Genomic DNA, 41,790 nt, shown 5'->3' with positions numbered 1-41,790 from the left:
AGGCGGGGGCGTCTCGGTCGAGGCGGAGCTGACGCCGGTGAGCGCTCCAGTGCCGATCGACAGGGCCCCGAGGACTGCGAGGGCGGCGGAAGCCGTCCGGCGGGGCAGGCGGCGGCGGACCGGGCGCCCGCGTGGTTCCGGCATGGTGCGCCTCCTCGCCCGGCAGTCAAGAGAATGGCTTCCGAGCGAAGTTACCGGTGAGTTTCGCCGGTTCGCAAGGGTGGCCGGGATACGGTGGTTTTCCGTTGCCCGCCAGGGCTTTTCTTGGATTCAGGAGACAGTTCGGGGGCGGGCTTTCATCGGATTCTGACAAAGAATCGCCGCATTCGCCGCGGAGGCCGCGAGGCTGGAATCATCCCTGCCAGACGTTCGGAGGAAGGAGCTGCGATGGCGGCCGGATACCGGCGATGGGGCAAGGGCGCGGCAGCGGTCGCCGCGGTCGTCGTGGTGGGAGCAGGCGCGGCGTCAAGCGGTTCGGCGGTTGCGTTGAACGCGCAACCGGCGAAGTCGGCGAACACCGTGAGCGCGGCGCAGCCGGGGGCAGCGGGCAGCGCGGCCGGTGCGGCGAACGTGCCCCAGCTGACGGCGGCCGGGGGCGTCTACCAATGGGGGACCCGGGGCATGCAGGGACTGCCGGCGGCCACCACCTCGGGCCTCTCCGCGGTTTCGGCCGGTGGATTGTTCGCGCTGGCGCTCAAGAACGGCGCTGTGCTCGCCTGGGGCGACAACAACTTCGGCGAAAGCGAGGTGCCGGCGGACCTGTCGTCCGGCACCGCCCAGATCGCCGCTGGCTGGCTGCACGGTCTTGGCCTCAAGAACGGCAAGGTGTACGCGTGGGGCAACGACTGGTACGGCCAGACAGAGCTTCCGGCGTCGGTGTCCAGCGGGGTCACCGCGATTTCCTCCAGCACGGTGCACAGCCTCGCGTTGTTGCGGAACGGCCAGGTGGTGAGCTGGGGCAGCCGGGAGGACGTGCCGGACTTCGCGGAGTCCGGCGTCGACGCGATCTCGGCGGGCGGGGACCACAATCTCGTGCTGAAGAACGGTTCCGTGCTTGCCTGGGGCAGCAACGCTTTCGGCCAGACGACGGTTCCCGCCGCGGCGCGGTCCGGGGTGACGGCCATTTCGGCCGGGTATGAGCACAGTCTCGCGTTGAAGGACGGCGGAGTCATCGCCTGGGGCCACGACAACTACGGCCAGACCGACGTGCCCGCGACGGCCAAGACCGGGGTTGTCGCCATCGACGCCGGGTGGAACCACAACCTGGCGATCAAGGCGGACGGATCGCTGGTCGCCTGGGGCAACAACTCCTACAGCCAGGCGACGGTGCCGAAGCCGCCGGTGTGCGGGCCGGTCACCGGCGCGTCGGCGGGCTACGAGTTCGGCCTGGTGATCACGGACCGGTCGGTGCCCTGTGGCCATTGAAGCGACGTCCGGGTCCTGAGCGAGGCTGGCTGCCCGGACTCTGGCCCGGCTCCGGTTTCTGGTGCGCTGGAGGAAGAGCGGCTGCCGAGGTTTCGCTTCGAGCCGGTTCCCGGGCGTTGAAGAGGCGGATCTGGTGTGTTGGAAAGGGTTGTTGGGTTCGGGCCGGTTCCCGCTTGTCGTATTGGCATCCGGTCGCTTGCCGTTTGAAACGGGCCGGTTCTCCGTCGTCGGCAAGGAGCGAGCCGCATCGCAGGCGCAGAACCCTTCGCCGGGACAGGACTTTGTCTGTTGCCGCAGCGAATGCAACACCTCGTCGCTAGGCGTTGGTTCCGTGCCGCTGGACCTGCTCCTGCCGCGGGGAAAGACGGCCGCGCGTTCCCGTTCTCGTGACGTGAAGTTCGGCGCCGTGCCCTGACGGTCGGGAGTTTCGCCGCCGTATCAGCAGCCGCCGGTCCCGGAAACGACAACGGAGGGGCGGCATTCAGCCGCCCCTCCGTCAGCCAGGGTCAGGAAATCGTGCCCGAAGGGCTGAAGCTGGTGCCCGACGGAGCGGTGCACGTCATGGTCCACGGGGTCCAGCTGTCGTCCGACGGCTTGTGGAACTCGAGTTGCGCGGAGAGCCCGGTGTCGAGGCCGTACGTCACCGTGCCGGGGCTGCTCGGGGCGGTGTAGGTCGGGATCGACGACGTCGACGTCTGCGCGATGTTCACCGTGATCGGGCCGCCTGCCGGATAAATCTGCTCCGGGATCTGCAGGCCGGAGGCGTCCGACGGGGAGAGCGAGCCGTTGTCGACGGTGATCGGGACGTCCGCGGTGCCGCGGATTCCGTCGTAACCCGCGGCGGTGAGCAACGCGTGGACCAGCGCGGTGATGGTCGCGGTGCCGGAAACGTTGGCCGGCGTCGTGGTGCCGCCTGCCGGGATCGTGTCCGGGCCGTCGAACTGCGCGGTGACCGCGACGGTCTGCGGCGGGATGGCCGGGAACGTGCAGCTGTAGTTCGCGGGGCCGGCCTTGTAGGTCGCGGTAGCGGCCGAGGCCGTGCCCGCGGTCAGGACCGCGATCGCGCCTACGGCGAAGCCGGTCACCACGCCGGTGGACAGTTTGCTGAGCCGGGGCATACCATTCTCCTTAGATCGAATTGCGGTTTCGCGGCGATCCTGCGCAGTGGGGACGGAGGTTTCCGCGGATTCCGTTCCGGGACATTCGCCGGGAACGGGGATCGGCTCGGTAGGGAATCCCGGCCGCGAGCCCAAGGTTACCCGTGAGTTCAGTCGACAACAACCCTGCTCCGCGCCTGGTCCGCAGGTCGGCAACTGGACCGATTCTTTTGTCAACGGCCGCGTAAACCGTATCGGCGTTTCGTGCGAAGGTGACAATTAAGCGAAGATCGGGTATGCGAAAACGGAGTGCCGGAACAGTTTCCGGCACTCCGTTTTCCCGTGGTTGATCAATTCTTGGACGTCAAGGTCAGCGAGATCGTGTTGTCCGGACCGGACACGAGTGCGCCGAGTGCGAGATCGGCGATGAAGCAGTTCTTGAAGTCCGGGATGGTGTAATTCCCGGTGAGTGTGATCGGCTTGGTGATGTCGACGTTCGCCGCGGCCAGGGTCAGGTCGATCGGCTTGACGGTCGTGCAGCTGCCGGGCACGGTCGGCACCGGGAAGACCGGCACGATCGGGCCCGCCCAGATGTCGCTGATCTCCATGTTCGCGGTCTCGTGGGTGGTGAGGGTGCCGTTCGCGAGGCTGCCAGTGGCGGGCGCGGTCGGGGTGACGGTGACCTTCGCCTTGATCTTGAATCCGCCGGCGAGCAGCGAAATGTGCGCGGTGGACGGCGGCAATTGCAGATTGGCGTTGAGGCCGACGGCTCCGGTTTGGTCGTCGACCAGGAGATTTCCGGCAAGAGTTCCGGGGCCGAGGTCGAGAGTGCTTCCGGTCTTCTTCACGACTGTGCTGCCCGTTACCGAGTAAGAGATCGGAATGGGTATTTCGGTCGCCGACGCGGGAACGGCGGAGGCGAGGCTGACCGCGGTCGCGGCGGCCGCTGCGACCGCGCCGATACGGGCGATCCGGGAAATGGGCATGACGGTACTCCTTCGGCGGTGAGGAAACAGAATTTCATCGGGGCGCGAGATCGGTGATGTACCAGTTTCCGTCAATTCGCTGAGCGGTGACGGCCAGTTGTGCGGCGGCTGTCTCCGGAGCGGCGGAATTCCCCCTCGTGGCGGACTGGTCGAGGAAAGCGAGCAACTGTGCGTGGTCATTCGCGAGTTGCTGTACGGACGTGGCGGAAACTCGCGAGGTGAGGGTCAGTCGTTGGCTCGGGGCCATAGTGCGGACCTGGGCGAAGAGCTTCTCGTAGGAATCGCGGGCGTGGCCGCGGAGCAAGGTGGCTGCGGCGTTCTTGGCGACGTCGGTTTTGTCGTAGGTGTAGGAGAAGATCTTGTTGAGAGTGAGGCTGATGGCGGAGGTGACTTCGGCGGTGGCCGGTTGATCGGTCAGCGCGTGGTTCGAGGCGGCGGCGGACGCGCTGGTGGAGCGGGCTTCGACGGTGCACCAGATGCCGGCGGCGGTGAGGAGGACGGTCAAGGCCAGGAGGAGCGCGGGGAGACGGCGGGTGTTGAGGGGAGTGGCGGGTTCGGGATCTGCGGGTGGCGAGGGGAGAGTCGGCTCGGCGTCGAGCGGGTCGGGAGCGGAGGACTGGACGGCTTTGGGTTCGGCGAGGGGAGGTTGGACGGGCTCAGCGGCGATGGGTGGTTGATCCGGACTTGCGGGCTGCTCAGGAGTTGAGTTGCTGGGCGATGGGGTCGCGGTCGCGGGCGGGTGAGCGGCTGCGTTGGCTGGCTGGGCGGCTTCGTCGTCTGCGATGGTGGTGGGGTGAGGAGAGGCTGGCTGGGTGGCCTTGTCGTCTGCGGCAGTGGGAGGAGGGGCTGGCTGGGTAGCTTCGACAGAAGCGTCGGGTGGCTCTTCAGCCGCGGTGGTGTCCGCTGGGGAATCGACGGGCCTGGTGCGTGATTTCGACCAGCGCTGGGTGAGTTTCATGATCCGGCCACCCCCAATTGCTCCAGCGAGCTGAGTTTCCAGCCGGAGGCCGTGCGGGCCAGTGTCGCCGACAAGCGGGTGCGGCGGACTGGCTGCGCGGTGCCGTCCTTGGCGACGGTGATTTCCACCGAGGCGAGGAGTTTCGCGGTACCGGCTTCGGCGTCCAGGTCGGAGAGTCCGGCGTCGAGGACGTGGCCGGCGGTGGCGGTGCCGTCGGACGGGACGTTGTTCGGCAGGGTCGTTTGGAGTGCGCCGGTCGTCGCGGATTGCCAGTGGGCTAGGTCTTGGTCCCGGTGTTGGGGGTCGAAGGTGGTGACGGTGGCGACCAGGGTGCGGCCGGCGGCGACGGCCTCGTCTCTCGCCGCGCCTGCGGTCGAGGTGGGCGCGGTCGCGGCGGCGTGCCACGACCAGGCTGACCAGGCGGCGAAAGCGGCTGCCGCGGCCAGGGCGATTCCGGCGGCCCACGTCAGGGTGCGGCGGGAGGCTTTGGCAGCGGTTGGCGCGCCGTCCGGGGATGCGGTGGAGGCAGTGGTGTCGTCGGTGAGTGGCGTAGCGGGGGCGGAGGAAGCAGCAGACACCGCGTCAGGCAATGCGTCGCCATCGGAAGAAGTCACCTCCGGTGAGACCTTCAGTTTCCCCGGCGTAGCCACAGCATCTCCTCCAGATCAGTCGACGTCGGAAGCCCTCCAGCGACCCCGGGAAGACCTCCGGGCTGGGCAGGCGCCGGGACCCCGGCGTGCGGGGCGTTCTGCGAGCCGCGCACCGACGACGGGTCCCCGGCGGGCAGGGTGCAGGCCGCGGAAGTGTTGAACGGGAGCACCGGCAGTTCGGCGCTGCTGCGGACTTTCGTGCTCTCGTAGCCCTTCCGGCACGGCGGCGGGTCGAAGAACGTCAACGCCAGCGACAGCTTCCCGCCGTCCGGAGTGATGGCCGACGACGTCGCGGCCACCGTTTTCGGGAGGGTCACCAGCAGTTGCTCCAAGCCGTCGGTTCGAGCGCTGAAGACGTCCGCTGTCGTGAGCAGGTTCGCCATCAGGATCGGCAGGCCTGGGCTGGTGTCCCGCAGCAAGCCGGTCACCTGGGAAGCAGCCGGTGGCGCGGTGGCGATCAGCTGGCGCAGGTCGCCGTCCGAGGACGCCAGCTGTGCGGCGAACAGGTGGGCGTTGCGGCTGAAATCTCGCCACGCCGTCGAGGACGCGGCTTGCGTTTTCAGGACCGTCGAGCCGTCGTCGATGAGTTTTGCCGTCTCCGGCAGGTGCGCGGAGGCGGAGTTGGTGAACGACCTCGCGGTGTCCATCAGCAGTTGCAGGTCCGGGCCGCTGCCCTGCAGAGCGTTGTCCAGTTCGTTCACCACCGTGCGCAGGTCCTCGGTCGGCACGGAAGCGGTCAGCGAGTCCACATCGGACAGGAACGTCTGCACGGGCAGCGGCAGGCTGGTGGCGCTGCGGGGGATTACGCTGCCGTCTTCAAGGTAGGGACCCTGGTCGCCGGGCGGTTGCAGGTCGACATATTGCTCGCCGACGGCGGAGCGGTTCGCGACAACGGCGCGGGAGTTTGAAGGGATCTTCGGAGCGGACGTGTCCAGCAGCAGGTCCGCTTCCATGCCGTGGTCAGTCAGGCGCAGCTGGCCGATCCGGCCGACGGCCACGCCACGGTAGGTGACCTCGCCGTTGGTGAAGATGCCGCCGCCCTCGGACAGTTCCAGGCGGACGGTGTAACTACCGGTACCGAACAGGCGCGCGATTCCGGCGTATTTCGCGCCCACAAAGGAAGTTGCGGCCAACGCGACTATCACGAAGGCGATGACCTGCATCCGGATCCGTCTGGTGAGCATCAGCGGCCCCCGGACGAGAGCGGCAGCGTCGGGAGACCGGGCGGGACGCCTTGGCCGGGCGGAGGCAGCGGAACACCGGAGCCGGGAACCATCGAGGCGTAGACGTTCACGTAGTCGCCCTTGATCGCGTCCAGTACGGGGTCGGTGAAGGGGAACGAGGGAAGGATTTCCAACGCTTTCGGCAGGTTCTGCCCGGCATCGGCCAAGCGGCGCAGGATGGGGGCGAGTGCGCGCAGATCGGCGGCCAGGTTGTCGCGGCTCTTGTTCGTGACGACGGTGGCCACTGTGGACAGTTGATCCAGCGACTGCAGCATCGTCACCAGTTGCGGCCGCTGGTCGGTGAGGGTCTTCAACCCGGGCGTCAGGTCGGTGAGGGCGTCGGCGATCTGCGAGTTCCGGTTGGCCAGCGTCGCGGAGAGGTGGTTGAGGCCGTCCAGCGCGGCGGTGATGTCGCGGCGATGGGCGTCCAGGTTCGTCATCAGCTGGTTGACTCCGGAGAGAAAGCTGCGGATCTCCTCCTCGTTGCCGTCCATGGCCTTCGTCAGTTCGCGGTTGATCGTCTGCAACTGCCCGATTCCGCCGCCGTTGAGCAGCAGCGACAACGCACCGAAGATCTCCTCGAACTCCGGGTTGCGGTTGGTTCGCGACACCGGGATGACGGCTTTGTCGCCCAACTGGCCGGAGGGCGCCTCGACCGGCGCGGCCAGTTCGACGAATTTCTCGCCCAGGAGCGACGATTGCCGCAGGCGGGCGATCGCGTTCGCGGGGAGGTGGACGTCGCCGTTGACGGCCAGGACGGTTTCGGCGGTCCAGCCGTCCGCTCCCAGCCGGATCGATTGGACCCGGCCGACGGGGACGTCGTCCACCTTCACCGCGGCCTGCGGGACCAGATCGAGCACGTCGGCGAACTGGACGGTGACCTCGTAGGGATGCGCGCCGAGGTCCGCACCGCCGGGCAGCGGGAGGTCGTAGACGCCGTGGAAACCGCCTGGTGCGGAGCATCCGGCGAGCGTGCTCACCGCCAGCACCAGGACAAGCCGTCGCGCCTTCATCGGCCGCCTCCCGTCACGGCCACGTCCGTTGCCGGCAGCGGCAGGTATTCCAGCAGGTCAGAGCGGCCCTGGAGACGTCCGGTGGCCGGATCGACCGCGTTCAGCACGTTCTGCGCGGCCAGCGGGGCGACGTCCAGCGCTTCGGCCAGCGAAGCGCGTTGGTCGACCAGGATCTGCGTTGTCTTGGCCAGTTTGTCCACATTGGACTTGATCGCGGCTCGGTTGTCCCGGATGAAGCCCTGGACGGAGGCGAGTGCGCTGGCGAGCGAGCGCAGCGCGTCGGACAGCTCGGTGCGGTTCGCCGCGAGGGTGCCGGACACCTTGGCCAGCTGCTGGTTCACATCCGCGACCTGGCGGTCGTTCGTCGCGAGCATGGTGGTGAACTTCTGCAGCTCGTCGACCGTGCCGAACAGATCCGAGGAGTTGCCCGCCAGCGTGCGGGCGAGGCGGGCGAAATCGCGCACGGACGTGTTGAACGCCTTGCCGTTGCCGTCCAGGTTCGCCGCGCCGGTGCGCAGAAGTTCCGACAGCGCGCCGTTGGAGTTCGCGCCGTTCGGGCCGAGTGCTTTGCTCAGCGTGTCCAGGCTCGAGTACAGCTGGTCCAGCTCCACCGGCGTGCCCGTGCGGTCGGTGCCGATCACCGCGCCGTCGGCCAAGCGCGGGCCGCCCCGGGCGAGTTTGCCCAGCTGGACGTAGCGGTCGGCGACCACACTCGGCGCGATGACCAGCGCGGTCGTGTTGGCGGCGACCGGGATGTGCGGATCTACCGATAAGTCGACACGAACCTGGCCGCCCTGGGGAAGGACCGCGGTGACCTCGCCGACCTTCACCCCGAGCACCCGGACGTCGGATCCACTGTAGACACCGACGGCCCGCGAAAAGTACGCCGTGACGCGGTATCGGCCGGAGCCGGAGAACACCCACCACATCACGCCGCACACCACCAAGGCCATGACCAGCAGGAAGACGACGAAACGGTAAGTGCGCGCGGTCATTTCGCGCCTCCCTTCGGCGGGGTGCACGGATCGCGGTTCTCCGGAATGAGCCCGCACAGATAGCTGTCGATCCAGCGGCCGTTGCCCGCGGTGTTGTTCAGCACGCGGAAGTACGGCCCGGCGAGCTTGAGGCTTTGCGTGAGGTTCGCGTCCTGCCGTTGCAGCAGATCGGTCACCTGGTCGAGCTGCTTCAACGCCGGAGCGAGCTGCGCGGTGTTGTCCGAAACCAAGCCGGACAGTTGCGCAGCGAGCTGCTGGGTGCCGACGAGCAACTGGTGGATCGCTTCGCGGCGGTGGTCCAGTTCGGTGAGCAGCAGGTCGCCGTCCTTGACGAGCTTTTCGAAGTCGTCGTTCGAGTCGGCGATGGTGGTGGTCAGTTTGCGCGCGTTGGCCAGCAGTTCGGCGATCTCGTTGTCGCGCGACGAGACCGTTTTCGACAGCGCGCTGAGCCCGTCGAGCGCGGTGCGGACGTGCTGCGGCGAGTTGCGGAAGGTGTCGCTGATCGTGGAGAAGCTGGTCGCGAGCTGTTTCGTGTCGATCGCGCCCGCGGTGTCGGCGAGTCCGTTGAATGCGTCGGTGACGTCGTACGGGGTCACCGTGCGGTCGCGCGGGATCGGCTGGTCCGGGTCCTGCTCCGCGGCGCCGGACGGGTCGAGGGCGAGGAACTTCCGGCCCAGCAACGTCTTGATCTTGATCTGCGCCGACGTCCGGTTCCCGATCCAGGCGTTCTTCACCCGGAAGCTGACCAGCACGTGGTCGTCGTCCAGGTCCACTTGGGACACTTCGCCGACCTTGATCCCGGCGATCCGCACCTCGTCGTCCGTTTGCAGCCCGGCGGCCTCGCTGAATTCGGCCTGGTAGGTGGTGCCGCCGAGAAAAGGCAGGTTGTTGTAGTTCAGCGTGCCGGTGAGCACCGCGGCCAGCGCGACGCTGCCGACGATCCCCAGCACGAGCGGATTGCGCTCCCGGAACGACTTCACGCGCCACACCTCGCCGCGGTCGCCGGCACGCCTCGCGGCGGCGTCGTTTCCAAGGTGGCGCTGCACAGGTAGAAGTTCATCCACGAGCCGTACGACCCGAGCGTGCCGATGCCGTTCAACTTCCGCGGCAGCGTGGACAGGGCCTTGTCCACGTCGGCTTCCCCCTTGTCCAGGTTCCGGGTCAGCGCGTCGAGACCGGAGATGCTGTCCTTGAGCCCGGGCCGGATTTCGGTGAGCAACCCGCTGGTGGACTGGGTCAGGTCGGCCAAGCCGGACACCGCGTCGCCGATCGCGGTGCGGTCCTCGGCGAGCCCGGACACGAGCTGCCGCAGGGTCGACACCAGCGTCGCGAGCGAATCTCCCTTGCCGTTCACCGTTTTCAGCACTGAGTTCAGGTTGCCGATCACCTCGCCGATCACGTGGTCCCGGCCGGCGAGCGTGCTGGTGAGCGAACCGGTATGCTGCAGCAGTTCGGTCACCGTGCCGCCTTCTCCTTGCAGCACTTGGACAATCTCGCCGGACAGGTCGTTGACGTCCTTGGGCGAGAGTGCCTGGAAGAGCGGTTTGAAGCCGTTGAACAGGTCGGTCAGGTCGAGCGCGGGAGTCGTGCGGTCGAGGGGGATTTCGCCGTCTGGAGGCAACACCCCGGCGGCGGCGCGAGGACGTTCCAGCGAGAGATAGCGCTGGCCGACCATGTTGCGGTACTTGATCACCGCCGTCACGTTGGCGGGCACCGTGCGGCCGTTCTCCAGCGAGAAACTGACGTGCGCGCGGTTGTGGCCGACCACGCCGAGGTCTTCGATCTGCCCGACCTTCACCCCGGAAATCCGCACGTCATCGCCGACATTCAATGCGGTGGCGTCGAGGAAAGTGGCTCCGTACCGCTGGCTCCCGCCGACCGAGCCACCGGTGATCGACAACGCGAGAATGACCGTCGCGAGGACGGTGACCAGGATGAAGATCAGGCTTTTGACCAGGGGAGCGGCAAGGTTTCTCACTTCGCCGTCACCTCCGTTCCGCGGTAGAGCGGGCCGACGAGCACGCTGCTCCACGTCGGCACCTCGGCGGTCGACATGCCCAGCGACGGCGCGACCAACGGAGCCAGGAACTGTTGCTCCTGCGGGGAATTCGCGATGCCGAGATCGCCGGTCGACGGCTCCGTCGCCGGAGTTCCGGCGGTCGGCACCACCCCGCTCGGGTAGCAGCGCGGGCCGGTCTTCTCGGTGTAGGCGGGAGCGTCCTTGCCGGGCACGTATTTCCCGCGCGACTGCGACACGGTGACCTCGACGTGCAGCCCAGGTTCGTTCGTTCCAGCGCCGAGGACCTTGTCCATCGACGGTTTTAAGTCGGTGAGGGCCTGTAGAGTGCAAGGGAAGCTGGGGGAGTACTTAGCGCCGATTTCGAGCGGGCGGCGGCTGTCCGCGGACAACGCGATGATGTTGTTTCGGTTCTGCCGCAAGAACGTCGTGAGGTCCTGCGACGACGTCGTGACCTGCTGATACAGCGAGCCGAGGTCCGTGCGCTTCGCGTTGATCGTGCCGAGGGTGACCGACGAATCGGTGAGCGCGTCGAGCAGATCGGGCGCGATGTCGCCGTACATCTGGGTGACGGTGGCGAGGTCGCGCACGTTTCGGTCCAGCTGCGGCAGGTTCGGGTTGAACCGCCGCAGGTAGTCCGACGCGGTCGCCAACGTCTGGCCCAGTTGTGCGCCCCGGCCTTGCAGTGCAGTGGAAACCGCGGTCAGCGTGGTCGCCAGTTTCTGCGGCTGTACGGCCTTCAACACCGGCAGCAGGTTGTCGAAGACCCGCTCCAGTTCGATCGCGTTCGCCGACCGGTCCTGCGAGATCACGTCTCCGGACTGCAGCGGCCGCTTCCGGTCAGTGTCCGGAATGGACAGTTGGACGTACCGTTCGCCGAAGAGGGTCTTGGGCACGAGCAACGCGGAGACGTTGACCGGCAGCCACTTCACCTGGTCCGGATCCAGCGCCAGCGAGATTTCCGCACCGCCGCGGATCGCGCGCACGCCCCGGATCTCGCCGACCACGACCCCGCGCGCCTTCACCTGCCCGCCCGTGCGCAGCTGGTTGCCGACGCGGTCGGCCTGCAGCGTCACCGGGACCGTCGTGGTGAAGTCCTTGTTGTAGATCTTCACCGTGATCAGCACAAACGCCGACAGCGCCGCCAGGAACAGCACCCCGGCGGTGCGGACTCGGGTCTTGTGCCAACGCCGGTTCATCCGGCCACCTGCACGGTCGTCGTGGCACCCCAGATGGCGAGGCTGAGGAAGAAGTCCAGGACGCTGATCGCGACGATCGCCGTCCGTACCGCCCGCCCCACCGCCACGCCGACACCGGCCGGGCCGCCGCTCGCGCGGAAGCCGTAGTAGCAATGCGCGAGCACCACGACAACGCTGAAGACCAGCACTTTCCCGAACGACCACAGCACGTCGCCAGGCGGCAGGAACAGCAGGAAGTAATGGTCGTACGTGCCCGCCGATTGCCCGAAGCCCCACACCGTGACCTGCCGCGACGCGAGGTATGACGACAGCAGCCCCACGGCGTACAGCGGAATCACCGCGATGAACCCGGCGATCACCCGCGTGGTCACCAGATACGGCACGCTCGGGATGCCCATCACCTCGAGCGCGTCGATCTCCTCCGAGATCCGCATCGCGCCCAGTTGCGCGGTGAACCCGCAGCCGACCGTCGCCGACAATGCCAGCGCAGCCACCAGCGGCGCGATCTCGCGAGTGTTGAAGTACGCCGAAATGAACCCGGCGAACGCCGACGTACCCACCTGGTTCAGCGCCGAATACCCTTGCAGCCCAACGACAGTCCCGGTCGCTACGGTCATCCCGACCATCACGCCGATCGTTCCGCCGATCACCGCCAGCGCGCCGCTGCCGAAGCTCACCTCGGCCAGCAGCCGGACGATCTCGCGCAGGTACCGGCGCACCGCACGCGGCACCCAGCCGAGCGCACGCAGGAAGAACAGGATCTGGTCGCCGAGAGTGTCGAGGAAGCCCAGCCTGCGGTCGATGGCCTCAAGCACGCGTGTCGGAGTCGGGGTGGCCATCAGCTTCCCTTCGGCGGCACGAGCTGGAGGTACACCGTGGTGAGGATCAGGTTCAGCACGAACAGCAGCAGGAACGTGATGACGACGGACTGGTTCACCGCGTCGCCGACGCCCTTCGGCCCGCCGCGCGGGTTCAGCCCTCGGTAGGACGCGACGACCGCGGCGACGAAGCCGAACAGCAGCGCTTTGATCTCGCTGATCCACAGGTCCGGCAACTGCGCGAGAGCGGAGAAACTCGCCAGGTACGCGCCCGGGGTGCCGCCCTGCATGATCACGTTGAAGAAGTAGCCGCCGAGGACGCCGACCACGCTGACCATGCCGTTGAGGAACACCGCCACGCCCATCGCGGCCAGCACCCGCGGCACGATCAGCCGCTGGATCGGCGAAACCCCCAGCACCTCCATCGCGTCGATTTCCTCGCGGATGGTGCGCGAACCGAGGTCGGCGCACATCGCGCTGCCGCCCGCGCCCGCGATCAGCAGCGCGGTCACGATCGGGCTGGCCTGCTGGATGATCGCCAGCACGCTCGCCGCGCCGGTGAACGACTGCGCGCCGATCTGCGTGGTCAGCGACCCGATGTGCAGCGCGATCACCGCGCCGAACGGGATCGACACCAGCGCGGTCGGCAGGATCGACACGCTCGCGATGAACCAGAACTGCTGCACGAGTTCACGGAACTGGAAGGGACGGCGGAACGTCAGCCGGACGACGTCGAGCCCCAGTGCGTAAAGCCGGCCGGTCTGGTGCAGTGCCGCGGCGCCGGGAAACGCCATCGCCCGACCTCCCAGCAATTTCCGGGCACGGCGGAATGCCCGCCGAACGCCCGTTCCGGTGCTGGTCCGAATGGCGGATCAGGCCGGAAGAAAAGCGTCGGCGGGGTTACCGTGCGGTTTCGTTACTGGTCAGTACGCTAACGAGGGCCCTGCCCGCAGACAAGAACTTGCCCCGTCCCGCGGGGTCACGGCGTCGTAACCGCCGAATTCTTGTGCGATTGTGACAACTGCCGGGAATGCGGTTGTCAGTGCCGGAAAATAAATACCGGTGCGGCGGTTTCCGGATATTTCAGCGGGCGAGCCAGCGGTGCAGCGAAGCGGTGAGTGCCTCGGGTGCGTCGAGCTGGACGAGGTGTCCGGCCGAACGGACCAATTCCAGTCCGGCGCCCGGGATCATCCCGGCGAGCCGGTGCGCGCGGTCGACCGGGATCCAGGTGTCCTCGGTGCCCCACACGACGAGCGTGGGCACGCTGACGTCGCGGTAGCGCGGCTCGATTTCGTCGGTGTACCGCTGATCGGCCTGCGCGATCTGCCGGTAGAACGCGGCTTGCCCCTCCGAACCGAGCCACGGCCTGACGAGCATGTCGTGCGCTTCGGCGGACAACGGACGGTGTGCGGCACCGGCGATGTACTCCCGTACCAGCGCCTCGTGCAAATTCGGCGGCAGCTGCGCGAACACGGCAGCATTCTCCGCGACCAGACGGAAGAATTCCGAGCCCCACGGCGCCAGCGCGACGACGTCCACCAGCGCCAGCGACCGATAAGCCGCACCGTGCAACAGAAACGCGCGCAGACTGACCGCGCCGCCGTAGTCGTGCGCCACGACGTCCGGCTCTTCGAGCCCCCAATGGTCCAGCAGCGCGGCGAACGTCTCGCCCTGCGCGGCCAGCGAAACGTCCTGGCCCTCGGCCATCGTGGAGCTGCCGTAGCCCGGCATGTCCCACAGATAGACGGTGAAGTCCGGCGCGAACGTCGAAGCGATCGGCTCCCACAGCTTCGACGACCACGGCGTCCCGTGACAGAACACGAGCGGCGGCCCCGAACCCTGCCGGGACCACCGAACCTGCTGCCCGTGCTTGCCCTGCCAGTCGAAGACCTCCATCAGCGCTTCAAGTCCGCGAGGATCTCGTAAGAACGCACCCGGTCCTCGTGGCCGTGCACCATCGTGGTGATCATCAGCTCGTTGGCGTCGGTGTCGGCCAGCAGCTGGTCCAGTCCCTTCCGGACACTCTCCGGCCCGCCGACGATGCTCGACCCGAACCGCTCGGCGAGGAACGCCCGGTCCATTTCGGTGTACGGGTACTCGGCGGCGTCCTCCGGCGTCGGCAGCGCGATCGGGCGGCCGCGGCGCAGGCTCAGGAAGGTCAGCCCGCTCGGCCCGGCCAGATACTCCGCGCGCTCGTCGGTCTCGGCGGCGATCACCTGCACGCCGAGCATCACGTACGGCTCGGAAAGCACCTCGGACGGACGGAAGTTCTCGCGGTACAGGCGCACCGCCGGAATCGTGTTCTCAGCCGCGAAATGGTGCGCGAAGGAGAACGGCAGCCCCAGCCGTCCGGCCAGCTGCGCGCTGAAACCGGAGGAGCCCAGCAGCCACACGGGCGGCTTGTTGCCCTCGGCGGTGATCGCGTTGACGCCGCGCGCCGCGTCCGGCTCGAAGTAGCTGATCAGCTCCATCAGGTGCTCGGGGAAGTTCTCCGCGGACAGCCCGCCCGGCCCGCGCAGCGCGAGCGCGGTGCGCTGGTCGGTGCCCGGCGCGCGGCCGATGCCCAGGTCGATCCGGCCCGGGTGGAACGCCTCCAGCGTGCCGAACTGCTCGGCCACCACGAGCGGCGCGTGGTTCGGCAGCATGATCCCGCCGGAGCCGACGCGGATGGATTCGGTGGCGTCCGCGACGTGCCCGATCAGCACCGCCGTGGCCGAGCTGGCGATGCCCGGCATGTTGTGGTGCTCGGCGAGCCAGTACCGGTGATAGCCCAGCCGCTCGGCGTTGCGGGCGAGATCGAGCGTGTTGCGCAGCGCCTCGCCGACCCCCTTCCCTTCGGAAACAGGGGAGAGGTCGAGCACGGACAGCGGCACGTCAGGCAGGGAGGTCACATAAGGGCGTAACGCGCGGGGCGGCAGTTCCCTTCCCGTCGCGTCTCGTGAGTGGCAATCACGGTTCTAACCGGGATTGCCACTCACGAGACCGGCAGCCAGTCCGGGTTGGACGCCAGCACGATCAGCTGCTGCGTCGCCCGGGTGAGCGCCACGTACAGCACGCGCCGCCCGGTCGAGGACTCGGTGACCAGGTCCATCGGCTCGACCAGCACGACCGCGTCGTATTCGAGGCCCTTCGAATCGAGGCTGCCGACGACCTTCAGCCGCTCGTCGGTCTGCCCGGCGAGCCAGCCTTCGACCTCTTCGACGCGGTCCATGGCAGTGATCACACCGACCGTGCCCTCGACCGCGCCGAGCAGTTCCTTCGCCGCGGTCTGCGTCGCGGTCACCAGCGCAGCCTGGTCGACCGGCCGGACTTCCGGCTCGATTCCGGTGGTGCGCACGGCCTTGGGCAGCTCGTCGGCCTGCGCGTGACCGGCCACGACCTTAGCCGCCAAGTCGAAGATCTCCGCCGAGTTCCGGTAGTTCGTGCGGAGCGTGAAGCGCCGTCGCGTGGTCTTCACGCCGAACGCCTGGTCGCGCGCCTGCGCTGCCTCGTCCGGATCCGGCCACGAACTCTGCACCGGGTCGCCCACGACAGTCCAGCTCGCGTACTTGCCGCGACGGCCGACCATGCGCCACTGCATCGGCGAAAGGTCCTGCGATTCGTCGACGACCACGTGCGAGTACTCGTCGTAATGCTCCGGACGGTGCGGCGCGCCGCCGGAACTGCCGCGCTCCGGGGCCACCTCGATCATGGTCTGCCGACGACGCCGCTTCGGCTCCGGCCCGACCAGCACGCGCAACTCGTCCAGCAACGCGATGTCGGCCACCGACCAGCCGTGCGAACGGTCCGCGAAATCGGCCGCCAGCAAGCTGATCTCGTTCCGGTTCAGAATGCCCTTCGACGCCGCGGCCAGCCGCTTCTCGGCACCGAGCCACTTGAGCACCTGCGCCGGGTACAGCGTCGGCCACCACACCACGAGGAAATGGTGGAAGTCGATGCGCTCGCCGAGATCGTTGATCAGCTCCGCGCGGTCGATCTCCTTGCCGTCCGCCTTCGCGTACTCCTCGGCCTTGTCCGCGAGCGCGCCCAGCAGCAGCTCTGCCACGCGTACGCGCGACCGGTTCGGCGGCGCGCCTTGCGTGTGCGCCTTACGCCGTACCTTCTCCAGCTCGCGCGCGGTCAGCTTCAGAACTTCGCCGCGGTAGACGATCTTCAGCTCCGTCGGCGCTTCGGGCGGGGTGTCGCGCAACGCGCGCAGAAGCACCTTTCGCATCCGCAGCGAACCCTTGATCGCGGCCAGCGCGGCTGTGTCCTGTCGCGTCGCTTCGAGACCGTCGAGCACTTCGCCGAGCGCGCGCAGCTCTACGTTCGTTTCGCCCATCGACGGCAGCACGCGCGAGATATACGTGGTGAAGACGCCCGACGGACCGATCACCAGCACGCCCGCGCCGCCGAGCTGACGGCGGTGCCGGTACAGCAGATACGCCGCGCGGTGCAGCGCGACAGCCGTCTTGCCGGTGCCCGGACCGCCGGTGATCTCGGTGACCCCGCGCCACGGCGCGCGGATGACGTCGTCCTGTTCCTTCTGGATCGTGGCGACGATGTCGCGCATCTTCTCGCCGCGCGAGCGGCCGAGCGCGGCCATCAGCGCGCCCTCGCCGACGATCTGCATCTCCTCGGGCACAGCGTCGGCGATCAGCACGTCGTCGTCCACGTCCAGCACCGTCTGCCCGGAGCAGCGGATGACGCGGCGGCGCACGACGTCCATCGGCTCTTCGGCGGTGGCCTGGTAGAACGCGGCGGCGGCGGGCGCACGCCAGTCGGTGACCAGGTTGTCGAACTCGTTGTCGCGGATGCCGAGGCGGCCCACGTAGATGTGCTCGCGGTCGAGGTGGTCGAGCCTGCCGAAGACCAGGCCCTCGTACTCGGCGTCGAGCGTCTGCAGGGTCTGGTTCGCGTGGTAGACCATCATGTCGCGTTCGAACAGCATCGAAGCCTGCTCGAAGATCGCTTCGCGCTGGGCGCCTTGGCCTAGCTCGTAGCCCTTGGTCCGCATCGCCTCGGCCTGGGTACGCAGCTCGGCGAGCCGCGTGTAGACCCGGTCGACGTGTGCCTGCTCGACGGCGATCTCAGCCCGTCTCACCCGGGGTTCCGACACGCAACGCTCCCTTGAACACCATGACTTCGCCTCTGGAGGGCGAAGAACGACTCTACGCGCCCGCGCGCGAGGGTTCGGCAAGTCCTGCCCAACGCCACATCGCGGCCTTGGGCGAAGATGGCCGGGTGACGAGGATCGTGGCGGGGAAGGCGGGCGGGCGGCGGCTGAAGGTGCCGCCCAAAGGCACCCGCCCGACGTCCGAGCGGGTGCGGGAAGCACTGTTCAACGCCCTCGAAGTGGCCGGTGAGCTGGACGGGGCCCGCGTGCTCGACCTCTACGCCGGCTCGGGCGCGCTCGGTCTCGAAGCGCTTTCGCGCGGCGCTGCGGACGCGTGGTTCGTCGAAGCCGACCGTCGGGCGGCAGACGTGCTTCGCGGCAATGTCGCCGATTTACAGCTAGGCGGCACGGTGCGCGCCGGGCAGGTCGAGACGGTCGTCGCAGCTCCTGCGTCGGTGCAGTTCGACGTTGTGCTCGCAGACCCGCCGTACGCCGTTGACGCTGCTTCGCTGGGCACTGTGCTCGCTTCGCTGCACAGCGGTGGCTGGCTCGCGAACGGCGCGTTGACGGTGATCGAACGGGCCGCGCGCGACGGTGCTCCGGACTGGCCGTCGACGTTTAAGCCGCTTCGCGACAAGCGCTATGGCGATACGGCGCTGTACTGGGCGGAGTACGACAGCTCATCTGAGGTGTGACGCAGGCGTCACGAAAGCGCGCGCGACCGCGTGGCTTGATAGCGTCCGCGCCATGCGGCGTGCGGTCTGTCCCGGTTCTTACGATCCGGCCACCAACGGACATCTCGACATCATCGAGCGGGCATCGAAGCTCTTCGACGAGGTCGTCGTCGCGGTGGGGGTGAACAAGAGCAAAAAGGGTCTCTTCAGCGTCGAGGAACGCATGGAGATCCTGCGCGAGATCACCGCGAAGCTGCCGAACGTGCGCGTCGATTCGTGGCAGGGCCTGCTCGTGGACTACTGCCGCGAGAACGACATCGCCGCGGTCGCGAAGGGCCTTCGCTCGGTCAGCGACTTCGACTACGAGCTGCAGATGGCCCAGATGAACCGCGAGCTGACCGGCCTCGAAACGCTGCTGATGGCCAACAACCCGGCGTACGGCTTCGTGTCCAGCTCGCTGGTCAAGGAGATCGCCGCGCTCGGCGGCGACATCGAGAACCTGGTGCCGCCGGTGGTGTACGAACGCCTCGTCGCGGTCTACGCCAAACGGGACTGACCTCGTCCGTCCCAATGCCTGGGATTCAAGGCTAGGCGTGCTGGCGGGAGCCCGGGCTTGCGGTCCGTGAGGGGAACCCTGAGGGACTCTGAGTCCCTCAGGGTTCCCCTCACGGACGTCGAGTCCGCCTCGCCGGGCGTGAGTGGCGGGCCGGAGCGGACCGCCAGCCCAGCGGCCGATTTAGCCTGAACGGATTACTGCCTTCGTCGGGACTTCGGCCGCGGCCTGAAGCTGTTCACCTCGCGTCATTCTGCGGACTACCCGACCGGGTTACCGTCCGAAAATGACCAACAACCGCAGCCGCATAGTCGGTGTCCTTTTCGCACTGCTGGTCGGTTTCCTGGGGTTCGGCACGGCCGCGGAGGCCGTCCCGCTGTCCCCGGCGGCTCCGGCGTCCGTGCAGCCGAAGCAGAACTCCTGTGGGGATCTGTCCGGTTTCACGCACGTCAAGCTGTCGGCGCTGCCCGCGCAGGCGACTGACACCTACAAGCTCATCCAGACCAACGGGCCGTTCCCGTACCCGAAGAACGACGGCGTCGTGTTCACCAACCGCGAGGGGATCCTGCCCTCCTGCGCGTCGAGCTACTACCACGAGTACACCGTGCCCACGCCCGGTTCGAGCAACCGCGGCACCCGCCGGATCGTGACCGGCCAGGGCGGCGAGTACTTCTACACCGGCGACCACTACGCGACGTTCCAGGTCATCGACATCGACGGCGGCAGCACCCCTGCGAAGTGCGGCGACCTGTCGAAGCTGAGCCCGGTCGGCTACTCGACGCTGTCGGACGAGGCCAAGAAGGTCGTCGACGGCGTGCGTGCGGGCACCCTCAGCGACGGCATCACCTACGAGAACCGCGAGGGCGTCCTGCCCGCGTGCGACGCCGGCTACTACACGCTGTACGACGTCGGCTCGGAGGACCGGGTGATCTCCGGCGACGGCGGCGAACTCGTCTACACGCCGGACCACTACGCCACCTTCCAGAAGATCGATCTCAACAGCTGATCGCGGCGCGGCGGGGCGGCCCCACCGGCGGGTGGGGCCGCCCCTTTCGTTCCGTGCCAGGACACGCCCGGTCGGGTGCTCGTTCACCGGTTCAGGCTGCGAAGCGGGCAGACTGGAAGCCAGTGATCGGGGAAACTGCTTGAGGGAGTGGCCGTGTACCGGGTTTTCGAGGCACTCGACGAGCTCGTCACGATCGTCGAAGAGGCCCGTGGGGTTCCCATGACGTCCAGCTGCGTGGTGCCCCGCGGCGACGTCCTCGAGCTGCTCGACGACGTCCGCGACGCGCTTCCCGGAGAAGTGGACGACGCGCAGGACGTCCTCGACAAACGCGACGACCTGCTGCTGGCCGCGCGCAAGGAGGCGGGGGAGACCGTCGCCGGCGCGAACGAGGAAGCCGAGCGGACGGTGTCGGACGCCACGTCCGAGGCCGAGCGCATCCTCGCCGACGCGCGCGCCCGCGCGGAGCAGATGCTGGGCGACGCGCACAACGAGGCCGAGCGCATGGTCGCGGGCGGACAGGCCGAGTACCAGAACCTCACCGAACGGTCCCGCGCCGAGTCCGAGCGGATGATCCAGGCCGGCCGCGACGCCTACGACCGCGCGATCGAGGACGCCCGCGCCGAACAGACCCGGCTCGTCTCGCAGACCGAGGTCGTGCAGGCCGCGCACGCCGAATCCGCGCGCATAGTCGACGAGGCGCACGCCGAGGCCGACCGCCAGCGCGCCGACTGCGACGCGTACGTGGACGGCAAGCTGGCCGAGTTCTCCGAGCTGCTGGCCACCACGCTGCGCACCGTCGACTCGGGCCGCAACCACCTGCGCTCGCCGTCGACCGGCCACGGCGGGGGCCGCTCGACGCTGTACGACTACCAGGTCTGACCTCGTGAGTGGCGATCCCGGTTAGAACCGCGATTGCCACTCACGAGACTGGCGGCGGGACTTTGCGGAACCGGCTGAACGCACGCCCAGCGGCGGGAGTCCCGTGCGTGTTGATGCCGGTGAGAACCGGCGCCAGCACTCACAAGGCCCGGCCGCCTCCAGCAGTGCCGCAGGGGCCTGCGTACGCTGGTAGGCGATGTCCGAAAACCCTGCCCAGAACCCCCGCCCCGCGCAGCTCGACGTCCGCAGCCCGTGGGTGGTCGACACCCGTGAGCTAGGCCGCCGCGCGGGACTCAGCCGGGAGCTGCGCCGCAGCGCGCCCGTGCCGACCGCGCTCGGCGTCCCCGGCGTGCTCGAAATCCGCGAAGGCGAGCCCGTCGAGCTCGACCTGATGCTCGAATCCGTCGTCGAGGGCGTTCTCGTCACCGGCACCGCCGAGGCGGTCGCCGCCGGCGAGTGCTCGCGCTGCCTCGACCCGGTCACCGAGAACATCGAGGTGGATCTCACCGAGCTGTTCGCCTACCCGGGCTCGGCCACCGAGGAGACCACCGACGAGGACGAGATCCCCCGTCTGGTCGACGACCGGATCGACCTCGAGCCGACCGTCCGCGACGCCGTGGTGCTGGCGCTTCCGCTCGCCCCGCTGTGCCGCGAGGACTGCCCGGGACTGTGCATCGAATGCGGCGTCAAGTGGGCCGATCTCGAGCCCGGACACGGGCATGAGAAGATAGATCCTCGGTGGGCCGCGCTGGTCGAGCGATTCGACGAGAACGCGGGCGAAAAGCCTGCGCACGGCTCCGGAGAGCAAGCCTGACGAGCGTCCAGCTCGATCCGGGAGAAGTAAGTTCGCTCGCATCCGCGAGCAGACCGTTTGAAGGAGATCTACTCGTGGCCGTCCCGAAGCGGAAGATGTCGCGATCCAACACGCGCTCCCGCCGCAGCCAGTGGAAGGCGGCTCCGGTTCAGCTGGTGCCCTGCTCCAACCGCGCCTGCCGCCAGCCCAAAATCCAGCACGTCGCTTGCCCGGCCTGCGGCCAGCACAACGGCCGCCAGGTCGTCGAGCCCGCCTGAGCGGGCAGCCGACCATGGGGGGTAAGCCCGTCGGAGGACCCGCGGCCGAACCCGCATCGTTGATCGAGGCGCTCGGGGTCGTTCTCGACCCCGAGCTGCTCCGTCTTTCGCTCACGCACCGCTCGTACGCGTACGAGCACGGCGGCCTGCCGCCGAACGAGCGACTGGAGTTCCTCGGAGACGCGGTGCTCGGCCTCGTCGTCACCGACCATCTCTACACCACCCACCCCGACCTGCCCGAGGGTCAGCTCGCGAAGCTGCGCGCCAGCGTCGTCAACATGCACGCGCTGGCCGGCGTCGCGCGCGGGCTCGGCGAGGGCGGGCTCGGGGCGCATCTGCTGCTGGGCAAGGGCGAAGAGCTCACCGGCGGCCGGGACAAGGCGAGCATCCTCGCCGACGGTCTCGAAGCCGTCATCGGCGCCACGTACCTCGCGCACGGCATCGAGGTCGCGCGCAAGCTCGTGCACCACCTCTTCGACGGGTTGCTGGCCGAGGCTCCGCTGCGCGGGGCCGGCCTCGACTGGAAGACCAGCCTGCAGGAGCTGACCGCCTCCGGGGGACTCGGCGTGCCCGAGTACCGCGTCGAGGACAGCGGTCCCGACCACCGCAAGGAATTCACCGCCACCGTGCTGGTGGCGGGCCGAGCGCTGGGCGAAGGCAACGGCACCACGAAGAAGGAAGCCGAGCAGAAGGCCGCGGAGACCGCCTGGCGGGCTCTGTCGGAGGAACTCGGCACGGGCGACGACGCGAGCTGAGTCGTTTTCTCTCTTCCCGGGGCTGGCCGACTTCGACGTCGGCCAGCCCCGTTTTTCGTCGCTGAGGCGCACCGGCCCCGGTTTTTGTCGGGGGTGGCGGGCAGAATGAGCACATGCCCGAACTACCCGAGGTCGAGACCGTCCGCGCCGGTCTCGCAGCGCACGTCGCCGGCCGTACCGTCCGGGCCGTCGAGGTGCTGCACGACCGCGCCATCCGGCGGCACGCGCAAGGAGCCGCCGACTTCACCGGACGGCTCGCCGGAGTCACGATCGAAGCGGCCCGGCGTCGCGGCAAATACCTGTGGCTGGACCTGTCCGACGGCGAGGCGGTGCTGGCGCATCTCGGCATGAGCGGCCAGATGCTGGTGCAAGCCGAGGGCGCGCCGGACGAGAAACATCTGCGCGTCCGAGTCCGTTTCGCCGACGGGGGACCAGAACTGCGCTTCGTCGACCAGCGCACGTTCGGCGGCCTGGCCCTGGACGAACTGGTCGAGGTCGACGGCGACAGCCTGCCCGGCACCATCGCGCACATCGCCCGGGACCCGATGGACCCGAAGTTCGATCCGGAGGCCGCCGTGCGCGCGTTGCGTTCGCGGCGCACGGAGGTGAAACGCGCGCTGCTCGACCAGACGCTGGTGTCCGGTGTCGGCAACATCTACGCCGACGAGGCTTTGTGGCGGTCCAAACTGCATTGGTCCCGGCCGACCGAGAAACTCACTGCCGCGCAAGGGCGAACACTGGTGTCCGCGGCCAGTGACGTGATGTCGGCGGCGTTGGTCGCGGGCGGTACGTCGTTCGACGCGCTTTATGTGAATGTGAACGGAGAGTCGGGCTACTTCGAGCGCTCGCTGGACGCTTACGGCCAAGAGGGGATGCCGTGCCGCCGGTGCGGTTCGCCTATCCAGCGGGAGCCGTTCATGAACCGGTCGTCGTTTTCGTGTCCGCGTTGTCAGAGGCGGGCTCGGGCGGTGGCCTAGCGGGGCGGTGCGGTTCGGCGGTCTGGTTATGAACCTGTTGGTGTTTTCCGACGTGCCAGTGGCGGAGGCGGCGGCGTAGTAGCGCGGAGCTGAGGGGGAGGCCGAGTCGGCAGCGGTGATTGCGTGCGTGAGCCGGTTGTCGAAGCGGGTGCGGGGGCGTTGGCTGGGCAGTGCGGTCTGGTGGGAGTAGTTCGTGGACCGGTTGATGTTTTCGGGCCGACGGCATCAGCGGCGGACGCGGGCGGCGTAGTCGCGCGGTGGCGAGGGGGAGGTCGAGTCGGCAGCGGTAATTGTGTGCGCGCGCCGGTTGTCGAAACGGGTGCGGGGCGCTGGCTGGGTGGTGTGGTTCGGCGGTCTGGTGGGAGCTATTCGTGCGCCGGTGGGTGTTTTCGGGCCGACGGTGTCCGAGGCATCAGCGGCGGGCGCGGCGGCGTGGTCGGGCGGTGGCGAGGGGGAGGTCGAGTCAGCGGCGGTGATTGCGTGCGCGCGCCGGTTGTCGAAACGGGTGCGGGGCGCTGGCTGGGTGGTGTGGTTCGGCGGTCTGGTGGGAGTAGTTCGTGCGCCGGTCGGTGTTTCGGGTTAGCGGTGTCCGACGCGCCAGTGGCGGACGCAGCGGCGTAGTCGCGCGGAGGCGAAGGGGAGACCAAGCCAGCAGCGGTGACTGCGAGCGCGAGCCGGTCGTCGAAGCCGGTGAGGAAGCGTTGGCTGGGCAGTGCGGCCCGCTGGTCTGGCGGGAACCGGCTATGAACCGGTCGGCACCTTCGAACCAGCGGTCTCCGAGGCGCCAGCGGCGGACACGGGCTGCTTAGCCGCACGAAGGCGAGCGAAAACCAAGCCAGCAAAGGTAATCCCCAGCGCGAGCCAAGCGAACCAATCACCAAAGCGGGTGTGGAACGTCTGGCCGGGACCAGCCGGAACGTCGGCGATGGCAGTCGTGAACGGGGCCGGTCCGCCGGTGCGTGCCTCGCCGAGGACGCGGCCGTAGCCGTCGGACAGCATCAGACTTCCGTTCGCGTCGGAGAGCGCTATCGACTGTCCACTTTCGACACCTCGGAGCAGCGCGTTGCGGGTGTGCTGCCAGCCGCCCTCGTCGTTGCTGCCGGGCGGGACCGCCAGTTCCGCCGGGATGGCGAGGACGAGCGAACCGGCGGCGGCGTAGTCGCGGGCGGGGGCGGTGAACGTCGTGTCGCCGCAGATCACCAAGCCGGTCGGGACGTCCGCGCCTGGGACGAACACCAGGTCCCGGCCCGGTGGGCTCACCAGGTCGTGGTGCTTCAGGTAGCGGGCGGGTGCCGAGCCGTCGGCGGGGAAGGCCAGTGCGTAGTCGTAGTTGTGCTTGCCGGGGCGGTCGTAGTACTCCAAGCCGACGATGATCGCCGCACCTCGGGCCTTGGCTGCGCGCCGCATCGGCTCGACCAGGGCGGCTGGCCATTCCTCTTGCGCGCTGAAAGCGGCTTCGGGCAAGACGACGAGCCGCACGCCGTCCGGCATGGCTGAGATTTGCTGGACGTAGTCCTGGACCAGGGCGCGGCCTTGAGCGGTGCCGAGCGCCGGACCCCAGTGGTAGCCAGCGTTTTGCGTGATCGCCGCCATCCGCACCGTTGGGCCGCCCGTGCCGGAAAGCCGTAGGGCGCCGCCGCCAAGGGAGAGAACCACGATGACCGCGGCGACGATACCAGTGCGGAGGCGAGAAGCTCCGGGCGCGCACATCGCGGCGACCGCGCAAGCGGGCAGCAGCACCAAAAACTCGACGCCCCACATCCCGGCCCACGAAGCGGTTTGCAGCACGAGCGGCGCGTCGCCCTGGTCGTTGGCAAGGGAACCCATCATGCCCATCGGGTTCAGCGTGGCAATCAGGTACAGGAGAGCGGTCCACGCCGCCGGTGCGGCCAGGCTGGCCAGCAGCGTCCGGCGGCGGTGCACTAAGGCCCAGAACAGCCACACCGCGAACGTGAACACCAGCGACATCCCGATATCAATGGCGGCACCGAACGGCCACAACGGCTCGTCGCCGGAATGTGCTTGGTAGGCCCACATATTCGCGGTGCCGAGCAGGAAAGCGCCGAATGCGGTACCCGCGGCGGTCCAGCCGCCGACGCGGGTTGCCAGCAGCAGCACCGGAAACGGTGCGAGCCAAGTGAGCACGACGATCGGCGCGAGGCCGGTGCCGAAGTAGAAGAGTACCGCCGAGGAAAGCAGTGCGGCCGGGATCCGCCAGCGGGCATTACGGTCTGAGGCCATCGAAAATTCTCCGCGAAGTACGTCGGCACAGCGCGCGGAACTCGGGTTCCGTCGCCGCCATCCGGCCGGCGAGGTAGTAGAGCACCATGCCTTGCGTTTGCGTGCTGACAGTCAGCGCGGCTTCCAGCGGATCGTCGTCGCGCAGCACGCCGTCGCGGATGCCTTCTTCGATCAGCCGGACCAGCGCGGTGAACGGCGGCGAGCCGGGTTCGCGGTAGCCGTCGGGATACATCCGGGCCCGCGCCCAGCCGTCGGTCATCAGGAAGCGGTACAGATGCGGCTGGCCGAGCGCGAAATCCAGGAACCGGTCCAGCAGCGCGTCGAAGCGGTCGATCCATTCGCCGTCCGGCGACGGGTCTTTCCACGCCGCGCCCAGTTCCCGGCCGGTGGCGTCGGCGACCGCGCGCAGCAGGACCTCGCGGTTCTCGTAATGCCGGTAGATCGCCATCGCGGTGACTCCGGCGGCCTCGGCGACCCGGCGCATGCTGACCGCCGACGCGCCCTCGGCGGCGATGATCTCGCGCGCCGCCGCCGCGAGCCGTTCGGCTGTCGGGATCTCGACCATGTCTACACTGTAGACCACGGAAGTCTACGCCGTATACCTGGCTATTCGTCTCCTGCTGACCTGGCCGAATGGGCAGCGATACCGCCGGACGGCCGCTCGCGGCGCACACTACTGCGCTATGCGTGGTAGTTTCTCTCGCGCAGGACCGGGAAGGAACGCCGTGGAGATCAGTCAGCTGCTCAAGGGAGTGCTGGACCTGGCTGTGCTCGCGGTGCTGCGCGACGACGACGGGTACGGCTACGACGTGCTGCGAAGGCTTCGCGTCGCCGGTCTGGAAGAGGTCGGGGACGCCTCGGTGTACGGCACGCTGCGGCGGCTGTACAAGGCGGGATTGCTGACGTCGTATGTGGTTCCGAGCGAAGAGGGCCCGCACCGCAAGTACTACAGCTTGAACGACCGGGGCAGGGCGCGGCTCGCCGAATCGGCGCGCACGTGGCGCAGCTTCGCGTCCATTATGGACAGTTTGGCGAAAGAGCAGGCCTGACCGCGCGGGCAGGCGCGACCGCGGCGGCACGTCCGCGGCACTAATCGGGGAGAGGCAGCATGAGCACGGACAAGCCGACGGCCGCGCGGGGGTACCTGTCGAGGGTGCGCACCGCGCTCGCGGATCTGCCCGCGAACGAGATCGAGGAACTGCTCGAGGACGTCCGGCCGCAGCTGGCCGAGATGGAATCGGAAGTCGGGGCGGCGGCGCGGGTCGAGGATCTCGTCGCGCGGCTCGGCACTCCGGAGAGCTACGCGGCCGAACTGCGGGCGTCCGGCGGCTACCCGCCCGCTCCGGCGGCCCCGGAAGCGGCGACCGAGGTCCTGCCGGCAGCGGCGACGGCGAAGCCGGGTCGCGTTGGACCGCGGCTTGCCTTGTGGGGCTTGGTGTTCTGCGCGGCGGGCACGGCGATGGTCGCGTTCTACACCGCGGTGCGCTTCGATTCCGAGGCGCTGGCCGGGATGGTCCTGCTGGCCCCGGTGTTCGCGGTGAGCGTGGCATTCCTGTTGCTCCGCGGGCTCGATGCGATGCGGGAGCTGCCGGAGGTGGTCCGCGCGCGGGCGATGGTGAAGTCGATGCGGGAGGACCGCTCGGCCGACCGCGCGCTCACGTATCTCAACTCGCTGAAGCCGGCGTGGTGGGTGGTCTGCGGGTTCGCGCTGCTGGCGTTCGGGCTGCTGCTGATGATCCGGGACCTGCACGCGGTCCTGCTGCTGCCGGTGCTGCTCGTCGGCGCGGGCCTGGTGATGTGGGCGGGCCCGCGGATCAAGGTCGACGGACGGATGCTGTGGATCGCGGTGCCGGTGTCGGCGTTCGTGGTGGGCAGCGCGTTCGGCGGCCTCGGCGCGGCGGTCAACCTCGTCCGGGACCGCACGTATTCGTCGAACTCCACCCCGCCGTACGCCGCATCGGTGTACGACGACGTCAACGGCAACGAGGCGCTGCGCTACGGCTCCCACGAACTGAGCAACCTGTACGTCTTCGACGCGAACGGCAAACCGCTTGAGAACGTCTACGTGTACGACGACCGCGGCCGCCCGCTCACGATCACGCGCTACGGCTGCGAGAAGGACACCGGCACGAGTCAGATGACCGGGCAGGACAACCAGTTCCCGCGTCCGAAGGTCGTCGAGGGAGTGCAGGACGACCACGGGAACGTCAACGGCTACAACGGTTCTCGCGGATACTGCCGGGAGGACGCCGGGGTGCCGTTCGCGGCGGCGATCCCGAAGGCCCCGGCGACGTCCGCGACGCCGGTTCCGCCGAGCAGCCCGGCGAAGCCTGCTCCGCCGACGAGGTAGTGCGGTCGTGCGTGTTAATTCCGGTTAGAACCGGCATAGGCGCGCACGAGACCCGCCGCAGCTCCAGCCGCTGCAACTCCGGCAGCCGCATCCGAGGCTACGGTCGTTGCCAGACCCCCGGGCACGAGCGAGAACCGGGCCGGAATCGCCGGAGCTGCCTCTTGTTTCGCCGGCCCGATCACTCGCCGGACTCGTGGCCCCAAGCCCGGAACGCGAAACCGGGCGCCCAGGCCGCGAACGGCCCGGGCGCCCGGGAGGCGAGTTGCCGGAACTCAGTACTTGAACGCCGAGCGCGCGGCCAGGTCCGCCAGCAGCTGGCGGCCCTTCTCGGCGTTGCGCGGCTGCGACAGCACGTCGTAGCGCTGGGCGACCAGCTGGCTCTGCGAGATGAACCCGCGCTTGTTGCGGTTCGCCGCGTAGCCCAGCGCGCCGAAGGCCACGTTGAACACGACACCCGCGGCGAGGCCGAGCACGATCGACAGCAGTCCGGCGGCCGGGTTGAGCATGCTCAGCACCAGGCCCAGGAACAGGCCGAACACCGCGCCGGACATGGCCGCGCTGCTGAGCATCCGGCTCCAGCTCATCTTGCCCGCGATGCGCTCGACGAGCATCGGCTGGACGCCGACGATGGTGACGTCGGCGACCGGGAAGTCAGCGTGCGCGAGGTGGTCGACGGCCTGCTGGGCCTGCTCGTAGGACTCGTACGACCCGATCGGCCACCCGGTGGGCAGCGTCGGGAGCTGCGGCCGCGCCTGCTGCTGGCTGAACGTGGTCTGCGTGAATGCTTCAGTCATCCCTCTCACCTCTCTTGCCCGGTCCAACGCACGAGGCGGCGGATTTGGTCCCGGACGCACCCGATTCACAGTATCTTCTCAGCCGGGCAACCCGGACATAGCAGGCGCCGCGCGGGTGAGCCGGGCGAAACCCGCGTTTAAAGGTCTAAGAAAATACCTTTTAGCGGATTGACCGGTGCCCGGTGTCCGGGTAGGAAGAAGCCGCAAAGGACCTGATCCGAACCTTTGGGGCGATGCGATGGCGGCCAGGCGAGGAATGCTCACGCTCGAAGATCTCCGCGAACGGGTGACGGCCGGCACGATCGACACGGTGCTCGTCGCGCTCACCGACATGCAGGGGCGGCTCCAGGGCAAGCGCTGTTCGGCGGAGTACTTCCTCGAAGAGGTGGCCGGCCACGCCACCGAGGCGTGCAACTACCTGCTCGCGGTGGACGTGGACATGAACACTGTCGACGGCTACGACATCTCGTCCTGGCAGAGCGGCTACGGCGACTTCGTGCTCCGCCCGGACTTCGCGACGCTGCGGGAGATTCCGTGGCAGGAGGGCACGGCGCTGGTGCTCGCGGACGTCGAGCGCGTGCAGGGCGGCCCGGTTTCAGTTTCGCCGCGCCAGGTGCTGCGCCGTCAGCTCGACCGGCTCGCCGAGCACGACCTCAAGGCGTACGTGGGCACCGAACTCGAATTCATCGTGTTCGACGACTCCTACGAGTCCGCGTGGGACAAGCGCTACCACGACCTCAAACCGTCCAATCAGTACAACGTCGACTACTCCATGCTCGGCACCGCGCGCATCGAGCCGCTGCTGCGCCGGATCCGCAACGGGATGGCGGGCGCGGGCCTGTACCCGGAGTCGGCGAAGGGCGAGTGCAACCCGGGGCAGCACGAGATCGCCTTCCGGTACGCCGAAGCGCTCGCGACGTGCGACAACCACGGCATCTACAAGAACGGCGCGAAGGAGATCGCCGCGCAGGAGGGCAAGAGCCTCACGTTCATGGCGAAGTACAACGAACGCGAGGGCAACTCCTGCCACATCCATCTGAGCCTTCGCGGCAAGTCCGGCGAAGCGGTGCTTCCCGGCGACGGCGACCACGGCTTCTCGAAGCTGATGCAGCACTTCCTCGCCGGACAGCTGGAAGCGTTGCGCGAGCTGACGTACTTCTTCGCCCCGAACATCAACTCCTACAAGCGCTACGTCCCTGGCAGCTTCGCACCGACAGCGATCGCGTGGGGCACGGACAACCGTACGTGCGCGCTGCGCGTTGTCGGGCACGGTGACGCGTTGCGCGTCGAGAACCGCGTACCCGGCGGAGACGTGAACCCGTACCTCGCAGTCGCCGCGATGATCGCTGCTGGGCTGCACGGCATCGAGAACGAACTGCCGTTGGAGCCTGAGTTCGTAGGCAACGCGTACGCGTCCGACAAGCCGACTGTGCCCGTCACACTTGCTGAAGCCGCTCGAGTCCTCGAAGCCAGCCGTATCGCGCGAGATGCCTTCGGCGCCGATGTGGTCGACCATTACCTCAATGCCGCGCGGATCGAGCGCGAAGCGTACGAGCGAGCTGTGACCGATTGGGAGCGCATCCGTGGTTTCGAACGACTCTGACCCACCCGTCATCGGGCTCAGCACCTATTCGGAGCGGGCGAAGTTCCTGGCCTGGGACACCGAAGCGACGCTGCTGCACCGGGTGTACGCGGACTGCGTGGTCAAGGCGGGCGGGGTTCCGGTGCTGCTGCCGCCGGTCACGAACCACTACGCCAGCCTCGTCGAGCGCATCGACGGTCTCGTTCTTACCGGCGGCGCGGACGTCGAGCCCAGCCGTTACGACCAGGAGCCGCACCCGGCGACGTACATCCGTCCGGACCGTGACGCGTTCGAGTTCGGCCTGTTCGAGGCGGCGCGCGCGGCCGGTAAACCGGTGCTCGGCGTGTGCCGCGGGCTGCAGGTGATCAACGTCGCGCTCGGCGGCACGCTCTCGCAGCACCTGCCGGAAACCCTGGGCGACGCAACGCATCAACCAGCTCCGGCGACGTTCGGCACCAGCACGGTCAACCTGGTCGACGGCACGCGCGCGGCAGCGATTCTGGGCCAGGAAACGAAAGTCCAGTGCTACCACCATCAGGCGATTGACCGGCTCGGCTCCGGCTTGATCCCGTCCGGGCACGCGGCGGACGGGACGATCGAGGCCGCGGAGATGCCGGGGGAGTTCCTGCTCGGCGTGCAGTGGCATCCGGAGCAGGACAGCGACGACGTCCGGCTGTTCGCCGCGCTGGTGAACGCCGCGCAGGAGGGGAAATGACGACGTTCGAGGTGCGCAACCCGGCGACCGCGGAAGTGGTGCGCCAGGTCGAGTTGACCACCGAGGCGGAGACCGACGCCGCGATCGCTCGCGCGCACGCCGCGTTCCCGGCCTGGCGGGCGGTCGCCCCGGGTGATCGGGCGAGGCTGCTGCGCCGGTTCGCGGACGCGGTCGACGCCGACGTGGAGAACCTCGCCCGGCTGGAGGTCGAGAACTCCGGGCACACCATCGGCAACGCGCGTTGGGAAGCGGGCAACGTGCGCGACCTGCTCGAATACTCCGCCGGTGCGCCGGAACGGCTGCTGGGCAAGCAGATCCCGGTCGACGGCGGCGTCAACGTGACCTTCCACGAGCCGCTGGGCGTGGTCGGCGTGATCGTGCCGTGGAATTTCCCGATGCCGATCGCGGGCTGGGGCTTCGCGCCCGCGCTCGCGGCGGGCAACACGGTCGTGCTCAAACCGGCCGAGCTGACGCCGCTCACCGCACTGCGGCTGGCCGAACTCGCGCGCGAAGCGGGAATCCCGGAAGACGTCTTCCAGGTGCTCCCGGGCAAGGGATCGGTTGTCGGACAACGGTTTGTCACGCATCCGGCGGTGCGCAAGGTCGTGTTCACCGGCTCCACCGAGGTCGGCAAGCAGGTCATGGCCGGGTGCGCCGCGCAGGTCAAGCGGGTGACGCTGGAGCTGGGCGGCAAGAACGCCAACATCGTGTTCGCCGACGCCGACCTGGAGAAAGCCGCGGCGACCGCGCCGTACGGAGTGTTCGACAACGCCGGTCAGGACTGCTGCGCGCGGTCGCTGATCCTGGTGCAGGACAACGTTTACGACCGGTTCCTCGAACTGCTGGAACCCGCGGTGCAGGGTGTCGTCGTCGGCGACCCGGGCGATGAGGCGACCGAGATGGGGCCGCTGATTTCCGCTGACCACCACGCCAAAGTCTCCTCCTACGTCACCGAGCAGACGCCGGTCGCCTTCCGCGGCAGTGCGCCGTCCGGGCCGGGTTACTGGTTCGCGCCGACCGTCGTAATCCCGCCGGGACTCGACGATCCGCTGGCCCGCGACGAGATCTTCGGCCCGGTCGTCGCGGTGGTCCGCTTCCGCGACGAGGCCGAGGCCGTGCGGATGGCGAACGACACCGAATACGGCCTGTCCGGTTCGATCTGGACCCGCGACGTCGGCCGCGCCTTCCGCGTCGCGCGCGGCGTCGAATCCGGGAACCTGTCGGTGAATTCGCACTCGTCGGTCCGCTACTGGACGCCCTTCGGCGGCTTCAAGCAGTCCGGCCTCGGCCGCGAGCTGGGCCCTGATGCCGCCGCCGCTTTCACCGAGACGAAGAACGTTTTCCTGAGCACGGAGGAATAGATGGTGCAGCGTTTTGACGGCCGCGTCGCGGTGATCACCGGCGGCGCGAGCGGCATCGGCCTCGCCACCGCTAAACGATTAGCGAGCGAGGGCGCGAAGGTCGTGATCGGCGACGTCGCGCCAGAGCAGGGCAAGGCGGCCGCCGACGCCGTGGGCGGGGCCTTCGTCCAGGTCGACGTCACGGACGCAGACCAGGTCGAGGCCCTTTTCCAGACGACGGTCGACGAGTTCGGCGCGGTCGACGTCGCGTTCAACAACGCGGGTATCTCGCCACCCGAGGACGACTCGATCCTCACCACCGGCATCGAAGCCTGGGAGAAGGTGCAGCGGGTCAACCTGACCTCGGTGTACCTGTGCTGCAAGGCCGTGTTGCCGCACATGCAGCGCCAGGGCCGCGGTTCGATCGTGAACACCGCGTCGTTCGTGGCCGTGATGGGAGCCGCGACGTCGCAGATTTCCTACACCGCTTCGAAGGGCGGCGTGCTCGCGATGACGCGCGAGCTGGGCGTGCAGTTCGCGCGCGAGAACATCCGGGTCAACGCGCTGTGCCCGGGGCCGGTCAACACGCCGCTGCTGAAGGAACTCTTCGCGAAGGACCCGGAGCGCGCGGCCCGCCGCCTGGTGCACGTCCCGGTCGGCCGCTTCGCCGAACCAGAGGAGATCGCCGCCGCGGTGGCCTTCCTCGCCAGCGACGACGCCAGCTTCATCACCGCCGCCCAATTCCTCGTCGACGGCGGCATCTCGGGCGCTTACGTAACCCCGCTGTGACTGTCCGTGAAGGGCTCCTTGAGGGAATCAGATTCCCTCAAGGAGCCCTTCACGGACCTTTGGCAAGGGGGTGTGGCGTAGGCCGGGCGCGCTGGACTGCGGCGTGAAGCGGCAGGTAGAGTGGCCGCCACCACGTGCTGTACCCCATAACTGAACACAGGGCCGTTCGAGCCGGAGCGGGAGAGTCCCATGCATGCAGTGGGACACCGAAGGAGCAAACTCCCCGGAATCTCTCAGGTAACCGCTACCGCTTTTGGCGAGGCCACTCTGGAAAGCAGGCGCACCCGCGCCTCACCCAAGGTGAAAGCCGCGTCGAGTGCGGTGAAACTCTCAGGTGCCCATGACAGAGGGGGAGTTCCCAGTGCACCGCCGCGCCCGGTGCCCGTCCCGAGGAGCTCCCATCACCTCCACCCCCTTCGACACCCGCCACATCGGTCCCGGCGAGGCCGAGCGGGCGAAGATGCTCGCCGAATGCGGTTACGGAAGCCTGGACGCCCTCGTGGAAGCGGCGGTGCCGTCCGCCATCCGCACCGCCGACGACCTGGCGATTCCCGCGCCGGCGTCCGAGGAAGAGGCCACCGCCGAGCTGCGTGCGCTCGCCGCGCGCAACCGGCCGATGACGCAGATGATCGGCCTCGGCTACTCCGACACCGTCACCCCGGGCGTGATCCGCCGCAACGTGCTGGAGAACCCGGCCTGGTACACCGCGTACACGCCGTACCAGCCGGAGATCTCGCAGGGCCGGCTCGAAGCGCTGCTGAACTTCCAGACCGCGGTGTCCGACCTGACCGGGCTGGCGATCGCCAACGCCTCGATGCTCGACGAGTCCACCGCGGTCGCCGAGGCGATGACGTTGATGCGGCGGGCGTCGAAGTCGAAGTCCAATGTGGTCGTTCTCGACTCCGAATGCCTTCCGCAGACCGTCGAGGTCGTGCGGACCCGCGCCGCCGGTCTCGGCATCGACGTGCAGGTGCGCGACCTGCTCACCGGGCTGCCCGAGGAGTTCTTCGGCGTGGTCGTGCAGTACCCCGGCGCGTCCGGCGTGCTGCGCGGACGCGGTTTCTACCACGCGGTTTCCGAAGCGGCGAAGGCCGCGGGAGCGCTGTACACGGTCGCTGCCGACCTGCTCGCGCTCACCTTGATCGCCGCGCCCGGCGAGTTCGGCGCGGACGTCGCTGTCGGCTCCACGCAGCGCTTCGGCGTGCCGCTGGGCTACGGCGGTCCGCACGCCGGGTACATGGCGGTGCGCGCCGGTCTTGAGCGCTCTCTGCCGGGCCGTCTCGTGGGCGTGTCCGTGGACGCGGACGGGAACACCGCGTACCGCCTCGCGTTGCAGACGCGCGAGCAGCACATTCGTCGCGAGAAGGCGACCTCCAACATCTGTACCGCGCAGGTGCTGCCCGCGGTGCTCGCGGCGATGTACGCGGTCTACCACGGTCCCGACGGCTTGAAGGCGATCGCGACGCGGGTTCACGAACTCGCGGCCGGTCTCGCGAACGCGCTGCGTGCCGGTGGCGTCGAGGTCGCGCATGAGGCCTTCTTCGACACTGTCGTCGCGAAGGTGCCTGGCCGCGCTGCTGAGGTGCACGCGGCTGCGCGCGAGGCGGGGATCAACCTTGGCCACATCGACGCCGACCACGTCCGCATCGCCTCCGACGAGGTCACGCGTCCCGACACGCTCGCGAAGGTGCTTCGCGCCTTCGGTGTCGACGGTGGGTGGGAAGCCGCGCAGGCGCTCCCGAACGGCCTCGCCCGCGAGAGCGGCTACCTGACGCACGAGGTGTTCAGCACGCACCGGTCCGAGACGTCGATGCTGCGCTACCTGCGCCGCCTCGCCGACCAGGACTTCGCGCTCGACCGCGGGATGATCCCGCTCGGCTCCTGCACGATGAAGCTCAACGCCACCGCCGAAATGGAGCCGATCAGCTGGCGCGAGTTCGCGGGCATCCACCCGTTCGCGCCCGCCGAGGACGCCGAGGGCTACCACGAGCTGGTCCGCCAGCTGGCCGGCTGGCTCGCCGAGGTCACCGGCTACGACCAGGTGTCGCTGCAGCCGAACGCGGGCAGCCAGGGCGAACTCGCCGGGCTGCTGGCCATCCGCGCCTACCACCGGGCGAACGGCCAGCCCGAGCGCGACGTCTGCCTGATCCCGTCGTCCGCGCACGGCACCAACGCCGCGTCCGCGGTGCTCGCCGGGATGCGCGTCGTCGTGGTCAAGTGCACCGACGAGGGCAACGTCGACCTCGAAGACCTGCAGTCCAAAGTGGACAGCCACAGCGGCGACCTCGCCGCGATCATGGTCACCTACCCGTCCACGCACGGCGTCTACGAGCACGGCATCGAGCGCCTCGCCAAGATCGTGCACGACGGCGGCGGCCAGGTGTACGTCGACGGCGCGAACCTCAACGCCCTGCTGGGCCTGGCCAAGCCGGGCGAGTTCGGCGGCGACGTCTCGCACCTGAACCTGCACAAGACCTTCTGCATCCCGCACGGCGGCGGCGGCCCCGGCGTCGGCCCGGTCGCGGCGCGCGAACACCTCGCGCCGTACCTGCCGAACCACCCGCTGCTCGCGCAGGCCGGACCGGACACCGGCGTCGGCCCGATCAGCGGCGCGCCCTACGGCTCGGCGTCGATCCTGCCGATCTCCTGGGCGTACGTGCGGATGATGGGCGCGCCCGGGCTCACCGAGGCCACAAAGGTCGCGGTGCTCGCGGCCAACTACATCGCCGCCCGGCTCGCACCGCACTACCCGGTGCTCTACACCGGCCAGGACGGCCTGGTCGCGCACGAGTGCATCCTCGACCTGCGCGGCATCACCAAGGAAACCGGCGTGACCGTGGACGACGTCGCGAAGCGGCTCATCGACTACGGCTTCCACGCGCCGACCATGTCGTTCCCGGTCGCGGGCACGCTCATGGTCGAGCCCACCGAGAGCGAGGACCTCGCCGAGATCGACCGGTTCTGCGAGGCGATGATCGCCATCCGGCACGAGATCGACGAGGTCGCGGCCGGTCGCTGGACCGCCGAGACGAGCCCGCTGCGCGGCGCGCCGCACACCGCGTCGTCGATCGTCGGCGAGTGGACCGCGGACTACGACCGCGAGCTGGCGGTGTACCCGGCGGCGGTGTCGCGCAAAAACAAGTACTGGCCGCCGGTGCGGCGGATCGACGGCGCGCGCGGCGACCGCAACCTCGTCTGCTCGTGCCCGCCCCTCGACGCGTACGACTCGTGAGTGGCAATCCCGGTTAGAACCGCGATCGCCACTCACGACTACGAAAGGCCCGCATGTCTGAAACCCCCCTGCACGAGGTGCACAAGAACCTCGGTGCCCTCTTCACCGATTTCGCCGGCTGGTCGATGCCGGTGCGCTACGCCAGCGAACTGGCCGAGCACAAGGCCGTGCGCGAGGCGGCCGGGCTGTTCGACCTGTCGCACATGGCCGAGATCCACGTCCGCGGCGCGCAGGCCGCCGACGTGCTCGACTACGCGCTGGTCGGCAACCTGACCGGCGTGAAGCCGGGCCGCGCCCGCTACACGATGATCTGCGACGCCGACGGCGGCGTGCTGGACGACCTGGTCGTCTACCGGCTCGCCGACGAGGAGTACCTGGTCGTGGCCAACGCGGGCAACGCCGCCGTGGTCGCGGACGCGCTGGCCGAGCGCGTCGCCGGGTTCGACGCGGTGGTGGAGAACCGGTCCGCGGACACCGCGCTGATCGCGGTTCAGGGCCCGAAGGCGGTCGACGTGCTCGCCGCGGTGACCGACGCCGACCTCGCCTCGCTGAAGTACTACGCGAGCGTGCCCGCGGTCGTGAAGGGCCACGAGGTCCTGCTGGCCCGCACCGGCTACACCGGCGAGGACGGCTTCGAGCTGTTCGTGCCCGCGGCCGACGCTCCGGCGTTGTGGCGGCTGCTGACCGAGGCGGGCCAGGAGCACGGTCTGGTCCCGTGTGGACTCGCCTGCCGCGACACGCTGCGCCTGGAAGCCGGAATGCCGTTGTACGGCAACGAACTCAGCCGCGAGCTGAACCCGTTCGCCGCCGGTCTCGGCCGGGTCGTGAAGTTCGAAAAGCCGGGTGACTTCGTGGGCCGCGCGGCCCTGGAGGAGCTGAAGAAGGCCGACGTCCCGCGCGTGCGGGTCGGCCTGCGCGGCACCGGCCGCCGCGCCCCGCGGCACGGGTACGCCGTGCTGTCCGGGGATGCCACTATCGGGGAGATCACCAGCGGCGCGCTGTCGCCGACGCTGGGCTACCCGATCGCCATGGCGTATGTAGACCGGGAGCACTCCGAGCCCGGCACCGCGCTGTCCGTCGACATCCGGGGCCGCGTCGAGCCGGTCGAGGTCGTCGCCCTGCCCTTCTACTCCCGAGCCTGAAAGGCCCCCGAACACATGAGCATCCCCCAGAACCTGTCCTACACGAAGGAACACGAGTGGCTGTCGGTCTCCGACGGCGTCGCGACGGTGGGCATCACCGCGTTCGCGGCCGGCTCGCTCGGCGACATCGTGTTCGTGCAGCTGCCCGGCGTCGGCGACACCGTCACCGCGGGCGAGGTGTTCGGCGAGGTCGAGTCGACGAAATCGGTCAGCGAGCTGTACTCGCCGGTCAGCGGCGAGGTGGTGGCGGTGAACGAGGCCACAACCGACACCCCCGAGGTCATCAACTCCGACCCCTACACCGAAGGATGGCTGCTGCAGGTGCGGCTCTCGGGCGACGTCCCGGAGCTGCTCGACGCGTCCGCGTACGCCGAGCTGACCCAGGAGAACTGATGACCGCCCCGTTCGACGCCCCTCTGTCCGAGGCGGACCCCGAGGTCGCCGCCGCGGTGGCCGCGGAGCTGGACCGCCAGCAGTCGACGCTCGAGATGATCGCCTCGGAGAACTTCGCGCCGGTCGGCGTGCTCGAGGCGCAGGGCTCGGTGCTGACCAACAAGTACGCCGAGGGCTACCCGGGCCGCCGCTACTACGGCGGCTGCGAGCACGTCGACGTCGTCGAGCAGCTCGCGATCGACCGGGCCAAGGCGCTCTTCGGCGCGGAGCACGCGAACGTGCAGCCGCACTCGGGCGCGCAGGCCAACGCGGCGGCGATGTTCGCGGTGCTGAAGCCGGGCGACACGATCCTCGGCCTCGACCTCGCGCACGGCGGCCACCTGACGCACGGGATGAAGATCAACTTCTCCGGCAAGCTGTACAACGTGGTCGCCTACCACGTCGACAAGGAGACCGGGATCGTCGACGTCGCCGAGATCGAGCGGCTGGCGGTCGAGCACAAGCCGAAGCTGATCGTGGCCGGCTGGTCGGCCTACCCGCGCCAGCTCGACTTCGCCGAGTTCCGCCGGATCGCCGACCTGGTCGACGCCAAGCTGATGGTCGACATGGCGCACTTCGCCGGCCTCGTCGCCGCCGGACTGCACCCGTCGCCGGTGCCGCACGCCGACATCGTCACGACCACCACGCACAAGACCCTCGGCGGCCCGCGCGGCGGCCTGATCCTCTCCCGCCAGGAGCTGGCGAAGAAGATCAACTCGGCGGTGTTCCCCGGCCAGCAGGGCGGTCCGCTGGAGCACGTGATCGCGGCCAAGGCCGTGGCGCTCAAGATCGCCGCGACCGACGCGTTCCGCGAGCGCCAGGAGCGCACCCTGGAAGGCGCGAAGATCCTCGCCGACCGGCTGTCGCGCACCGACTGCGCCGAGGCGGGCGTCCGCGTCCTCACCGGCGGCACCGACGTGCACCTGGTGCTGGTCGACCTGGTGAACTCCCAGCTCAACGGCCAGGAGGCGGAGGACCGGCTGCACTCGGTCGGGATCACCGTCAACCGCAACGCGGTGCCGTTCGACCCGCGTCCGCCGATGGTCACCTCAGGCCTGCGGATCGGCACCCCGGCGCTGGCCACCCGCGGGTTCAGCGCGGAGGACTTCACCGAGGTCGCCGACATCATCGCCGAGACGCTCAAGCCGGACTTCGACGAGGCCGCTCAGCAGGCGCTGCGCGACCGGGTCGAGCTGCTGGCGAAGAAGCACCCGCTGTACGCGGACCTGAGCCGATGAGCGCGCAGCCCGAGGGGCGGAAGTTGTTGCGGCTTGAGGTGCGCAACAGCGAGACCCCGATCGAGAAGAAGCCGTCGTGGATCAAGACGCGGGTGCGGATGGGCCCGGAGTTCACTGAGCTGAAGGGCTTGGTGAAGCGCGAGGGTCTGCACACGGTTTGTGAAGAGGCGGGTTGTCCCAACATTTACGAATGCTGGGAGGACCGGGAAGCCACGTTCCTGATCGGTGGTGACCAGTGCACGCGGCGCTGTGATTTCTGCCAGATCGACACGGGCAAGCCTGCTGCGTTGGACCGTACTGAGCCGCGGAAGGTCGCGGAGTCGGTGCAGGCCATGGGGTTGCGGTACTCGACGATCACTGGTGTCGCCCGCGACGACCTCGCCGACGGTGGTGCGTGGCTGTACGCGGAGACGGTGCGTCAGATTCACGCGTTGAACCCTGGTACCGGTGTCGAGTTGTTGATCCCGGACTTCAACGCGGAGCCGGATCAGCTGGCTGAGGTGTTCGGGTCGCGTCCGGAAGTGTTGGCGCACAACGTGGAGACGGTGCCGCGGATCTTCAAGCGGATCCGTCCCGGGTTCCGCTACGCGCGGTCGTTGGATGTCATCACGCAGGCTCGTGCGGCGGGTTTGGTGACGAAGTCGAACCTGATCCTCGGGATGGGCGAGACGCCGGAAGAGGTCAGCGTCGCGTTGCAGGACCTCTTCGACGCGGGCTGCGAGATCATCACCATCACCCAGTACCTGCGCCCCTCGCCGCGACACCACCCGGTCGACCGCTGGGTCAAGCCGGAGGAGTTCGTGGAGCACGCGAAAACCGCTGAGGCTATTGGATTCCCTGGTGTGATGGCGGGGCCGCTGGTCCGGTCGTCGTATCGCGCGGGCCGGTTGTACGCGCAGACCAAGGCACACCGGGGCGAGGAATTGCCGGAGAACCTCGCCCACCTGACCGCCGAAGGACCGGCGGCGCAAGAAGCCAGCAGCGTGCTGGCGAGGAACTAAGAGAAGGGGCGGATCAATGGCGATCAGCGTCTTCGACCTGTTTTCGATCGGCATCGGGCCGTCGAGTTCGCACACGGTCGGCCCGATGCGGGCGGCCAAGACCTTTGTGGACGGTCTGGTCGAGGACGGAGTGCTGGACCGGGTCGCGCGAGTGCAGGCCGAGTTGTTCGGTTCCCTCGGCGCGACCGGTTTCGGGCACGGCAGCGACAAAGCGGTGCTGCTGGGGCTCTCCGGCGAGAAGCCGGAGGAGATCGACACCGACACGGTGCCCGCCAAGGTGGCGGCGATCCGGGAGTCCGGCCGGCTGGCGGTCGGCGGGACGCACGAGGTGGCGTTCGTCGAGGACACCGACCTGACGATGCACCGGCGGAAGTCGCTGCCCGCGCATCCGAACGGGATGGTGTTCCGGGCGTTCGACGCGGACGGTTCGCTGCTGCGGGAACGGACGTACTACTCGGTCGGCGGCGGGTTCGTGCGGGACGAGTCGTACGAGACCGACACGGTTTTCGTCGAGGATTCCACACCGGTGCCTTACCCGTTCCGCACCGGTGCGGACTTGCTGAAGCATTGCGCGGACACCGGGCTGCCGATCAGCGAGATCATGCTGCGGAACGAGCTTTCCTGGCGCAGCCGCGAGGAGGTTCGGGCCGGACTGCTGGAGATCTGGCAGGTGATGGTCGAGTGCGTGCGCAACGGGTACACGCACGAAGGCGTGCTGCCCGGCGGATTGAAGGTGCCTCGCCGAGCGAAGTCGTTGCACGACAAGCTGCTCGCCGAAGACGGCGCGGACGATCCGTTGTACGCCATGGACTGGGTGAGCCTGTACGCCCTTGCCGTGAACGAGGAAAACGCCGCGGGCGGACGCGTCGTCACTGCTCCGACGAATGGTGCGGCGGGGATCATTCCTGCGGTGCTGCACTACTACCAGCGATTTGTGCGCGGCGCGTCGGACGACGGCATCGTCACGTTCTTGCTCACCGCTGGGGCTATCGGGTCGATTCTCAAGCAGACCGGCTCGATCTCGGGCGCCGAGGTCGGCTGCCAGGGCGAGGTCGGTTCGGCCTCGGCGATGGCGGCCGCCGGATTGACCGAGGTGCAGGGCGGATCGCCCGCGCAGGTGGAAAACGCGGCTGAGATCGGGGTCGAGCATCACCTCGGGCTCACCTGCGATCCGGTGGGCGGGCTGGTGCAGATTCCGTGCATCGAGCGCAATGCGGTGGGCGCGTCCAAGGCTATTCATGCCTCGCGGATGGCGTTGCGCGGCGATGGCAGCCACGTGGTGACGCTGGACAAGGCGATCAAGACCATGCGCGAGACCGGCGCGGACATGTCGGTGAAGTACAAGGAGACTGCGCGCGGCGGGTTGGCCGTGAACGTCATCGAGTGCTGATTTTCGTTCCGTGAAGGACTCCTTGAGGGAATCAGACCTGGATCCACTGGTTGTTTTTTGTGGTGGTTTCTGGTGTTGGTGGCGGGGTGTGCGGGTGCTGGTTGGGGGTGTGGGCGTGGTGGTGTGGCTGGCGTCGCACTAGCGCGTTCCACT

At 68.6% G+C, this 41,790-nt stretch carries 39 protein-coding genes and 1 riboswitch; of the genes, 21 read left to right on the top strand and 18 right to left on the bottom strand.

The genetic code is table 11. From position 1 onward, the window contains the following. Positions 1-387: 387 nt before the first annotated feature. The gene (locus D0D37_RS30545; protein WP_116204056.1) at positions 388-1,425 is read left to right on the top strand and encodes an RCC1 domain-containing protein; all 1,038 of its coding nucleotides are present in this window, start codon (positions 388-390) and stop codon (positions 1,423-1,425) included. 506 nt (positions 1,426-1,931) lie between these two features. Here the strand turns inward: D0D37_RS30545 and D0D37_RS30540 are convergent. From D0D37_RS30540 to D0D37_RS30470, 15 genes are all read right to left on the bottom strand, one after another. After that, positions 1,932-2,543, bottom strand: coding sequence for a DUF6801 domain-containing protein (locus D0D37_RS30540; RefSeq protein ID WP_116204055.1), 612 nt, complete (start codon positions 2,541-2,543; stop codon positions 1,932-1,934). Positions 2,544-2,872: 329 nt separating this feature from the next. Continuing rightward, positions 2,873-3,508 (bottom strand): hypothetical protein, encoded by a 636-nt coding sequence (locus D0D37_RS30535; RefSeq protein ID WP_116204054.1) that lies wholly within the window; start codon positions 3,506-3,508, stop codon positions 2,873-2,875. A 34-nt stretch (positions 3,509-3,542) separates the two neighbouring features. Further along, the gene (locus D0D37_RS47550) at positions 3,543-4,013 is read right to left on the bottom strand and encodes a hypothetical protein (protein WP_244223729.1); all 471 of its coding nucleotides are present in this window, start codon (positions 4,011-4,013) and stop codon (positions 3,543-3,545) included. 449 nt (positions 4,014-4,462) lie between these two features. Beyond that, positions 4,463-5,080, bottom strand: a complete 618-nt coding sequence (locus D0D37_RS30525) for a hypothetical protein (RefSeq protein ID WP_244223728.1) — start codon at positions 5,078-5,080, stop codon at positions 4,463-4,465. A 14-nt stretch (positions 5,081-5,094) separates the two neighbouring features. Then, on the bottom strand, positions 5,095-6,300 hold the full coding sequence (locus tag D0D37_RS30520) for an MCE family protein (RefSeq protein ID WP_116204052.1): 1,206 nt from the start codon (positions 6,298-6,300) through the stop codon (positions 5,095-5,097). After that, positions 6,300-7,352, bottom strand: coding sequence for an MCE family protein (locus D0D37_RS30515; protein ID WP_116204051.1), 1,053 nt, complete (start codon positions 7,350-7,352; stop codon positions 6,300-6,302). The genes D0D37_RS30520 and D0D37_RS30515 overlap by 1 nt, the downstream gene beginning before the upstream one ends. Continuing rightward, positions 7,349-8,347 (bottom strand): MCE family protein, encoded by a 999-nt coding sequence (locus tag D0D37_RS30510; RefSeq protein WP_116204050.1) that lies wholly within the window; start codon positions 8,345-8,347, stop codon positions 7,349-7,351. The genes D0D37_RS30515 and D0D37_RS30510 overlap by 4 nt, the downstream gene beginning before the upstream one ends. Then, positions 8,344-9,327: an MCE family protein gene (locus tag D0D37_RS30505; RefSeq protein ID WP_116204060.1), complete on the bottom strand. Its 984-nt coding sequence runs from the start codon at positions 9,325-9,327 to the stop codon at positions 8,344-8,346. The genes D0D37_RS30510 and D0D37_RS30505 overlap by 4 nt, the downstream gene beginning before the upstream one ends. Further along, positions 9,324-10,325 carry an MCE family protein gene (locus tag D0D37_RS30500; RefSeq protein WP_116204049.1) on the bottom strand — a complete coding sequence of 334 codons (1,002 nt, stop codon included), beginning with the start codon at positions 10,323-10,325 and terminating at the stop codon, positions 9,324-9,326. Before D0D37_RS30500 ends, D0D37_RS30505 begins: the two co-directional genes overlap by 4 nt. Beyond that, entirely contained in the window at positions 10,322-11,563 is a 1,242-nt protein-coding gene (locus D0D37_RS30495) for an MCE family protein (RefSeq protein WP_116204048.1), read from the bottom strand. Before D0D37_RS30495 ends, D0D37_RS30500 begins: the two co-directional genes overlap by 4 nt. Then, positions 11,560-12,402 (bottom strand): MlaE family ABC transporter permease, encoded by an 843-nt coding sequence (locus D0D37_RS30490; protein ID WP_116204047.1) that lies wholly within the window; start codon positions 12,400-12,402, stop codon positions 11,560-11,562. The genes D0D37_RS30495 and D0D37_RS30490 overlap by 4 nt, the downstream gene beginning before the upstream one ends. After that, positions 12,402-13,175, bottom strand: a complete 774-nt coding sequence (locus tag D0D37_RS30485; RefSeq protein WP_009074192.1) for an MlaE family ABC transporter permease — start codon at positions 13,173-13,175, stop codon at positions 12,402-12,404. The genes D0D37_RS30490 and D0D37_RS30485 overlap by 1 nt, the downstream gene beginning before the upstream one ends. A gap of 289 nt (positions 13,176-13,464) precedes the next feature. Beyond that, the gene (locus tag D0D37_RS30480; RefSeq protein ID WP_116204046.1) at positions 13,465-14,277 is read right to left on the bottom strand and encodes an alpha/beta fold hydrolase; all 813 of its coding nucleotides are present in this window, start codon (positions 14,275-14,277) and stop codon (positions 13,465-13,467) included. After that, entirely contained in the window at positions 14,277-15,272 is a 996-nt protein-coding gene (locus D0D37_RS30475; protein WP_208720224.1) for an LLM class flavin-dependent oxidoreductase, read from the bottom strand. The genes D0D37_RS30480 and D0D37_RS30475 overlap by 1 nt, the downstream gene beginning before the upstream one ends. Before the next feature lie 83 nt (positions 15,273-15,355). Then, positions 15,356-17,479, bottom strand: coding sequence for a HelD family protein (locus tag D0D37_RS30470; RefSeq protein ID WP_116204045.1), 2,124 nt, complete (start codon positions 17,477-17,479; stop codon positions 15,356-15,358). Between the two features lie 125 nt (positions 17,480-17,604). Between D0D37_RS30470 and rsmD the strand changes: the two genes are divergently transcribed. From rsmD to mutM, 8 genes are all read left to right on the top strand, one after another. Then, on the top strand, positions 17,605-18,171 hold the full coding sequence (rsmD, locus tag D0D37_RS30465; protein WP_208720223.1) for a 16S rRNA (guanine(966)-N(2))-methyltransferase RsmD: 567 nt from the start codon (positions 17,605-17,607) through the stop codon (positions 18,169-18,171). 52 nt (positions 18,172-18,223) lie between these two features. After that, on the top strand, positions 18,224-18,706 hold the full coding sequence (coaD, locus tag D0D37_RS30460; RefSeq protein WP_116204043.1) for a pantetheine-phosphate adenylyltransferase: 483 nt from the start codon (positions 18,224-18,226) through the stop codon (positions 18,704-18,706). A gap of 283 nt (positions 18,707-18,989) precedes the next feature. Further along, positions 18,990-19,709, top strand: coding sequence for a ribonuclease domain-containing protein (locus D0D37_RS30455; RefSeq protein ID WP_116204042.1), 720 nt, complete (start codon positions 18,990-18,992; stop codon positions 19,707-19,709). A gap of 153 nt (positions 19,710-19,862) precedes the next feature. Then, positions 19,863-20,588, top strand: coding sequence for a DivIVA domain-containing protein (locus D0D37_RS30450; protein ID WP_116204058.1), 726 nt, complete (start codon positions 19,863-19,865; stop codon positions 20,586-20,588). 196 nt (positions 20,589-20,784) lie between these two features. Beyond that, positions 20,785-21,402, top strand: a complete 618-nt coding sequence (locus D0D37_RS30445) for a YceD family protein (RefSeq protein ID WP_116204041.1) — start codon at positions 20,785-20,787, stop codon at positions 21,400-21,402. A 74-nt stretch (positions 21,403-21,476) separates the two neighbouring features. Beyond that, complete coding sequence (rpmF, locus tag D0D37_RS30440) at positions 21,477-21,659, top strand: 50S ribosomal protein L32 (RefSeq protein ID WP_009074209.1); 183 nt, start codon at positions 21,477-21,479, stop codon at positions 21,657-21,659. Positions 21,660-21,673: 14 nt separating this feature from the next. After that, positions 21,674-22,414, top strand: a complete 741-nt coding sequence (gene rnc, locus D0D37_RS30435) for a ribonuclease III (protein ID WP_208720222.1) — start codon at positions 21,674-21,676, stop codon at positions 22,412-22,414. Positions 22,415-22,527: 113 nt separating this feature from the next. Next, positions 22,528-23,391 carry a bifunctional DNA-formamidopyrimidine glycosylase/DNA-(apurinic or apyrimidinic site) lyase gene (mutM, locus tag D0D37_RS30430; RefSeq protein WP_116204039.1) on the top strand — a complete coding sequence of 288 codons (864 nt, stop codon included), beginning with the start codon at positions 22,528-22,530 and terminating at the stop codon, positions 23,389-23,391. Positions 23,392-24,132: 741 nt separating this feature from the next. On the opposite strand, the gene D0D37_RS30425 is transcribed toward mutM, so the two are convergent. Both D0D37_RS30425 and D0D37_RS30420 read right to left on the bottom strand, forming a co-directional pair. Further along, entirely contained in the window at positions 24,133-25,632 is a 1,500-nt protein-coding gene (locus D0D37_RS30425) for a nitrilase-related carbon-nitrogen hydrolase (protein ID WP_116204038.1), read from the bottom strand. Next, on the bottom strand, positions 25,616-26,197 hold the full coding sequence (locus tag D0D37_RS30420; RefSeq protein ID WP_116204037.1) for a TetR/AcrR family transcriptional regulator: 582 nt from the start codon (positions 26,195-26,197) through the stop codon (positions 25,616-25,618). Before D0D37_RS30420 ends, D0D37_RS30425 begins: the two co-directional genes overlap by 17 nt. 160 nt (positions 26,198-26,357) lie before the next feature. Between D0D37_RS30420 and D0D37_RS30415 the strand changes: the two genes are divergently transcribed. Further along, positions 26,358-26,681 (top strand): PadR family transcriptional regulator, encoded by a 324-nt coding sequence (locus tag D0D37_RS30415; protein ID WP_116204036.1) that lies wholly within the window; start codon positions 26,358-26,360, stop codon positions 26,679-26,681. 59 nt (positions 26,682-26,740) lie between these two features. Further along, on the top strand, positions 26,741-27,982 hold the full coding sequence (locus tag D0D37_RS30410; protein ID WP_116204035.1) for an HAAS signaling domain-containing protein: 1,242 nt from the start codon (positions 26,741-26,743) through the stop codon (positions 27,980-27,982). A gap of 272 nt (positions 27,983-28,254) precedes the next feature. Here the strand turns inward: D0D37_RS30410 and D0D37_RS30405 are convergent, their stop codons facing one another. Further along, the gene (locus D0D37_RS30405) at positions 28,255-28,776 is read right to left on the bottom strand and encodes a YflT domain-containing protein (protein WP_116204034.1); all 522 of its coding nucleotides are present in this window, start codon (positions 28,774-28,776) and stop codon (positions 28,255-28,257) included. Positions 28,777-29,014: 238 nt separating this feature from the next. On the opposite strand from D0D37_RS30405, the gene D0D37_RS30400 reads away from it, so the two are divergent. The 10 genes from D0D37_RS30400 (at position 29,015) to D0D37_RS30360 (ending at position 41,637) form a co-directional block, all read left to right on the top strand. Next, positions 29,015-30,379: a glutamine synthetase family protein gene (locus D0D37_RS30400; protein WP_208720221.1), complete on the top strand. Its 1,365-nt coding sequence runs from the start codon at positions 29,015-29,017 to the stop codon at positions 30,377-30,379. Next, positions 30,360-31,073 (top strand): gamma-glutamyl-gamma-aminobutyrate hydrolase family protein, encoded by a 714-nt coding sequence (locus D0D37_RS30395; RefSeq protein WP_116204032.1) that lies wholly within the window; start codon positions 30,360-30,362, stop codon positions 31,071-31,073. The genes D0D37_RS30400 and D0D37_RS30395 overlap by 20 nt, the downstream gene beginning before the upstream one ends. Beyond that, on the top strand, positions 31,070-32,434 hold the full coding sequence (locus tag D0D37_RS47545) for an aldehyde dehydrogenase family protein (protein WP_208720220.1): 1,365 nt from the start codon (positions 31,070-31,072) through the stop codon (positions 32,432-32,434). The genes D0D37_RS30395 and D0D37_RS47545 overlap by 4 nt, the downstream gene beginning before the upstream one ends. After that, on the top strand, positions 32,435-33,202 hold the full coding sequence (locus D0D37_RS47540; RefSeq protein ID WP_037811639.1) for a 3-oxoacyl-ACP reductase: 768 nt from the start codon (positions 32,435-32,437) through the stop codon (positions 33,200-33,202). A 167-nt stretch (positions 33,203-33,369) separates the two neighbouring features. Beyond that, positions 33,370-33,462: riboswitch (glycine riboswitch) on the top strand. A 140-nt stretch (positions 33,463-33,602) separates the two neighbouring features. After that, on the top strand, positions 33,603-36,434 hold the full coding sequence (gcvP, locus tag D0D37_RS30385) for an aminomethyl-transferring glycine dehydrogenase (protein ID WP_116204057.1): 2,832 nt from the start codon (positions 33,603-33,605) through the stop codon (positions 36,432-36,434). 53 nt (positions 36,435-36,487) lie between these two features. Further along, positions 36,488-37,576 carry a glycine cleavage system aminomethyltransferase GcvT gene (gene gcvT / locus D0D37_RS30380; RefSeq protein ID WP_116204031.1) on the top strand — a complete coding sequence of 363 codons (1,089 nt, stop codon included), beginning with the start codon at positions 36,488-36,490 and terminating at the stop codon, positions 37,574-37,576. 15 nt (positions 37,577-37,591) lie between these two features. Further along, complete coding sequence (gene gcvH / locus D0D37_RS30375) at positions 37,592-37,969, top strand: glycine cleavage system protein GcvH (RefSeq protein WP_116204030.1); 378 nt, start codon at positions 37,592-37,594, stop codon at positions 37,967-37,969. Further along, on the top strand, positions 37,969-39,246 hold the full coding sequence (glyA, locus tag D0D37_RS30370) for a serine hydroxymethyltransferase (protein WP_116204029.1): 1,278 nt from the start codon (positions 37,969-37,971) through the stop codon (positions 39,244-39,246). Before gcvH ends, glyA begins: the two co-directional genes overlap by 1 nt. Next, a complete protein-coding gene (gene lipA, locus D0D37_RS30365) occupies positions 39,243-40,247 on the top strand; it encodes a lipoyl synthase (protein ID WP_116204028.1) in 1,005 nt (334 codons plus the stop codon). The genes glyA and lipA overlap by 4 nt, the downstream gene beginning before the upstream one ends. A 16-nt stretch (positions 40,248-40,263) precedes the next feature. Then, the gene (locus D0D37_RS30360; RefSeq protein WP_116204027.1) at positions 40,264-41,637 is read left to right on the top strand and encodes an L-serine ammonia-lyase; all 1,374 of its coding nucleotides are present in this window, start codon (positions 40,264-40,266) and stop codon (positions 41,635-41,637) included. Positions 41,638-41,790: the final 153 nt, after the last annotated feature.

The sequence above is a fragment of the Amycolatopsis circi genome (assembly GCF_003385235.1).
GTDB lineage: Bacteria > Actinomycetota > Actinomycetes > Mycobacteriales > Pseudonocardiaceae > Amycolatopsis > Amycolatopsis circi.
The sequence above is the reverse complement of the archived record's forward strand: the minus strand, read 5'-3'. Positions and strand labels throughout refer to the sequence as shown.

Coding starts and splice junctions, on each gene's coding strand:
- D0D37_RS30545 (WP_116204056.1), top strand. CDS start 388: ATGGCGGCCGGATACCGGCGATGGGGCAAGGGCGCGGCAGCGGTCGCC.
- D0D37_RS30540 (WP_116204055.1), bottom strand. CDS start 2,543: ATGCCCCGGCTCAGCAAACTGTCCACCGGCGTGGTGACCGGCTTCGCC.
- D0D37_RS30535 (WP_116204054.1), bottom strand. CDS start 3,508: ATGCCCATTTCCCGGATCGCCCGTATCGGCGCGGTCGCAGCGGCCGCC.
- D0D37_RS30520 (WP_116204052.1), bottom strand. CDS start 6,300: ATGCTCACCAGACGGATCCGGATGCAGGTCATCGCCTTCGTGATAGTC.
- D0D37_RS30515 (WP_116204051.1), bottom strand. CDS start 7,352: ATGAAGGCGCGACGGCTTGTCCTGGTGCTGGCGGTGAGCACGCTCGCC.
- D0D37_RS30510 (WP_116204050.1), bottom strand. CDS start 8,347: ATGACCGCGCGCACTTACCGTTTCGTCGTCTTCCTGCTGGTCATGGCC.
- D0D37_RS30495 (WP_116204048.1), bottom strand. CDS start 11,563: ATGAACCGGCGTTGGCACAAGACCCGAGTCCGCACCGCCGGGGTGCTG.
- D0D37_RS30490 (WP_116204047.1), bottom strand. CDS start 12,402: ATGGCCACCCCGACTCCGACACGCGTGCTTGAGGCCATCGACCGCAGG.
- D0D37_RS30485 (WP_009074192.1), bottom strand. CDS start 13,175: ATGGCGTTTCCCGGCGCCGCGGCACTGCACCAGACCGGCCGGCTTTAC.
- D0D37_RS30480 (WP_116204046.1), bottom strand. CDS start 14,277: ATGGAGGTCTTCGACTGGCAGGGCAAGCACGGGCAGCAGGTTCGGTGG.
- coaD (WP_116204043.1), top strand. CDS start 18,224: ATGCGGCGTGCGGTCTGTCCCGGTTCTTACGATCCGGCCACCAACGGA.
- D0D37_RS30455 (WP_116204042.1), top strand. CDS start 18,990: ATGACCAACAACCGCAGCCGCATAGTCGGTGTCCTTTTCGCACTGCTG.
- D0D37_RS30445 (WP_116204041.1), top strand. CDS start 20,785: ATGTCCGAAAACCCTGCCCAGAACCCCCGCCCCGCGCAGCTCGACGTC.
- rnc (WP_208720222.1), top strand. CDS start 21,674: ATGGGGGGTAAGCCCGTCGGAGGACCCGCGGCCGAACCCGCATCGTTG.
- mutM (WP_116204039.1), top strand. CDS start 22,528: ATGCCCGAACTACCCGAGGTCGAGACCGTCCGCGCCGGTCTCGCAGCG.
- D0D37_RS30425 (WP_116204038.1), bottom strand. CDS start 25,632: ATGGCCTCAGACCGTAATGCCCGCTGGCGGATCCCGGCCGCACTGCTT.
- D0D37_RS30420 (WP_116204037.1), bottom strand. CDS start 26,197: ATGGTCGAGATCCCGACAGCCGAACGGCTCGCGGCGGCGGCGCGCGAG.
- D0D37_RS30410 (WP_116204035.1), top strand. CDS start 26,741: ATGAGCACGGACAAGCCGACGGCCGCGCGGGGGTACCTGTCGAGGGTG.
- D0D37_RS30405 (WP_116204034.1), bottom strand. CDS start 28,776: ATGACTGAAGCATTCACGCAGACCACGTTCAGCCAGCAGCAGGCGCGG.
- D0D37_RS30400 (WP_208720221.1), top strand. CDS start 29,015: ATGGCGGCCAGGCGAGGAATGCTCACGCTCGAAGATCTCCGCGAACGG.
- D0D37_RS47545 (WP_208720220.1), top strand. CDS start 31,070: ATGACGACGTTCGAGGTGCGCAACCCGGCGACCGCGGAAGTGGTGCGC.
- D0D37_RS47540 (WP_037811639.1), top strand. CDS start 32,435: ATGGTGCAGCGTTTTGACGGCCGCGTCGCGGTGATCACCGGCGGCGCG.
- gcvT (WP_116204031.1), top strand. CDS start 36,488: ATGTCTGAAACCCCCCTGCACGAGGTGCACAAGAACCTCGGTGCCCTC.
- gcvH (WP_116204030.1), top strand. CDS start 37,592: ATGAGCATCCCCCAGAACCTGTCCTACACGAAGGAACACGAGTGGCTG.
- glyA (WP_116204029.1), top strand. CDS start 37,969: ATGACCGCCCCGTTCGACGCCCCTCTGTCCGAGGCGGACCCCGAGGTC.
- lipA (WP_116204028.1), top strand. CDS start 39,243: ATGAGCGCGCAGCCCGAGGGGCGGAAGTTGTTGCGGCTTGAGGTGCGC.
- D0D37_RS30360 (WP_116204027.1), top strand. CDS start 40,264: ATGGCGATCAGCGTCTTCGACCTGTTTTCGATCGGCATCGGGCCGTCG.